Raw genomic sequence first — 44744 nt, 5'->3', positions numbered from 1 at the left:
CAATTAAGAGAAGAATTCAGCGATAAATTAATTGTAGAATTGACAAAAGAAGCAGAGAAAATTCCGTTTTCAGAAAGTCTTCCAATTGCTTTAGACTGGATTAACGGACGCAGAACTCCAGATGCAAACCAAGAATTAAAAAGTGCAATTTCAAACCTTTCTTTAGGAACAAAAGCACCACATATTTTTAAAGCTTTAGTAAACGCAATTTGTTTTGGAGCCAAGAAAATTGTAGATCGTTTCGAAGAAGAAGGAGTAAAAATCGATAGCGTAATCGGAATTGGCGGTGTTGCCCGTAAATCTCCTTTTATCATGCAGACATTGGCAAATGTTTTAAACAAGCCAATCAAAATCGCAGCTTCAGATCAGACTCCGGCTTTAGGCGCAGCAATCTATGCAGCCGTTGCAGCAGGAATTTATCCAAACGTAATCGAAGCAAGTCAAAAAATAGGAAGTGATTTCGACGGAGAATATTTTCCTCAATTAGATAAAGTAGCAGCGTATCATAAACTGCTTTTAGGATACGAACAATTAAGTGCTTTTGCAGATCCAAACCTTAAAATATCGGAACATGAGCTCTCTTTATAAAGATTTAAAACAGGAATGTTACGAAGCCAATATGCAGTTAAATGCATTGAATTTGGTGGTATATACTTTTGGAAATGTGAGCGCTGTGGACAGAAAAAACGGGGTTTTTGCCATTAAACCAAGTGGTGTTCCTTACGAAGATTTAAAACCGGAAGATATTGTGATTGTCGATTTTGACAATAATGTTATTGAAGGAACTATGCGTCCGTCATCTGACACTAAAACGCATGCTTATTTATACAAAAATTGGCCAAATATTGGAGGCGTTGCACATACACACGCCACTTATTCTGTGGCTTGGGCACAATCACAAAAAGATATTCCAATTTTTGGAACAACGCATGCCGATCATTTAACAGCTGATATTCCGTGCGCACCGCCAATGGCAGATTCTCTTATCGAAGGAAACTACGAACACAATACCGGAATTCAGATTCTAGATTGTTTCAAAGAAAAAAATCTTTCCTACGAAGAAGTAGAAATGATTTTGATAGGAAATCATGGCCCATTTGCATGGGGAAAAAACGCAGCAAAAGCGGTTTACAATAGTAAAGTTCTGGAAGTAGTTGCCGAAATGGCTTACCTGACTTTGCAAATAAATCCAAATGCTGCAAAATTAAAAGATTCATTAATAAAGAAACATTACAACCGCAAACACGGAAAAGATTCGTATTACGGACAGTAATGATTTTAGATTTTAGAGTGCAGATTTTAGATTAATCTGCAAAACGATTAAACAATTCAACAAATAAACGATTAAACAGCATGATAGATATATCTCAAAAAGAAGTATGGTTTGTAGTAGGAAGCCAGGAATTATATGGTGAAGAAACACTTAGAAAAGTAGCAGAACATTCACAGATTATTGCAAAAGGATTAGATGCATCATCTTCAATACCAGTAAAAGTGGTTTACAAAGATGTGGTGAAATCTCCTTCGCAGATTTTAGATGTTTGTTTGGCTGCGAATTCAGAGAAAAACTGTATCGGAATTATTGCCTGGATGCATACTTTTTCACCAGCAAAAATGTGGATTGGCGGTTTGAGCATTTTGAAAAAACCATTATGTCATTTGCATACACAATATAATGCTGAAATTCCGTGGGGATCTATCGACATGGATTTCATGAACTTGAATCAATCGGCTCACGGAGATCGTGAATTCGGTTTCATCATGTCAAGAATGCGTAAAAAGCGTAAAGTGGTTGTAGGACATTGGGAAGACGAAAGAGTTCAGAAAAAATTAGGAATTTGGTCAAGAGTCGTTTTAGGTTGGGATGAACTTCAAAACTTAAAAGTAGCTCGTATTGGTGACAATATGCGTGAAGTTGCCGTTACAGAAGGTGATAAAGTGGAAGCTCAAATTCGTTTTGGAGTTTCAGTAAACGGATTCGATTCTTCAGATGTAACTAAACATATTGAAAAAGTAACCGACAAACAATTAGCTGATTTATTAGCGGTTTACGAATCTTCTTATATTTTAACTGATTCTTTAAAAGAAGGCGGTGCGCAAAGAAGTTCTTTAGCGGAAGCGGCAAAAATTGAATTAGGTTTAAGAGCTTTCCTTGAAGAAGGAGGTTTTGGAGCTTTCACAGATACATTCGAAAACCTTGGTGTTTGGAAACAATTACCGGGAATTGCAACACAAAGATTAATGGCCGATGGTTATGGTTTTGGTGGTGAAGGAGACTGGAAAACAGCTGCAATGGTAAGAGCTTTAAAAGTAATGAACATTGGTTTGGAAGGCGGAACTTCTTTTATGGAAGATTATACGTATCACTTCACACCTCAAAAATCATATGTTTTAGGATCTCACATGTTAGAAATTTGTCCTTCTATTGCTGATGGAAAACCTTCTTGCGAAGTGCATCCGTTAGGAATTGGCGGAAAAGAAGATCCGGCGCGTTTGGTGTTTAATTCACCTGCGGGAGATGCAATTAATGTTTCTTTGGTTGATATGGGAACTCGTTTCCGTTTGATTGTAAACGAAGTTGAAGCGGTTAAACCATTGGCAGAATTACCAAAATTACCAGTTGCCAGAGTTTTATGGGATTGTAAACCAAACCTTGAGATCGCAGCAACAGCATGGATTTTAGCAGGTGGAGCGCATCACACCGTTTACAGTCAGTCATTAACAACAGAATACATGGAAGATTTCGCTGATATCGCCGGAATCGAATTATTGGTTATTGATGAAAAAACTACGGTAAGAGAGTTTAAAGATAAGATCAATGCTAATGAAGCTTACTTTCATTTGTTTCAGCATGGACTATAATTTTAAAGTTACTGAGATTCTAAGGTTCTAAGTTTTTTTGTTACTTTTAAACTTCTCACATTTCACTTTTTACAATAATCAAAAAATATCATTTATGAATGTATTAAAACGTTGTATTTTTGGAATCGGCCTGCTAAGTCTGGCTTTAGTTTCAGTTGAATGCAAAAGCGATAAAAAAATGGATTCGACAGTTTCAGATCAAAAGACAGCAGTAACGATTGAAAAATCTTCTTACGGAACAACTGCAAAAGGAGAAAAAATAGACAGTTACAAGCTGAAAAACCAAAACGGAATGGAAGTAGATATCATCACTTTTGGTGGTATTATAACGGATTTAAAAGTTCCGAATAAAGAAGCAGTTTCTGAAAATGTGGTAACTGGATTCAATTCTTTGGCAGAATACGAAAAAGAAAATCCGTTTTTTGGAGCCTTAATTGGAAGATTTGGAAACCGAATTGCTAAAGGAAAATTTACTTTAGATGGAAAAGAGTATCAATTAGCAATCAATAACGCTCCAAATGCTTTACACGGCGGACCAAAAGGTTTCTTTAAAGTGGTTTGGAAAGCTGAGGAAATTAAATCAGGTGAAACAGCTTCTTTAAAATTATCTTATTTAAGTAAAGATATGGAAGAAGGTTATCCTGGAAATCTAAAAGTTTTTGTAACATACACGTTGACTAATAATAATGAATTAGAGGTTTTGTATGAAGCTGAAACAGACAAGAAAACAGTTATAAATTTAACACAGCATACTTATTTCAATTTATCTGGAGATTTTTCTAAAACTATCCTAGATCATGAATTGACTTTAAATGCTGATAAAATTGTTCCAGTTGATGCGACTTTAATTCCAACAGGAAAATTAGAAGATGTTGCCAATACACCTTTCGATTTCAGACAACCAAAATTAATTGGAAAAGACATCGAAGTTAAAAATGAACAATTAGAAAGAGGAAAAGGTTACGATCACTGCTGGGTATTGAACAATCCTGAAAAAGGAAAAACAATCATTGCAAAAGTATATCACGCACCAAGCGGAAGAGTTTTAGAAATAACTACAGATGAACCTGGAATTCAGTTTTACTCAGGAAATTTCCTTGACGGAACTCTGCCAACACGCGACGGAAAAACATACGCTCACAGAACCGGACTTTGTTTAGAAACAGAACATTATCCGGATTCTCCAAACCAGAAAAATTTCCCAACAACGGTTTTAAACCCGGGAGAAAAATACAAAACTAAAACTACCTTCAAATTCTCAGTGAAGAAATAGTTTTAGAATTTGTTTATTCGTTTAATTCTCTAAGGAACCTCGGAAGTTTATGCTTTCGAGGTTTTTTTATGGATAAAATTGCTTATCGAGACAAAGAATTTTTCTCATTTTTGTCATTTCGACGAAGGAGAAATCTTCGTAAGAAACTCCGCAATCAAAATTTCCAATCTTTGTAGAGTTACTTACGAAGATTTCTCCTTCGTCGAAATGACAAGATTGTGTTTAAGCTTTGCAACTATTGAGATTAATTCATTCCTGATCTATAAAAATCTTAACTTAGCAAAAGTAAACGAGAACGAAATGAAACATCTTTTTAAAGCAGAGCTAAATTGGACTTCAAAAAAAGTAAAGAATTCAACTTCAAAAATTTACAGCAAAAACCATCAAATTAAAATTGAAGGAAAATCTCTTTTAGATGTTTCCGCAGCAAAAGCGTTTAAAGGAGATCCATCATTATTTAATCCTGAAGATTTATTATTGAGCAGTTTAGTTTCCTGTCATATGATGTCATACTTATATGTGTGTTCTCAAAACGGAATAGAAATTCTCGAGTATTCAGACAATGCCGAGGCAACACTCGAAGTTTCTCCAGACGGAAGCGGACGTTTCGTTGAGGTTAGGTTATATCCAAAAGTAAAAATTTCAAATCCAGACCAAATTGAATTAGCTTTAGAACTGCATCAAAAAGCAAATCAATTGTGTTTTATTGCTAACTCTTGTAATTTTCCTGTTTTGCATGAGGCGAGTTGTGAAGTAGTGTAAATGAAAAAAAACTCTCCCGTTAAGAAGAGGTTTTTTGTACCATTTAGTTTTGAATTGTCGAATTTATACGTTGAAGATTTAAAGAGATTATCTTATGCATATGAAAAGTTAAATAAATAATTAGATCAATTATAGTATCATAATTAATTTTATTAAAGCGAATGGCTTCATTTTTAAGACTTGACCAATCAAAATCATAAAGTTCAGTATCATTCCAATCATCAGGCCAGTCAACAATTAAGAAATTACCGATAGCAAAACCTCCTCCAAAATAAGAATCTGTATTTACCCCAAGACTTTGACTGCCAGGTTTAAAATCTTCTGTTCCAAATTGTGAAGAAAGTAGTATACATAGACCTGCATAAGCATCAATTAAATTGCTAAAATTTGCCACTTCAAAATTATGAACTCTATCGTGTTTCGATTTATTGTAAGCTTGATACCATGGCAAAGGTTTGTTTTGCTTCCATTCGTAAAATGGTTTTCTAATATTCGTGCTTCCTTTCCAAAAAGGGAGTTTGATTGAATAGTCATCTAAATGATGTGTTTTATTTACAATAGCAAAATCTGTTATTTTCCAACTGTTTTCTTGACGAATTGCACCATGTCTATCCACTGGATTAAAGATGTTTTCTCTTAGTATCGCTTTGAAATTTGCTTCAACTTCAATACAAATTCTGGTTAGCAATTCATGTATTCTGAAAGAATATGTTGAATTGTTAATGTCGGATGGTTCAACAAATTCAAATAATTTGATCACATCTTCTTGAATAATTGAAAAAGCTCTTGTATAATATTCGGGATTGTCAGAGTAAGAATGGTCAACAATATAAGCCCAACTACTATATCCTGAGTTAGGACTTTTTTTTAAAGGACGATAATTTCTGTGGAAAGGTTTGCTAAAACTCATTGTTTAATCTTTTCAGGTTTAAAGCAAATATATCTATATTAAGAATTTTATTTGTTTTTGTCTGAATAAGTTTTCTAATTATGGTTTTCCATAATAACATGATGATTTTATTGCTGTTATTTGTTTATAGAAGATTGACTTATCAAAAAGTCAAGTAGAGAAAATTATTTAATTTAAAACATTTATCATGGAAAAAATTCAAGCAATTAAGCCAGGTCCAAAACCGAACAAGCCAGATGGAAAACCAGATGAAAGAAGGCGAGTTAATCCACCAAATCAACCAAAACATCCTGATTTGAAGCCTCATATCCATAAGCCAAAGGATTAAATGAGTAAAGCCTGGAAGTACTAAAACCAAAAAAAACCTCTTCAATAAATGAAGAGGTTTTTTGTACCCGGAGCCGGAGTCGAACCGGCACGGTTTCCCACAGGTGTTTGAGACCAGCGCGTCTACCAATTCCGCCATCCGGGCTTAGCAGACGAAAAAATAACGATAAATCAGTTATTTTAACGCAATAGAATGAGATCAAAAATGTGCCCATTCCTTTAACACGGTGCAAATGTAAAAAATAAAATTAAATCATCTACTAAAAATACTTAAATATTTCCTTTCAGTGTCCAATAAATTTTATAAATTTGCACCTCGTTAAAACGACGCACACACAACTAACTACACCCGAGGCATTTATACAGGTCTGGCTTTACGAAAATAATAAAGCCGAATTGTGCAGAGCGCAGCGGAGCAAAAACAACAAATTATAATGTCGCACCTAGAACCAGAAGCTAAAATTTTTGCTTGTTCACAAAGTGTTTATCTTGCAGAAAAAATTGCAGAACAATACGGAATTCCGTTAGGAAAAGTAACGATGTCAACGTATAGCGACGGAGAATTTCAGCCGTCTTACGAAGAGTCAATCAGAGGATTACGTGTTTTTATTGTGTGTTCAACTTTCCCATCTGCAGATAATTTGATGGAATTGTTATTAATGATTGATGCAGCAAAACGTGCATCAGCAAGACATATTACAGCTGTTATGCCTTATTTTGGTTGGGCAAGACAAGATAGAAAAGACAAACCAAGAGTGCCGATTGGAGCGAAGTTAGTAGCTAATTTATTAACCGCTGCAGGAGCAACAAGAATCATGACAATGGATTTGCACGCAGATCAAATTCAAGGATTCTTTGAAAAACCGGTAGATCATTTATTTGCATCTACAATCTTTTTACCTTACGTGCAAAGTTTAGAATTAGAAAACTTAACTATTGCATCTCCGGATATGGGAGGATCAAAAAGAGCTTATGCTTACTCTAAGTTTTTAGAATCAGATGTAGTAATCTGCTATAAACAAAGAAAAGCAGCCAACGTTATCGACACTATGGAATTGATTGGTGAAGTAAAAGGTCGTAACGTAATCTTAGTAGACGACATGATCGATACAGGAGGAACTTTAGCAAAAGCAGCCGACTTAATGATCGAAAAAGGAGCACTAAGCGTAAGAGCAATTTGTACACACGCTATTTTATCTGGCGGTGCGTATGAGAAAATTGAAAATTCGAAATTAACAGAATTAATCGTAACAGATTCAATCCCGTTAAAGAAAGAATCAAATAAAATTAGAGTAGTGAGTTGTGCACCTCTTTTTGCAGAAGTTATGCACATGGTGCACCACAATAATTCCATTAGTGGAAAATTTATAATGTAAAAGCAATAGGCTGTAGGCTTTAAACCGTAAGCTTTTGTTTCTCATTTTAAAAAGCGTAAAGCCTAGTGCCTAAAGCTTAAAGCAAATTAAGAATATTTATTAATAACTATATTTTTTTACAATGAAATCGATTACAATTAAAGGATCAGAAAGAGAAAGCGTGGGCAAAGTGTCAACTAAAGCCTTACGTAATGCTGGAGCGGTTCCTTGCGTGTTATACGGAGGAAATCAGGCAGTACATTTCTCAGCGGACGCTGCGGCATTCAAAAACTTGGTTTACACTCCAAACGCTCACACAGTTGTGATCGAACTTGGAAAAGGAAAATCATTCAATGCAATTTTGCAAGACATTCAGGTTCACCCTGTATCTGACAAAATTTTACACATTGACTTCTTCCAATTATTTGATGATAAAGAAATCACAATGGAAGTTCCTGTGAAAATTGTTGGTACATCTAAAGGTGTTCTTGCTGGAGGTGTTTTACGTTTAAACACTCGTAAATTAAAAGTAAAAGCTTTACCTAAAGATCTTCCTGATTTTGTTGAAGCGGATATTACTCCACTTGAAATGGGTAACAAATTATATGTTACTAAAGTTGGAAAACCAGAATACAAAATCATGCACCCAGAGAACACAGTTGTTGCTCAAGTAAGAATTTCTCGTGCTGCTATGAAAGCTGCTCAAGAAGCTGCAAAAGCTGCAAAAGCTCCTGCAAAAGGAAAGAAAAAATAATTTTTTTCAACTCAATACAAAAAGCATCAATCGAAAGATTGGTGCTTTTTTTTTAGCATCTAAGTTTCTAAGGTGCTGAGATACTAAGTTTTTTTATTGCTGTCAGGCTGAGCGGAGTCGAAGCCCACGCAAAGCATGGAATTCAGATTGTCGAGTATCTTACAGGGCTTCGACTTCGCTCAGCCTGACAAAAAGAAAATAAAAATTAATGCAAACCTGTTTCATCCGCGTCATCCGTGTGCCATCTTAAACAATCTTCGTGGTTAAAAATAATTATCTAATTAACCAATTGGCACATTCTCTAATTAATCTTACTTTTGCAAACATGATAAAATGGATAACAAAACTGTTTTCATCAACACAAAAAGAAGAGAACATAGATAATATGAAGAAATATTTAATCGTTGGTTTAGGAAATATTGGGGCCGACTACGTAAACACAAGACATAATATTGGATTTAAAGTATTAGACTTTTTAGCCAGAAAAGAAAGCCTTTCATTTGAAACTGTAAAACTAGGGTCTTTAGCCGAATATAAGTTTAAAGGAAGAACATTTTTTCTGCTTAAACCAAACACTTACATGAACCTTAGCGGAAAAGCAGTAAAATACTGGATGGATAAAGAAAATATTCCGTTGGAAAATATTTTGGTAATCACAGACGATTTAAACCTGTCATTCGGAACAATCAGAATCAAACCAAAAGGAAGCGATGGAGGTCATAACGGATTGAAAAATATTAATCTGGTTTTGAATACGCAGCAATATACCCGCTTTAGATTTGGAATCAGCGATCAATTTAAAAAAGGACAGCAGATAGATTATGTTTTAGGAGAATGGAATGACGACGAAAATTCAAAATTACCGGAACGTTTAGAAACTTCAGCTGAAATTATTAGATCTTTTGGAACAGCCGGATTAGAAAATACAATGACAACCTTTAATGGAAAATAAAGATTTTCAGTTATTTATATTTTAAAAAATCGATTTATCAATTAATTAAATTGAATTATAACGAAATAGTATTTTCAATTCCAAAGTTAAATGTCTAAATTTGGGATAAATTATTATAAACCATAAAAATCCTTATACCATGGCTTTTGAATTACCACAATTACCTTATGCATATGATGCATTAGAACCACATATTGATGCGCGTACAATGGAAATCCACCATACAAAGCACCACAATGCATACACTACAAATCTTAACGCTGCTATCGCAGGAACAGATTTAGAAGGAAAAACAATCGAAAATATCTTAATTAACTTAGATAAATCTAACGCTGCAGTTCGTAACAATGGTGGAGGTTTTTACAACCACAATTTATTTTGGACAGTAATGTCTCCAAACGGAGGAGGATTACCAACAGGAGATTTATTAGCAGCTATCGAAGATTCTTTTGGAACTTTCGAAGAGTTTAAAGCAAAATTTGCTAAAGCTGGAGCAACTCAGTTTGGTTCAGGATGGGCTTGGTTAACAGTACTTAAAGGAGGTAAATTAGAAGTTGTAGGTACTCCAAATCAAGATAATCCATTAATGCCAGAAGTTGCTGGTAATGGTGGGACTCCAATCTTAGGAATGGACGTTTGGGAACATGCTTACTACTTAAACTACCAAAACAGAAGACCGGATTATATTGAGGCTTTCTTCAGTGTAATTAACTGGACAGAAGTTGCTAGAAGATATGCTTTAGATAAATAAGAAAATAGAGCAAAGAATAAAGAGAAAAGACGAGTGCCGAAAGGTACTCGTCTTTTTTTTTGTATATCTATAAGTCTCATCTTTATTCTATAATCTTGTTCTTTTCTCTTCTCTAAAAAAAGAAAATAAAAAAGGCGGAATCTCTTCCACCTTTTTTGCCCCAAATCTACCATAAACTTAACCTACTAATGTTATGGTTTTATAAATGTATGACACTTATTTTTATTAAGAAAATTTTTCGGATGAAAGGTAAATATATCCGATGAAATGAATATAATGACTTAAAGGAGAAATACTTGAGTTTATTCCAATAAAAAAGGTGGAATCTCTTCCACCCTTTTTGCCCCAAATCTACCATAAACTTAACCTACTAATGTTATGGTTTCCCAAAAGTATTGTAGCTTTTCATTTTTACCAAACAAACAGGATAAACGGCAAAAAAAACCGATGAAATGCACAAATTAACCTTTTGTTAATACTTTTTTAATACGCTCTGGCGTCTTTTCCTTCGTAGAAATTCATAAATGCTCGGTTTACAACGCGGTTTCCTCCTGGGGTAGGATAATCACCTGTAAAGTACCAGTCTCCTAAGTTTTTAGGACATGCAATATGTAAGTCTTCTACTTTTTGGAAAATAATTTTTACTTCGGCATTAATTTCCGGAGAACTTAACATCTCAGCAATTTTATCTGAAATTTCTTCTGGTGTAAATTGATCGTAAATTGCAGTTACATAATTCACAACATCTGTGTCTGCAAAATTTTCCTGTGCTTTACATTTAGCATAAACTTCGTCAACAATATGATATAAGTTTCTTTCTTTCAATAAAGTTAAAGCAGCTCTAAAGGCAACAAGTCCTTCAAGTTTTGCCATATCGATTCCGTAGCAGTCAGGATAACGAATTTGTGGCGCCGATGAAACAATAACAATACGTTTGGGTTTCAAACGATCCATCATTTTAATGATACTCATTTTTAATGTAGTACCACGAACAATACTATCGTCAATAATAACCAAATTGTCTTCTGGCTTAATTACGCCATAAGTAACATCGTAAACATGAGCTACTAAATCGTCACGGCTGCTGTCCTCAGTAATAAAGGTTCTAAGTTTAGCATCTTTAATAGCCACTTTTTCGGTGCGTATTTTTACAGCTAAAAGTTCCTGAAGCGTCTCTGCAGTAAGTGTATTTCTATTTTCTAGAATATAATTATTTTTTCTCTGATTTAAGAAATCCTGAGCAGCTTCGACTAAACCATAAAATGAAGTTTCGGCTGTATTTGGAATATAAGAGAAAACAGTATTGTCTGTATCGCTGTCAATTGCGTTAAGAACGGCAGGTAAAATTAATTTACCTAAGTTTTTACGTTCCTGATAAATTTCAGCATCACTTCCTCTTGAGAAATAAATTCTTTCAAACGAACAAGCTTTCTTTACAGTTGGTTCTAAAATTTGCTGCATCGAAACCTTTCCACTTTTTTTGATAATCAAAGCGTGACCTGGATCGATTTCCTGAACGCTTTCAAACGGAACATTAAATACAGTTTGAATAACAGGTCTTTCAGAAGCTACAACAACTACTTCGTCATCTTGGTAAAAATAAGCTGGACGAATTCCTGCTGGATCTCTAAAAACAAAAGCGTCACCATGACCTAATAAACCAGCCATTGCATAGCCACCATCTAAATTTTTAGCAGAACGAGCTAATATTTTTGCAATATCCAAACGTTCAGCAATTACTGGGGAAGCTTCTCTTTTTGAGTAACCTTCAGCTTTACAGTCTTGGTACAATTGCATAACTTCTTTATCTAAGAAGTGGCCAATTTTTTCCATTACCGTAACAGTATCCGCCATTTCTTTTGGGTGCTGTCCTAACTCAACCAAGTTTTCGAAAAGCTCTTTAACATTCGTCATGTTAAAGTTTCCGGCTAAAATCAAGTTACGGTGCATCCAGTTACTTTGACGTAAAAATGGATGTACACTTTCGATGCTGTTTTTTCCAAAAGTTCCGTAACGAACGTGTCCTAAAAACAATTCGCCAACATATGGAATTTCCGATTTTATTTTTTGAACATCGTCACCAATTTCAGGCTGTGCTTTTAACTCTTCACTGATTCTCTCATTGATTTGTTTAAAAACATCCTGTATTGGCTGTGAATGATTTGAACGAACTCTGCTTATGTAGCGTTGTCCAGGTTCAACATCAAGTTTGATGCTTGCAAAACCAGCTCCGTCTTGTCCACGGTTGTGCTGTTTTTCCATCATCAAATACATTTTCTGAATTCCGTAAAAAGCAGTTCCGTATTTTTCTTTATAATATTCAAGCGGTTTGAGAAGTCTAACTAAGGCTATACCACATTCGTGTTTTAAAGCGTCGCTCATTGTTTCTTGTATTTTGTGTTGTTGTAAGTTGTGTGTATTAACGTAATAAAAAAAGCCCCGTGTTATCGAGGCTTTTGGGCATTATATTTCTATGTCAAACTGAGTTAACGACTTAAATTGCTGTAATCGAATCGCTACTTCTGCTTTGCTTAATGTTTCCATCCTTTCAGTTCCAAATTTCTCTACGCAGAACGAAGCTAAATTTGAACCGTAAATAATTGCATTTTTCAAATTGTTAAACGAAATGTTTTCGCTTTGTGCAATGAATCCAGAAAATCCTCCTGCAAAAGTGTCTCCGGCTCCGGTTGGATCAAAAACATCTTCTAGCGGTAAAGCTGGTGCAAAGAATACTTCTCTGTTGTGGAATAAAAGTGCGCCGTGTTCTCCTTTTTTGATCACTACATATTTTGGCCCCATATCCTGGATTTTAGCCGCCGCTTTTACTAATGAATATTCACCAGAAAGTTGTCTTGCTTCTTCGTCATTGATTGTAATAACATCTACACGTTTAATAACGTCTAATAATTCTGGAAGAGCGCAGTCCATCCAAAAGTTCATTGTGTCTAAAACAACTAATTTTGGTTTTTTCTCTAATTGATCTAAAACGCTGCTTTGTACTAACGGATGTAAATTTCCTAACATTACAACATCAGCATCTTTATAGTTTTGAGGAACTTTTGGCTGAAAATCAGCTAAAACGTTCAACTCAGTAACCAATGTATCTCTAGAGTTTAAATCGTTATGGTATAATCCACTCCAAAAAAACGTTTTACCGCCTTTTACAATTTCGACACCAGAGATATCAATATTTCTTGAAGTTAATAAGTCTAAATGTTCTTGAGGAAAATCATCGCCAACTACAGAAACTATGGCCGATTGCAAGTTGAAAAATGAAGCTGATAAACCAATGTACGTTGCAGCACCACCTAAAATTTTATCTGTTTTTCCGAAAGGAGTTTCAATCGCGTCGAAAGCAACCGTTCCAACAATCAATAATTTATTCATTTTATGAATTTCGAATTAGGGTGCAAAGATACTCTATAAGTTACAATCTTGCAACGGTTTAGGTTCTCAAAATTTTCTTAAAAAAAAGATATCGATTTCGGATCTAATTCTATTGTAAATGAATGAATTATATTTAGTTTTTGGGAGTGCTTAAAATATGTTTTCCGGATTTAAATCGCAAGTTTTATTTTGAAAAAAAACGTCAAAATTTTATCTGAGTCTTTTAAATGAAGAAACTTTTCTTTTTCCACTTAAAACGCCAAGAATTGTAATGTGATTGTTTTTTATTTTGAATATAATCAGCCAAGTTTTGTATGTAGCTTCTCTATAAATCTTGGTTTTAGTTGGCAAGTTTTCACATTGAGAATAAATCAAAGGATTCTGAATTATTTTATTCATTGCTTTATTTATTCCATTACCAATTTTAATCGCATTTAATGGTTGAAGTTTTTCGAAAGCAATATAATCAACAATTTCTTCTAAGGTTTGAAAATAATTTTCAGATATATCTAACGTATATTGTTTTGAATTTTCAGCTTTTTCTCTTCCCATTTTTCATTAAACATTTCTAGAGACATCTTTGGGGATTTTTCAGCAACTTTTATCCATTCCATTAAATCTTCTTTAGATAAATTGCTTTCAATTTGATCACTTTCATCTTCAAAATCAATAGATACTTTTAATGCTTTTCCAACATAATTCTTTGGAATCTCAAAAGAAAGATTCACAATTTTATCTTTAGGAGTAATGGTTTTCTGTATCATTTTCATGAATTTAATGAACTTTACAAAGTTATGATAAATAAATTCATCATTGTTGATATAATTTTTTTTAACAGTTACAACGGATACTTCTTATAAAAAGATTTTTTTCTAAAAGCTTAAAGATATTTGTAACCGCTGTTGGTGATATTGCCTATCTTTTTTTACTTGCGATTCTTTAATTTGTCTATATTTTTAATCCAATTGATTGCATCCTTCATAGGCTCTTCAGAGTCTGAAAATGCAGTATTGTGTCCCAAGTTTGGAAATAATTTATATTCATAAAGTTTTCCTTTAGACTTTAATATATCAAGATATTCGATTGATAGCTTTATAGGAACTTGAATGTCTTTGCCTCCAAAAATCCAGATTCCTGGAATTGATAATTTAGAAAGAACATCATTAGGATTTGTATCAATAAACTCATATTTGTCCGGGTCATTGAATACATGTTTTCTTGCATCTTCTTCTGAGTGCGTATTCCAAAAATTTTGATCTCCATCTGTATAAAATTGGAATCTCAATTGTTCTTTAACCGTTATAAGAGCTCCGCTAAAGATTGTCATAAATTTGACTTTGTTGTTTTTCTCTGCAGCCAATGGAATTATCCACCCAGCTTGACTGCCTCCTATTAAACCTATTGATATTTGATCATTTGATAAATATTTAGATAAAGTATTTACAGCAGCACTCGCATCTAAAGATAAAAGATTTAGATTTGAGAAATCAACATTGTTAGTTCCTACTTCTGGTCCAGCATATAAACCAGCTGATTCGCCGACACCACGCTTATCATACGTTAAAACTGCAATTCCGTTGTTGGCTAGAATTGCAGCAAAGTTTATCATTCTTTTTTCTTGCCCAGATCCATGAACAATCACAACGGCTGACTGTACGTTGTTAGGTGTAAAAATAGTTCCGGCGAGTGAAACTCCTTCACTAACAAATTTTATTTCCTTAATTGTAAAGTTTGGTGGAATTGCTGATGCATAACTAGTGAAAAACAACAACATTAAGAGATAATACTGGCGTATTTTTTTTGCTTTTATAATGCTTTTAAAAAATGCCAGTTTATTTTTCATTTTTTTAAATCTTAATTAAATAAATTGCTTTCATTTCTTGAATTAATCTATAACTGATATTTCTTATCAAAATAATTTTTCAAAACCCCAATTTGAATTAAAATCATAAAAGGAACTATTAAAATAGCATATAATGTAGTTTTAGAAATATGAATACCAGAAACAATTGCTGAGATTTTATCTGTATACGATTTCCCTATTTCTAAATTATTTTCTGCTCCGGTAAAATACACATTATAAACAACCAAAAGAGCTAAAGTAAATCCAATAAAAATCCACGTTGAGATGGAAATTAGAGGCTTATAAGGTTTGATTTTTACTTCTTCGGCAGCAAGAATTTTTGACATTATATTTGAAGTAAAGTCAGCAGATGGTGATTGAAGTGTATTTTCAGCCATCATTTTCTCAATAAGATTTTCTATATTTTTATCTTCCTCTTTCATAATACTCTACTATTTCTGGTTCTAACTGCTTTTTTAAAATTACGGCTAATTTTTGTCGGCTTCTAAATAATTTTACCTTGACATTATTAGTATTAATGCTCATGATTTTTCCAATTTCTTCTAAGTTTTGATCTTCAAAATAAAACAAAGTCAGCAGGAAATTCTCTTCACTTGGTAACAAATTTAAACAATTTTGAATAGTTTGCTTTCGTTCTTTGTCTTCTAAAACGCTTAAAGCGGTATCCATTGTTTTAATTAAATGAGATGAGAAATCATCTATCGAAATATTTAAATCCTCTTTTTTACTTTTCTTCAATCTGTCCAGACAAGTATTATAAGCAATCTTATAAATCCAGGTTGAAAATTTCGAGTCGCCTTTAAATTTGCTCAAAGAATTATAAATTTTGATAAACGTGTCTTGCGAAACTTCTTCTGCTTCCTCTCTGTTTTTTACCATTTTGAGTGCCAAAGTAAAGATCATATCTTTATAACGATCAACCAACACGGCAAACGCATTGGTTTGTCCCTGCAAAACTTTATCGATATAATGCTGATCATTTATTGTACTCATATTATATAGGACGACACTTTATTTCTTTAGGTTACAAGAAATTTAAAATAAATTTCATTTTTTTTGAAAGCACAAATTCTTAATTTAAATTCCAATTTGGTTATACTTATATATAGTATAGAACTTTGTCAAAGTTTTAAACTTTGACAAAGTTGCGGCATTGAAATTATTTTTACATCAAAAATAACTGATAATCAGTAACTTTTGGAATTTGGGATTTAAAATTTGAATTTTTTTCACAAAACCTGTAACCTCAATTTAAAAAGCCTCGTCATATGGAGTATCAATCAATTAATAAAAACATAAAATTATGGGACCACAAGTTTTAATACCGCTTAGTCTTTTTTTGATGATCTTCGGGATTGTCTATCTTATTTATTCAACAAGAAATAGAGAGCGTATGGCTCTTATTGAAAAAGGTGTTGATGCCAGTATATTTTTAAAAGGAAAAATAAATGGCGGTTCGGCATGGAAAATCTTTGTTGTAAATCTGGCTTTCTTATTAATAGGAAGCGGACTTGGAATTTTTCTTGCTTTGCTTATTACAACTTACACATCTCTTAACGATGGTGCAGTTTATCCTTCAATTATTTTTATAATGGCAGGTATTGGGCTTTTGGTAGGATTTAAAACCGCAAAAGATTTAGACAAAGAGTAGTAGAGTACGTAAAGATTTTAAGTTAGTAATTAAAAAACGCGTTTAAAGCAATTGTTTTAAACGCGTTTTTGTTATTCTTTAGATCCAATGGTTTCGTAATAAACATCTATAGAAAGCTTGGGCTGTGCTGATGCCATAACGGCAAGTTCATCGCAGCGTTCGTTTTGCGGATGATTATTGTGACCTTTTATCCATTTAAAATCTACCTGATGTTTACGATAAATAATTAAAAAGCGTTTCCATAAATCGGGATTCTTTCTGCCGGCAAATTTCTTTTTCTCCCAGCCTAAAACCCATTTTTTTTCAACAGAATCCACTACATATTTAGAGTCAGAAATTACCAGAACCTTCATATTTGGCTTTTTTAGTTTTTCTAAACCAACAATTACAGCCAAAAGTTCCATTCTATTATTAGTAGTAAGGCGAAAACCTTCGTAAAATTCTTTTTTATGCGGAGTTCCAACCAATTCCATGACCACGCCATAGCCGCCATTTCCCGGATTTCCTTTTGCAGCGCCATCTGTATATATATGTACTTCGTGTTGGGTCATTTTATTTTTTGTTAACCATATAAGTTATATAAGTCCATTTAAAGTATTGTCTTATATTTCTTAGGTTATTTAAAAGTTCATTCTGATTTTAGTATTTTTTAAACGCCAGCCTTAAATTATCTTATATAACTTATATGGTTTTAAATTTTAGAATCTGAATCTTCCAGAATTCTATGAATAATCTCAGGAAAATGTTTTTGTTCTAATTCGTGAATCTTTTCAGCTACCGTTTCTGGCGTATCTTCTTCAGTTAAAAGAACATTTTGCTGAAATATGATTCCGCCTTCATCATAATTTTCATTTACATAATGAATAGAAATTCCAGTTTCTTTTTCTTTATTATTAACTATCGCCCTATGAATGTGCATTCCGTACATTCCTTTGCCTCCATATTTAGGTAAAAGTGCAGGATGAATGTTTATAATTTTGTTTGGATACTGCTCAATTATGTTTTCAGGAAATTTCAGTAAAAAACCGGCAAGAACAATCAAATCCGGGTCGATTTTTTGTATTTTTTGTAATACTTTTCTTTCTAAAAGTTCGTTTTTTTCGAAGATTTCAACTGGAATTTGATGATTTTTTGCTCTTTCAATAACTTTTGCCGAAGCATTATTTGTAAAAATCGAAACGACCTTTGCAATTTCGATGTTCGAAAAATATTTTATAATGTTTTCTGCGTTAGTTCCTGATCCTGAGGCAAAAACGATAATTTTTTTCATAATAGAATTTATTTTGAGAATGCAAAAAACGGAATAAAAATCGAAAATAAATAGCTTTAAAAGACCTTTCTTGAAATTAATTTTATAAATTAGTGTCACATTTATAAACTAAATAGTTGTTTTAAAATAAAGTTTTTTATTTTTGCCAACAAATTAAATTCTAAAATTAAAGATTATGTCAGACATTGCATCAAGAGTAAAAGCGATTATCGTAGACAAATTAGGTGTTGACGAAAACGAAGTTGTAACAGAAGCAAGCTTCACTAATGATTTGGGAGCTGACTCATTAGACACTGTTGAGCTTATTATGGAATTCGAAAAAGAATTTGATATTCAAATTCCAGACGATCAAGCAGAAAACATTGCTACTGTAGGTCAAGCTATTTCTTATATCGAGGAAGCTAAAAAATAATAATACCACACCCGAATTTTAAAAATTCCAAAGTTTGAATGTCCAAATTCCAAAATTGGAATTTGTTTTTTAAAAAAATTGGAATTTCTAGAAATCGGGTGTTATTATTTTTTTAAATTTAAATTTCGATTGGTTTTCAATCAAAAAGATATATTTATATTGTAATACCCATGGCTCTTAAGTAACAAAACTGTTAAGAAAGCGTGGGTTTTATTTGTTTAAAGACACAAAATACATAATTTATGACATTAAGGCGAGTTGTGGTAACAGGATTAGGTGCACTTACTCCTATCGGGAATAATATCCAGGATTATTGGAATGCACTTGTGAATGGGGTAAGCGGAGCCGCTCCTATCACATATTATGATACAGAGAAGCATAAAACGAAATTTGCCTGCGAAGTGAAAAACTTCAATATTGAAGATTACATGGATCGCAAGGAATCTCGAAGATTAGATAAATTTGCTCAATATGCAGTTGCTGCCAGTGATGAAGCTATTAAAGATGCTGGACTTACAGATGATAATGTCGACAAAACAAGAGTTGGTGTTATCTGGGGAGCAGGAATTGGAGGTTTAGAAACATTCCAGGAAGAAGTAATTTATTATGCAAAAGGGGATGGAACTCCAAAGTTCAATCCATTTTTTATTCCAAAAATGATTGCCGATATCGCTCCAGCGCATATTTCTATGCGTAACGGGTATATGGGACCAAATTATACTACGGTTTCTGCATGTGCATCTTCTGCAAATGCATTAATTGATGCTTTCAACTACATTCGTTTAGGAATGTGTGATATTATTGTATCTGGTGGTTCTGAAGCTGCAATTACCATTGCCGGTATGGGAGGTTTTAACTCTATGCACGCTTTATCAACAAGAAACGATAGTCCGGAAACAGCTTCAAGACCTTTTGATGCAACCAGAGATGGTTTCGTTTTAGGAGAAGGAGCAGGAGCTTTAGTTCTTGAAGATTACGAACACGCAAAAGCAAGAGGCGCAAAAATTTACTGTGAAATTGGCGGAGGCGGAATGTCATCTGATGCTTACCATTTAACAGCACCACATCCGGAAGGAATTGGAGTTATTGCAGTAATGAAAAATACGCTTAGAGACGCTGGAATGAACCCTGAAGATGTTGATCATATCAATACTCACGGAACTTCTACTCCACTTGGAGATGTTGCTGAGTTAAAAGCAATCAGTAAAGTTTTTGGCGAGCACGCTAAGAATATCAATATCAACTCTACAAAATCAATGACAGGACATTTACTTGGTGCTGCCGGAGCTATTGAAGCTATTGCTTCTATCTTAGCAATGAAACACGGTATTGTTCCTCCTACGATTAATCATACAGTAGTTGATGAGAATATTGATCCTGCATTAAACCTTACCTTAAACCAACCTCAAAAAAGAGAAGTGAATGTTGCTATGAGTAACACATTTGGTTTTGGCGGACACAATGCTTGTGTGTTATTTAAAAAAATCGCTGACTAATTTTCGTATATGAATATTATCAAAAAAATATTTTCTAAATCCCGTTCTCTAGAAGACGGGATTTTTTTTGACACTATTCAGAAAATTCTTGGTTTTCAGCCTGTAAATATTGAATTTTACAAAAAAGCTTTTACCCATAGATCGTCAAATAAATTAGATGAAGCAGGACATCCTATAAATTACGAACGTTTAGAATTTTTAGGAGATGCTATGCTAAGTGCTGTAATTGCTGCGCATTTGTTTAATAAGGCGCCAAATGGAGACGAAGGATATTTAACAAAAATGCGTTCAAAAATTGTAAGCCGCGAACATTTAAATGAACTTGGCAAAGATTTGAATTTAGTGCGTTTTGTAGAAAGTAAAGTACCTGTTCAGCATTTTGGAGAAAATATTCATGGTAATATTTTCGAATCGCTGATTGGTGCTATTTATTTGGATAAAGGGTATTCGTATTGTGAAAGATTTATTCAAAAAAGAGTAATTACCCCTTATGTCGATATTGCAAGACTGGAAGGAAAAGTAATTAGTTATAAAAGTTTAGTTATCGAATGGTGTCAGAAAGAAAAGAGGATCTTTCATTACGACATTTTCGAAGATAATGGTATTGACGGACAACGCTTGTTTGGTGTCAAATTAAGTATAGACGATAGGGTGATCGCACGAGCGCGGGCAACTTCAAAAAAGAAAGCAGAAGAGAAAGCTTCACAAAGAGCATATTTTGCATTTCAGGAAAAAATAGATAAGAAATAATTACAATTTTGATGTAATTTTCTTAATGCTAAATCGTTTTCGTTTATAAATTAACAAAAACTAGCTGCTTATAACTATTGATGCTCCGTTAGAAATAGTATATTTACAACTTGATTTTTCATGACATGGCTATTCATAGATTGGATTTAGACGAATTTGACGAAATTGATTATTATTTAATGGCAATTCATACTTCATTAGAAGATTATAGACTGGCCTATTTTATCAATAAGAACCTTCCGATTAACTTAAGTAAGAGCAAAAACGAGATCCATGCTCAGACTAAAGAAGGTGAGGCAAATTTTTCGAGATTTTATTATTATGATTCTGAGAAAGCTGTATCGTGGAATTTGATTCAGAATAAAAATGAGATCATTTCTGTGAGTACAAATGATTTCCAGAATTTGTTTTCTAATGAAACAAGTGAGGTTTCTACAACAATTCATTTACTTCCTGAATTCAAAAAAGTAGATTTTTTCCTGAAAATCGATAACAGTGAGGAGGCTGTCGATTTTTCAGAAATTCAGCAACAACTAAATTCAATAGAAAGTATTGCAGCAATTTATGCTGTGGATACCAATAAAATAAAATCAAAAAACAATCTAATTTTTTAAAAAAAATGTTAACAAACAAGAAAACCAAAATTGTAGCTACATTAGGCCCTGCATGTGGTACGAGAGAGATTATCAAGGATATGATCGACGCAGGGGTGAATGTGTTTAGAATCAATTTTTCGCATGCAGACTACGAAGGAGTAAAGGAAAAAATTAACATTATTAGAGGCCTGAACGAAGAGTTTGGTTACACTACAGCAATCTTAGGAGATTTGCAGGGACCAAAACTTAGAGTTGGTGTAATGGAAGAAGGAACGGTTGTACATGATGGTGACGAAATTACTTTCACTACAGCAGAAGATATTATCGGAAATGCAAAAAAAGCATTCATGAAATATCAAAATTTCCCAAATGATGTAAATGTTGGAGAGCGAATTTTGCTTGATGATGGTAAACTTATTTTCGAAATTGTTTCAACAGATAAAAAAACAGAAGTTGTTGCTAAAGTTATTCAGGGTGGAGAATTAAAATCTAAAAAAGGGGTTAATCTTCCAAACACAAAAATTTCTTTACCAGCTTTAACTGAAAAAGATATTGCAGATGCTATTTTTGCAATTGAACAAAAAGTAGACTGGATCGCACTTTCATTCGTGAAAACTCCTCGCGATTTACAAGATTTACAAGAATTAATCGCTAAGCATTCAGAATATAAAATTCCAATTATTGCTAAAATTGAAATGCCGGAAGCTCTTGAGAACATGGATAAAATTGTAGCATATTGCGATGGTTTAATGGTTGCTCGTGGAGATCTTGGAGTTGAACTTCCTGCTCACGAAGTACCATTAGTACAAAAAGATTTGATTCGCAGAGCAAAAACGGCTAGAATTCCTGTTATCGTTGCTACACAAATGATGGAAACAATGATTACAAGTTTAACGCCAACAAGAGCAGAAGTAAATGACGTTGCTAACTCAGTAATGGACGGTGCAGATGCTGTAATGTTATCTGGAGAAACTGCAACTGGAAATTATCCTGTACAAGTTATTCAAAGAATGACACAAATTTGCGAGGCTGTTGAGGATTCTCCGCTAATTCGTGTTCCACAAAACACACCACAAATTAAAACAAAACGTTTTGTTACTAAAACAGTTTGTCACCAGGCAGCTTTATTAGCAAACGAAATCGAAGCTAAAGCAATTTGTACTTTAACAAACAGCGGTTACACAGCTTTCCAAATTTCGGCTTGGAGACCATCTTCGGCACATATTTTAGTATTTACTTCAAACAGAAGAATCTTAACACAATTGAATTTATTATGGGGAGTTAAATCATTCTTCTATGATAATGAAGTTAGTACAGATGATACTGTAACAGATGTAAATAAAATTGCAGTTGAAAAAGGGTATGCATCAAAAGGAGATTATTTAATCAATCTTGCTGCAATGCCAATTAAAGAAAAAGGAATGGTTAATACCATGAGAGTTTCAGAAATAGAATAGTTTTCTTTTTAAGATCACGATATTTTAAAATCAAATCCACCCATTCGGGTGGATTTTTTTTGTTTTATATATTCTTCAATTTATAAATCCTGACGTTTCAAGTTATAATTTGAAACACCATGGAGCAAAATAAAACCATTTTCATGTTGCAAGTTATAATTTGCAACAACCTAAAGCCTTAATAATAGGATTATTCGTGTTTTTATTACTTAATTTTGAGATACTTAACAAAACGTTAAAAAATAGTTGTTGCAAATCCCCTCAATGCCAACAGCTAAATGTTCTAAGAAATTGCTTTTAATACAGGTTGCATTTTCTACTTCATTTTTGTAGAAAATGATAGTTCGATTTTTAGATAAAAACCATTATACAAACGAATTATTAACAAATCTTATTACCATGAAACAAAGTAAATTTAGAAATGCCATAATGCTTTTTGCATTAATATGCTTCACGATTGTTCAGGTGAAAGCTCAGAATAAAAAAGTCAACATTTTAGTACTGTGGGGCGATGATATTGGAACTACCAATATTAGTGCCTATAGCGATGGACTTATGGGATACACTACCCCAAATATTGATCGTTTAGCTAATGAAGGATTGCGTTTTTTACATTATTATGGAGAACAAAGCTGTACTGCAGGACGCGCTGCTTTTTTAACTGGACAACATGGTCTCAGAACCGGACTTACAAAAGTTGGTTTTCCTGGAGCACCAATGGGTATGAGTCAGTTAGATCCTTCTATTGGTGGCATCCTGAAACAATTAGGATATGTAACAGGCCAGTTTGGTAAAAACCACGTAGGAGATCGTAATGAAAATTTACCAACCGTAAACGGTTTCGATGAATTCTTTGGAAATCTGTATCACTTAAATGCTGAAGAAGAACCAGAATTGCCGGATTATCCTAAAGATCCGGAATATCTAAAAAGATTTGGACCAAGAGGAGTTTTAAAATGTACAGCCACAAGTGGAGATGACGGTACTGTTGATCCTCGCTTTGGAAAAGTCGGAAAACAAAAAATAGAAGATACCGGAGCGCTTACTAAAAAAAGAATGGAAACGGTAGATGATGAAACATCAGCTGCAGCAATTGATTTTATTAAAAGACAAAATGCAGCAGGCAAACCATTTTTCTGTTGGTTCAATGCCACTCGTATGCACCTTCGTACACACGTTAGAGCAGAACATAGAGGGAAATATACACACGGAGACAGTGAATATATTGATGGAATGATCGAACACGATGCAACGATAGGAAGTATTTTAAAAGCACTAGATGACTTAGGAATTGCCGACAATACGATCGTGGTGTATTCAACAGATAACGGCCCTCACATGAATACATGGCCTGATGGAGCAATGACACCATTCCGTTCTGAGAAAAACACAAACTGGGAAGGAGCTTTCCGTGTACCTTGTATCGTACGCTGGCCGGGAGTTATTAAACCAGGAACAGTAACTACAGAATTAATGAGCCATAATGACTGGATTCCAACTTTTGCCTCAATTGCAGGAGAACCCGATATCGTTAATAAACTTTTAAAAGGTTACTCAGCAAACGGAAAAAACTATAAAGTACATTTAGATGGTTTTGATCAAAGTAAATTTTTAGAAGGCAAAACACCAAAAAGCGCCAGAGATAAATTCTTTTATACAGATGACGATGGTCTTTTAGTTGGTTTAAGAGAAGGCGATTATAAATATGTTTTTGCAGAGCAGCGTTTGGGAGGTACAATGGGGGTTTGGGCAGAACCTTTTACCAAACTGCGTTTACAAAAAATATTCAATTTGTACCAAGATCCTTTTGAAAGAGCAGATATCACCTCAAATACTTTTTGGGACTGGCAGATGAACCACGTACAATTAATGTATGGAGCCATACAAGATGTCGTAGTTTTTGCAGAAACATTTAAGGAATATCCTCCAAGATCAATTCCGCCAAGTTTCTCAGCCTATACCATTATGGAAGAAACAATGAAAGATATCAAGGCAAAACAATACATAGAAAAAAATGTGATGCCTAAATTAAAAGAGGAAGAAGGAGCAGCAGATTCGAAAAAGAAAAAGTAGAAAATAATGTTTAATAGAGCTTGAGTTACCCCCTAATTCAAGCTCTATAACTTAAAAATCAATACCATGTATAAGAAAATATATGTATTGTCTCTGCTTTTATTTTTACTGATTTCGTGCAAAAATAAATCAGAAGACGCCACAACTGTTAATCCTAAAGACAGTTCAGCCGTTATCGTTGGAGATCCGCTTCCCAGCTGGAACAAAGGAACTTTAAAAGATGACATTATTGCTTATGTTGAAAAAGTAACCAAAAAAGGAAGTCCTGATTTTATTCCGATTGAGGATAGAATCGCCACTTTTGATAACGACGGGACATTATGGGCTGAAAAACCATATGTTCAGGAATTATTTGCTTTTTATCAGGTAAAAAAAATGGTCGGAGCCAATCCGGCATTGGCACAAAAACAGCCTTTTAAAGCTGTAGTAGAAAAAGACAAAACCTTTTTTGAAAAAGGAGGTGATAAAGCACTCATAGAGCTTGTCGCAGCAACTCACACCGGAATGACCGAAGATGAATTTGAAACATCAGTAAATGATTTTTTTAAAACGGCGAGTTATCCGGGCAAAAATGTTCCTGTAAAACAAATACGATATCAGCCTCAATTAGAGCTGCTAAATTATCTCCGTGCCAACGGATTTAAAACCTATATCGTAACAGGCGGAACAATTGAAGTGGTGAGAGCAATATCTCAGGATTTTTATGGAATTCCAAAAGATCAGGTCGTAGGAACTTCTTTTAAATACAAATATGACGATGCTAAAAATGCCGTGCAGAGAGAACCTGCTTTAGATCATTTTAATGATAAAGAAGGAAAACCGGTTGGCATACAACTGCATATTGGCCAGCGCCCAGTTTTTGCCTGCGGGAACGAAGGCGGCGCAGGAGATATTGCGATGCTCAAATATTCGCAGGGAAATAAATATCCATCCTTTCAATTATTGGTCAATCACAACGATTCCATTAGAGAATACAGCTATCAGGAAAAAGATAATTTGTCATTAAGCACAGCCGCAAAAAACAAGTGGCATGTAGTAAGTATAAAAGACGACTGGAAAAAAGTTTTTGCAGATAAATAATTTGAATTAGTTAGGATCTCAAATGAAGCAGCTTTTGCCCGTCAAAAGTTGTTTCATTGAGATTTTTAGAGGAATTAAAAATCTTAAAAAAACAGCTATGAAACGAATAAAGTATTACATCAGTCCTAAATTATTTTTCTGCACACTGTTTTTTACTTTCTCTTTTGTTATTTCTGCTCAGGAAACCGTACCAAAAGCCGGAGCAAGTGCGCAGGAATTAGCAGATAAATTAGCAAATCCCGTGGCAAGCTTAATAAGTGTGCCTTTGCAGAATAACTTAAATTATGGTATTGGCCCCTTTAACGGATCAAAATATACAATAAATGTGCAGCCGGTAATTCCGTTTAAATTAACAGAAAATCTAAATTTAATTACCCGCTATATATTACCAGTTGTAGATCAAAGAGACATTACAGGAGAAAATACACATCAATTTGGATTAAGCGATGCAACAGTTACCGCTTTTTTTGCGCCAAAAACAAAAGGACTTATTTTAGGAGTTGGCCCCGCATTTTTAATTCCAACAGCAACAGATGAATTATTAGGAACAGAAAAATTTGGAGTTGGTCCAAGTGTATTAGTAATGCATCAGGGAAAAGGACTTTCAGTAGGTTTCATAGCCAATCAAATTTGGTCCGTTGCCGGAAATGAAGACCGCGCCGATTTTAATCAGTTTTACACCCAGATATTTCTTTCTCACAGTTATAAAAGCGGAGCCAGTTTAGGTATTAGTTCAGAAATTACTCAAAATTGGGAAGGCAATACAACTTTAATTACGATTAGTCCTAACATAGGAGCCGTAACAAAATTGGGCGATCAGGTCGTTCAATTTGCTATTATGCCATTAATTCCGGTTGTAGGCCCACATGAAATTAAACCAGATTGGGGATTACGTGCTGTTTTGGCCTTTGTATTTCCGGGTTCATAACATCGTTTTTGAGTTTCTTTAATCTTAAAAAAACAAATCATGAAGTTAAAAATTTTAGCCATTATAATAATGAGTTGTTTGGTCTCGTGTACCAATTCTACAACAAAAAACGAAACTTCAACACCTGCCGATACTACAAAAACAGCAGTATTTAAACCAGCAGATTTTGAAGAACAACTTGTTTATAATCGAGCATTTGAAGCCGTGGTTTGGGGAATTCCCGCCGTTAATTCAGAATTGCTTCATGAAAGTCTTGTAAAAGTAAAAGGCGATTACAATCAGATCATTTATTGGTCGGGATTAATCAGTTCCAAAAACCAAACCTTAACCCCAAATCCAGACGTGATTTATGTAAACCCATTGTATGATACACGACAAGGGCCTGTTGTTTTAGAAATTCCTCCCGTTGAAGGTGTTTCATCATTAACAGGAACTTTAGATGATGGCTGGCAGACCGCAATAGAAGATATTGGCCCCGCAGGAGTCGACAAAGGAAAAGGCGGCAAATACCTCATTTTACCACCAAATTATAAAGACGCCGTTCCGTTAGGTTACATACCAATGCCATCTTCAACTTTTACCGGATATGCAATATTGCGTTCAAATCTTACAGACGGAAGTCCAAATGATATTAAAAGAGCAGTTGACTATGGCAAAAAAGTTAAGATATATCCTCTTTCTGAAGCTGATAATCCACCCGCAACAACATTTGTTGATTTATTAGAAGTTCCATTCAGTAATACAATTCCGTACAACTTTCATTTTTTTGAAATATTGAATCAGTTTATTCAAAGAGAACCTTGGATAACTCGCGATATAGCAATGATTGATCAGTTAAAAACTATTGGAATTGAAAAAGGAAAAACCTTTCAGGCCGATGCCAGAAGACAGGAAATTTTAAATGCCGCAATAAAAGATGCACATGCGTGGATTGATTCAGAATATCAAAACGCGTTTAAAATGCCTTTTTACAATGATACCAAATGGGCGTTACCAGTTTCGCAGGATTTTGTAAAATCAATAGCGAGTAATTATTCAATACCAAATCTTTATCCCGTACGCGAAAGAGCGATCGCCTATTCAATAGCCTATTTTAGTGCCAAACATTTAGGAACGGGACAATTCTATTTAATATCAATTAAAGATGATAAAGGACAAGAATTTGACGGCTCAAAATTGTATAAACTTCATTTGCCTGCAAAAGTTCCGGTAAAACTATATTGGTCTGTAACAGTTTACGATCGTGAAACCCACGCACTTATTTTAGGAATGAAATATGCAAGCCGTGCCTCAACATCGCCGGGACTTCAAAAAAACAGTGACGGTTCTGTAGACATTTACTTTGGTGCAAAAGCTCCGACAGGAAAAGAATCAAACTGGGTTCCAACAGATCCTAAAGGAAAATTTGAATTATTAGCCCGTTTCTATGGCCCGGAAAAAGGTTTTTTTGACAAAACATGGAAAATGGGAGATGTTGAAGAAGTGAAATAATTACTCCCTGATTTTAAACCAAAATGATTAATCATTATGAAAAATAGATGTTTTATAATTTTAGCAGTAATTACTCTGATATTAAATTTTGGATGTAAAAAAGAAACATCAGAAACCGCATCATCAACGCTGGTTTCAGCATCTGGAACTCAGATTAAGTTAGATGGCGAACTGCCTTCAAAAGAATCTATTCCGGCATTATTTGACGAAATGGATTTTCAACAAGCAACGCAATGTTACTTATGGGGATTGCCTATTGTGGCTTTCGCCGAATGGCAGCAGCAACATTACAAAACGTTTAAGGCATCAAGTAACGATCTTGTTTTATATAACTCTTATGATGATCGTTTAGGAATTCTTACCGCAAATGCTACAACACCTTATATCATGACGTTTATAGATTTAGCAGCAAATGGACCAACCGTTATCGAAATGCCGGCTGGACATACTGCGGGAGGATTGGCTGATTTTTGGCAGCGAGAACAAGCCGTAATTGGAGAAATGGGACCAGATAAAGGAAAAGGAGGTAAATACATCTTAGTTCCTCCAACAATTAAAGATTTTAAAGCCGATGGATATTTTATAGTTCCATGTAATACCGTAAATATGTTTTTCGGATTTAGAGCTTTAGATCCTGATCCTAAAATTACTGAAACGTTATTAAAACAAGTAAAAATTTATCCGTACGCACAAAGAGCAAATCCGGGACCAACAAAAGTAGTTAGCCCGCCGGCAGGTAAAAAATGGTTAGGAATTCAGCCGGCAGGAATTAAATATTGGGAACGACTTCATGCTATTTTACAAAATGAACCAGTGGAAGAAAGAGATCGTTTTTTTATGGCTTGGTTAAGAAATCTTGGAATAGAAAAAGGAAAAGCTTTTGCGCCGGATGAACGTCAGAAGAAAATTTTAATTGCCGCTGCCGAGAAAGGCCAGCAAATGGCAATGGCAAATTCCTTTAGTAAACGTTTTGCAGATATAAAACACTGGCCAGACAAAAAATGGGATTATGTACTGATTATGAAAGACCCATCGCAGCATGCGGAAAATTATGATGAATTTTTCGAAAGATCATCCTATTTCTATGAAGCCGTTACGTACTCAAAAGCCATGATAACTAAAATACCAAACGTGGGTCAGGCTTATTTAGGATCATATTATGATAATGAAGGAAACTGGTTAGACGGAGGGAAAAATTATACACTAAATATTCCGGCAAATCCACCAGCAGTTAATTTCTGGTCCATTACCATTTATGATTCGGCAACCCGATGTTTAATAGATAATCCGCAGAAAAACGCCGACTTATCTTCCCGTAAGGATTTAATAAAAAACACAGATGGTTCTGTCGATTTGTATTTTGGACCAAAAGCCCCAGCCGGAAAAGAAAAAAACTGGGTTCAGACTTTACCGGGAAAACATTGGTTTACTTATATGCGTTTTTACGGACCAACGACAGCTTATTTTGATAAAAGTTGGAAAATGGATGATATAAAAGAAGTAAAATAAGAATCATTTTATGGTCGAAAAAGCAGCAGATATAACAGAAATTTCATTTGATCCACTGGCATCAAAAGCAGAACGTTATGAGAAAGGCGCAGCGATCAGAAAAACGGTTCCATGCTCTGCACATCAGGAATATGCTCCATTTAAGAATCGGGAAGATCCTATTGAAATTTTGATAAAAACCAGCATTGGTAGAATAGAAAGTTTACTGCCCATTCGGTACAGAAGAATGATGGAATCGCCATTTGCATTTTTTCGCGGCGCAGCAGCAATTATGGCAGCAGATTTGGCACAAACGCCAAACACAGGCATTGATTTACAGCTTTGCGGCGATTGCCATTTAATGAATTTTGGAGGTTTTGCAACGCCGGAACGTAAATTGGTTTTTGATATAAATGATTTTGATGAAACTTTTCAAGGCCCTTGGGAATGGGACGTAAAACGTTTAGCAGCAAGTTTTGCCATTGCAGGAAGATGGTTGAAATTTTCTAATAAAAGCAATAAAGAATTTGCCTGGCATGTAGCAGACAGTTATAAAAGACATATGCTGGACTACAGCAAATTATCGGCACTTCAAATTTGGTATGCTGATATTGATTTGGCCGAACTTATTGAACTCGGAAAAGATGAAGAAATAAAAGAATTTCATCAAAAGCGAATAAAAAAAGCAGCCGAATATACGGCACATGAAAAGGAATTTGCAAAAATGACGTATCAGGACGGAGTTCGGGCGAGAATAAAAGATGAACCGCCTTTGATATTTCATTCGTTTGGAAAAGATGAAAAACAAATTTTAAAAGAAGCAGAATTAGTTCATAAACGATATATAGAATCATTGCCAGAAGACAAACAAGTTTTGTTAAGTAGATATTCCATGCATGACTTTGCCATAAAAGTGGTAGGCGTAGGAAGTGTAGGTACACTTTGCGGCATTAGTTTATTAATGTCTGCCACAGGCGAACCTATTTTTTTGCAGTTTAAAGAAGCAAGACAAAGCGTTTTAGAACAACACGTAAAAGCGAAAAGAAAATACGATCATGAAGGCGAGCGAATCGTTATGGGACAAAAGTTAATGCAGTCAGCCTCGGATATATTTTTAGGATGGACAAATGATGATAGAGGAAGATTTTTTTACATCCGTCAGCTTCGCGATGCAAAAGTAAAACCCGTTCTTGAAATAATGAAAGAAGAAAACTTGGCAGATTATGCCAAAGCCTGCGGATGGGCGCTTGCGAGAGCTCATGCGCGTTCTGGAGATCCATCAATATTATCCGGATATATTGGCGATGGTAATGAATTTGCCAATGCGGTTTCGAAGTTTTCGCTTTTATACGCAGATCAAAATGAATTAGATTACAACAAAATGATCAAAGCCATAAAAGAAGGAAAATTGCCTGTTTCTGCAGAAATATAATTTGCAGGATAAATAAAGCAATTACAAATAAGTAAGAATTTTTTTCTAAATGTTTATATCAATTAAATAAAATGATTATCTTTGAATGTTTCTTAAAAGCCTGTTGTTTAGTTCTTTGTGTTTAAATTACACGTTATCCCTCCCCTTAATCGTTCATTCAAGATTTTTCAGAATTAATAATTTCCAGTTAAGTAATTAATCATTAATTTAAATTCTACAAAATGAATATTAAAAGAACAAATCTTAGCATCATCCCAATGTTATTGTTAGTATTGGGTTTATTTTACAGCTGTTCCCCAACAGTTAATGTTACAACAGATTATGATCATGCTGCAAATTTTACTGAATATAAAACTTTTGCAGTTTACGATTTAAAAGCACAGCAAGGTCAGGTAAACGAATTAAATGCTGATCGTGTAACAAAAGCAATTCGTGCTGAAATGATTGCAAAAGGATTTACAGAAAGTTCAAATCCTGATTTAAAAGTAAACGCAGTCTCTATCTTAAAAAATAAAACTCAAGTTACTGCCGATTCTAATTTCTATGGTTATGGCGGAATGTATCGCCCATACGGATATTGGGGCGGCGGAGCCATGATGGGCGGCGGTACCACAACGTTTAACACTTATGATTATGTAGACGGTTCATTAGTAATTGATATCGTTTCTACAAAAACACAAAAACTGCTTTGGCAGGGAGTTGGAAATGCTCAAATTGACAGCAAACCAGACAATCCTGAAGAATTTATTAACGGCGCAGTTAAAAAAATATTAGCAGGATTCCCTCCTGGTGCCGTAAAAAAATAACATAAAACTACTGTTTTAATAGGCTGTACTTTCCATTTTAGTAAGTACAGCTTATAACCGCACATTTTATTTTCTTTGAAAATCCCCCTTCTCAAAGAAAAAGGACAAACTAATCAAAGCTTAAAACGTATGACCGATATAGTACTTTCGCTTTTCTTTTTTATAGCTACAATTGTAGGATTTGCGACTTCATTTATGGTTCTTTTTTCGAAGAAAAACTACTCTAAAAGTTTTTTCTTAGGACTGTTTTTGTTTAGCCTTGCCCTTGTAAGCGTCTATAATTTTTACTTATCGGCAAATGTTTTTAAAGAGTTTCCAGATCTCTTCATGATCACAAAATCGTTTATTTTTTTAGCAGCTCCGTGCGCATTTTTATACGTTCGAAATATTTTATTCCCAAACTCCTCTTATAAAAAATACGACTGGTTTCATTTCCTGCCCTTCCTCATTTATTTCTCCTTGACCATTGTGGTCTGGATTGGAAATTACACGAATATTTATTTGATAGACTATATTTCAGTAAAAACAAAAAATCCTTTTTCAATGTTAAGTCTCAGCGTTTGGTTGATGTATGCTTTTTGCCAAACCATGATGATTTTAAATTACGACATTAAAAAATTTAAAGAAAATCACCTGCAGCGAATCAAAATATTAGGCTGGATCAGAGTTTATAATCTGGTTATCTTGTTTTTATTTTCAACGCTTTTTGTGCATTTCTTTTTAATCAATAATGTCGATAATTTAGATTTATCCTGCTACATTCTTATTTCATCTGTTTTAATATTTACGGTTGGCTGGCTGTATTTTAAACCGCAGCTTTTTTATGATGCAAACGAAACCGAAACATTAGATTTTGTCAATGAAAATTTGAGAACCTACACCTCACAGGAAACCAAAAATTCACTGCCAATAGTAAAAGAGTTAACACTCGAAAAACGACAGCTGTATCTGGCCAAACTAGAAAGTATTTTCGATTCTAAAAAACTCTTTTTAAAGAAAGATTTGGTCATACGTGATATTTCAGAAGAAACCGGAATTACAGTAAACAATCTTTCCTGTTTAATAAATTCAGAATTCAACCTACACTTTCAGGACTATATAAATTTAAAACGAATCGAATATTTTAAAGAAAAAATAAACGATTCAGACTGGAAAGATCTTTCACTCGAAGGAATGGCCTGGGCATCTGGTTTTAAATCCAGAACAACCTGTTTTAGAGCTTTTATAAAACATACCGGAAAATCTCCTTCAGAATATTTTAGAGTAATCAGGATTAACCCAGAAAAAAGCAGTTCTTATTTTTTTAAGCAATCTACAAATTGAAATAATTTGTAAAGAAGGATTGTAAAGTCTCATTAATTTAAAGAAGAAACCATGAAAACGAAACCAAACCAAACACAAACCATAAAATCAGTATTCATCCTATTATTTCTGTTCGTTTGCTTTTTAGGAAATGCACAACTAAAAGGAGGTCATATTCTTGGAGCAATGGGATTACAATCCGGAACTCAGACTCCGGCAAATACTTTAAGCGTTTACGTGCCGGGTTATTTATATGATGCAGGTTCTCTGCGAAATGCAGACGGTGACGAATCGCTTGCAAATCCAGACATTACGATGTTTATAACAGGAGTTGGAGCTAATTATGTAAGCGATTTTAAAATTTTAGGAGCTAATTATGGAGCTACTATTTTGCTGGCTTTTGCTTCAAATACCATTCAGGGAAACTCACTTGATGCAACAAATTCTCTTGCTTTTACAGATATGTATGTACAGCCAATTCAGTTAGGCTGGCACAACAAAAGAGCCGATTTTGTTTTTAGTTATCAGCTTTATCTCCCAACCGGAAAATTCACCGCCGGAGCTTCAGACAATGCCGGTTTAGGAATGCTGATGAATGAATTTTCAGCCGGAACAACCGTATACTTTAATGATAAAAAAACATTTCATTTTTCGGCTTTAGCCTCTTATGAAATAAACGGAAAAAAGAAAGATACTGATATAAAAACCGGAGATATTTTAAGTGTTGAAGGCGGCTTGGGAAAAACCTTTTACACGCTCAATGCTGCGAAAACTGCTCCAAGCGGAATACTAAATGCAGGGGTAATTTATTACCTGCAATATAAACTTTCAAACGATAAAATTCCGGTAGGGAATTTAGTGCTTGAACCAGACAAAGACAAAATAGGAGGTGTTGGTGCTGAGGTAAATTATTTCCATATAGGCTGTAAAACTTCTGCGGGACTTCGCTGGGTTTCAGAATTTGGAGCTGAAAGTCGCTTTCAGGGAAATACTTTTTTCCTGACACTTGCGCACGTATTTAGTCTGGCAAAAGAGAAAAAAGAATAACCTTAAAATGATTGAAGTTGATGTTTTTTAAATGAATACGATAAATTTTAAATTGATTTAAATGAGAAATACATATTCAGATTCTTCCATAAAAAACAGAAAACTTTTTCTAAAACTGGTTTTCATTTTTGCTTTGTGTTTTTTTTCTCTTCAAAACATAACCGCACAAACGACACAAAAACCACATATAACCACAAAAGATTCTCTCGACGGAGCTTTTGATTTAAGCAATTATATTATTTACGCACACGGCTTTATTGTAGTTCCTACCGTTATTACAGAACCGGCTTTGGGCGGAATTGGAGGCGCAATCGTTCCCATTTTTCTTAAAAAACGCGCTCCGGTTGTAGACGAAAACGGTAAAAAACGTTTTATAAATCCAGACATAACCGGAGGAATTGGTATGTATACCGAAAATAAAAGCTGGATGGCAGGCGCATTTCGGTCTGGAACCTTAGTCAATTCCAGAATCTTATATCGTGTTATGGCCGGTTATGGCGATATGAATTTGTCTTTTTATGCCAATAATATTCCAAATGCAAAAGATCAGGAATTTAAACTCAATTTTAGGTCTACTATTTTTTATACACAATGGCTAAAACAATTTAGAAACGCAAAATGGAGTGCCGGGCCGCAATACCTCTTTTTAAACTCAAAAATAAACCTGCCTGATGTAGATCTTCCGCCGCCATTTGTACAGCCAAAAGATATCAAAAGTACGATAAGTCAGCTTGGAGCTGCGCTTCAGTTTGACGGACGTGACAATATATTTACACCAGATAAAGGAATTCGGCTACAGTCAGATTTCTTTTGGTCAGATGATGCAATTGGGAGCGATTACGATGCCTGGCGCGTCAATTTATCGGCAATAGGATTTTATCCCTTAACAAAAAAATTAATTGGCGGGCTTAGGGTAGAGGGAGAGCAGGCGTTTGGGAGTCCGCCTTTTTATCTATTGCCCGGAATCAATTTACGCGGAATTCCCGCCGCCCGATATCAGGGAAAAACCAGCATTGTTACCGAAGCCGAATTGCGATGGGATTTATATCGTAGATGGAGCCTTATGGGTTACGGAGGTCTTGCAAGTGCTTTTAACGATTGGGATAAAGCTTTCGCAAAACCGGTTGTCTATAGTTACGGAACCGGTTTCAGATATTTATTAGCCCGAAAATTCAAACTCCGCATGGGTGTCGACGTTGCAAAAGGCCCCGAAGATTGGGCGTATTATATTGTTTTTGGAAGCAATTGGCTTAGATAAAATTCAATTAAAAATTAAAAATTCCCGATAATATTTATCGGGAATTCAAATATAATTTGTGGAAATTCGTGCAATTCGTGGCAAAAAACAATCTATTTTTTCCAATACGGCTTAATGATTTTACCCTGTTTGTGGTTTAAAACCAATAGAATAATAGTTGCAGCGGCACAGAATATAATAGCCTGAATCGATCCTTCGGGACCAAATTCTCCTCCGGTAATAAATTCAGGACCTTGTATTTTGGCTTCTAATAAACTGCTTGTTTTTTCGTTTCCGGAAGTTATGGCTCCAAAAATTCCCGACTGTGTAAAATTCCATGCAAAATGCAAAGCGATCGGCATCCATAAATTACGGCTGTAAATATAAACGGCTCCAAACAGAAATCCTGCAGTTGTAATACAGATTGCAGAAATTAAAGTGCCGTGAGGATTTGCTAAATGAAAAACTCCAAATAAAACAGAAGAGATCGTAAGAGAAATATAACTTCCCAGTTTTTCTTCTACAATTCTAAATATAATCCCGCGCACCAATATTTCTTCGATAATGGCAACGGTAAACATTATCGTAAACGGAATCAGGATAAACGAAACAGGATTGATTTTTACAACACTGTAACTTCCGTTAAGGTAAATTACTAAAATGGTTAAGGATTGTAAAATAAAGCCAATCAGAGCTCCAATACTAATATTTTTTAAAAGTCCTTTCGTAGAAAATTCTGTAATAGCTCTTTTTTCATATTTTTTAAAGAAAAGAATATAACTGAAAATACACGAAAAGGAAACAAAAAGCCCTTTTAAAAGATTTCTATAATCTTTGTCAAGAGATGTCAAAGCCAATAATTTTACGGCAATTTGCTGGCCAATAATAACAACAGCCATAAAAGTAAGCAGTGCAAGAAAGATTTTGACAACAGGGAAATTAAATATTTTTTGTTTTCTGGTAAGAGTTTCCATTTGATTTGTTTTATTGATTTATGATGAGACAAAAGTATTGCGCATCAAAAACAAAAAATAGAATGAAATTTGCCTCTTTATAATTTTTGAAATTGTTTTGGCAAAAATCCCGTTTGGCTTTTAAACGTTCTAATAAAATGGCTTTGATCAGCAAAACCGCATTCGAGGGCAATTTCGGTTAGATTACTTTCGTGCGATTGTATCAGCGAAAGCGAACGGTTTATTTTAATTCGGCGCATGTATTCGCCTAAAGTACAGCCAAAATACTTCGGAAAATGTTTCGAAATCGTAATGGGATTTAAATTTAAAACCGTTGCCAAATCTTGTAGATTCGGGTTTTCATTCCAGCAGTCATTCAGTAATTCCTGTAAACTCTTCACCCAAAACGGACTTTTTTCAAAACGCTCCAAATGATTTTGAGCATTCAAAATCTGCGAAAAAAGCATCGTAATTGTATCGGCAGAAAAAATATCAGAAGTAAGCGTTTCTTTAAAAATCTTTAAAATTAGAAACTTAGTAAATGCCGAATTTTGAACCGATTTTTCGATCACAGCTTCAGACATTTGAAGTTCTTTCAGCAGGTTTTCTTCAATTTCAATATTAATATTTCGGGATGGAAAAAGCGTATTTTGATTCAAATGCAGTTCGTCGCTGTGGTAAAACAATAATGAACCTGGACCAACAGTTTCGCTGAAATTTTTTCGTTTTTCGGTAGTTCCGCCTTTTAGGAAAAGCGTTATATGCGCATTATTATGCGAATGCCAGCCTTCGTAAACCTTGTTTTGATACTCGGTTTCGACAACCGCAATTCCCTGCTGGGTATTGAAGCTTTTTTTAGTATTGCCTAAGTATTTCTCTTTTTCGAGTTCGTACATTTTGGGGTTTATAGCGTGGCATTTCAACAGCCAAATTACTATTTATTTGCATATAAAATCAAAAAACATTTGATTGTAAACAGATTATGTTTTTATATAGTTTGTAAGGTTTTGAGGATTAATAAAAACATTGTATAAACATTAACTGTTAAATAATAGTTTATTTACCGAATATTTAATTTTTTTGTAACAAAAATATAATACAGGCTACTAATAAGTAACTATTTAAATCTTTTGATTATGTATAAAAATACGATGAAATCAGTTTTCGCGGCATCTGCTTTTTTAGTTGGTGTAAGCGGCTGTTTTGCGCAGGACATTTTGGTAAATTCCTTAAAGCTAAATGCGAGTGATAAAAGTAAAGAAGCTTTTAAATTCACTGAAGTAGTTAACTTAGGAACAACGTCGATTAAAAACCAGGGTTCATCAGGAACTTGCTGGAGTTATGCATCAAACTCATTTTTAGAGTCAGAAATGATTCGTTTAGGGAAACAGCCTGTTGAGCTTTCTCAGGTTTTTTCTGCAAGAAATGTGTATGTTGACAAAGGAGTAAATTATGTTCGTATGCACGGCGCGATCACTTTAGGTGACGGAGGTTCGCTGCACGACGTAATTAATATGTACAAAAAATACGGAACCGTACCAAGAGAAGTTTACACAGGTTTGAACTACGGAACAGATAAAAATAAATTTGCCGAAATGTCTGCACTTATCGAAGGTGTTTTGGCTGCGGTGGTTAAAAATCCAAACGGAGAGTTAACGCCAAACTGGCAAAAAGCCTATGCTGCTGTTATCGATTCTTATTTAGGAAAAGTGCCGGATAACTTCAATTACAAAGGAAAAAACTATACGCCGCAGTCTTTTGCTAAAGAAGTGGTAGGAATTAATCCTGACGAATATGTAGAAATGTCTTCGTTTACAACTTCTCCATATTACCAAAAAACAGTTCTTGCCGTGCCAGACAACTGGTCTTTAGATCAGGTTTACAACGTAAAAGTAAATGACATGACAGATGTTATCGACAATGCATTGAAAAAAGGATATACTGTTGCTTGGGCGACAGACGTAAGCGAGAAAAGCTTTAGCTGGAAAAACGGTGTGGCATATGTTCCAACAAAGAAATTTGACGACATGACGGCTGAAGAAAAAGCAGATATGTTTAACGGACCAAAAGCAGAACCGGAAATTACTCCAGAAATGCGTCAGGCTGCGTTTGACAGTTACGGTACAACAGACGACCACGGAATGCACATTATTGGCCTTGCAAAAGATCAAACCGGAAAAGAATATTATATCGTAAAAAATTCTTGGGGAGAAACAAACGATTACAAAGGTTTCTTGTTCGTAACCAAAAATTTCGTAAAATATAAAACAACTGCCTTAATGGTAAACAAAGGCGGAATTCCTGCTGAAATTGCTAAGAAGTTAGGGGTTTAAGAGTTTAAGGTTTTTATAAAAATAGAAAAGCGCTGTGATCTTTGGATTGCGGCGCTTTTTTTACAACTCTTTTTATTGTTCTATTATTTTTTATCTTTTGGAGGAGGGGGTGGTGGAGTTTGATAGGTTGGTAATGTGTTACTTTTTAGTTCTCCTCTCTGAGATTGTGTGTTGTCAGATGATTGTCCTCCATTTTGCTGAGAACCATTTGATGAATTTCCTTTGTCGTTACTCATGATTTATAGTATTAAATGCTTTTTTAAAAAAATTATCACATTCTATTTCTGATAATTTTGCTAATTTTTTATTAGGAGATTTATGAATCTCATTTACTAATCTATTTATTTCTCTTTCAGTTTGCTTTAAAACCTGAAATTGTTCTAACATATCTACTTCAGACAATCGATCATTTTCATAATCAAACCATATTTTTTCTAATCTAAGATAAAAATCATAATAAAAATCAGCAATCTTATCAAGTTTTTCAATCTGTTTATCAGATGGTATTAAATGAGGTTGAATCAATTTAGTTAACGAAATAATGGCAATTATAATGCATGAAACAATAGGTAAATCATTCCAAAATTTCCATCCCATTATTCCTGCTGTTGAGAATATGGTAATTATTAAATTAAAGAGATTTAAGATGCTTCTTTGTCTACCTATTAAATTACAAACATATATTGCACTATATTTAGCTTGGGCTAATTCGTACCATAATCTTAGCCTCATATTGCTCGATTTTCGTTTTCAATTATAGTTATCTTTTTTTGTCTGATTGCGATACAATTGACCCTGCAAGGCTTTTCGTATTCTCATTGTATTTATTGCTTCCTAAAACTTTAGATGCAATACTTTCCATTTCAGAGCCAGTTTGGTTCCCTTTATTAACTTGAGACAGAGCTGAACCAGCTAAAGTCTTTTGGATGGCTGATGAATTTGGATTTCTTAAAACGTCTGATGCTAATGAAGCAATTGATTTTGATGTTTGCTTATTGTTCATGATTTTCTGTTTTTAGTTGTTAAAGTATTATTTTCATTTTAGTTCTTTCCTTTTCAATTAATGTTGAATATACATCTTCAAAAATCTTTTTAGAAAGACCAAATTCGTTTAAAAATTCTTTTTCGCTCCCTATATCTTCTTGACATACTTGGAACATTTTTTTTAATAAGATTGGCTTATTAATACTAACATCGTGAGGTTCACTTTTTCTATAAGGAGCAAAATGTGTTACCCATCTCCTGTATTGATCTTGGGTTAAAGTGGTCTCTTTTGCTTTGTATAATAAAGCCCCAACTGATATTTTCCAATATGCTTTTAGTTCAAATAATTTTTCACTTGTTAATCTTGTGAATTCACCTCTTAATGCGTTTTTAGGAGCCAGAAATTCGGAAGCAAATTTATTAGCTTCTTTTTCCATATCTCTTTCATTTGAGATGAAAAAATCATTGTGATTATGCATTATCAAATGCCCCAATTCATGAGAAATTGTGAAGATTTTTCTTGCATTTTGAATTTTGTCATTAATTAAAATAACTGGTACACCTTTGACATAGAAGCTTACTCCATCAAAATTTTTATTTTGTGCAGAAATGAAATCATAATCAAAAAAATAAACGATAACTCCGTTTTTCTCTAGAATTTTGACTAAATCTTCGATTGGTTTTCGTCCTAATTCGAAATAGTCTCGAACTTCATTTGCAAGATATTCTGCATCGAGCCGAAAGTCTTCTAAGTTCATTTGCGGAATCTTATTTTCAGGAATTTCTACATATTCAAGTAATTGTTCTATTTTATTTGAAATTATTAATAATCTTGCTTCAAATAAATCTGTGTACTTTTTTGCTACAGTTGCACTCGCACGATAATGTACTTTTAAATTTGGAGTACTCATAACTTGTGAAAAAAAGTTTTCACTAAATTCATCCTTTAATTTTTCTATAATATCGTCTGTTAAAGGTTTTAAACTTTTTTCTAAATTACTAATTAGTGCTTGTGAGACGTTTAATTTTTCAGCAAATTCTTTTTGGTTCATTCCAAAATAATTCCTAGCTAATTTTAAGGTATCATTTTTAAGTATACTTGCCATAGGTATTTGTTTTAAGTTAATATAACTTTGAAATGGGGATTTCGATTATCAACTAGCTACCAGTTTGTTGGTTGCCTTTTCTTTTTTTTGATACAACTTTTATTTCGTCAGTTGTATCATTGGTATTAATATTAAATAAATTTGGTCTGAATGTTTCAACCAAACTAACCTCATAAGCTACAATACCTTCATTATAATGTACTAATCTTATGTCGACAAGATTTCCCGTTTTGTCTAAGATGTAACCTATATAATAAATTGGTAAGGCTTTGTTTATTCCCATTTCAGAAAGATTTTGGAGCATATTTGTTGAGTAATGTATTGCATTACCGTTCATCATGTCCTTGAATCTTTTAGAATAGAATCCGCTTATCTTGCTTTTATTATCCATTTTTTTAAAACAGATTAAAGCTTTTCCATCTAACACGTAATAATCAACCCCGTGTGACTTTAGTCGATTGATTTTTTTTGTTAAGAAGTTATCAAGAACTAAATTATTATTAAATAATTTCTTGATGTTAGAGTTCAACCAGACAGCTTTTGCTGATCTGTATTCAAATTGACCAGGGTCATTATTGAATATCTTGACGGAATTTTTTACTCCGTCATTTACCATATTGTATGCAGTTTGAATAAATTTAACATACAAATCATTGCCTACGCCTTGCGCATCTAATGAATATTTACTACTTTTGTACGACATTATTAAAATAATATTTGAAATCACCCATTTCAAAGAACTATACAAAAAGCATCCTTTCCCGTTGGATGCTTTTTTTATTTAAGCAAATTTAAAAATAAAATTCTATCTGCGCAAATTCATTAATTTTTATCACATATTTATTATTAACATATTACAAAACTTGTTAACAATCGGTATTGAGTTATAATTATTGGGCTGATTAGTTGTGTTTTTTTAGCCAAAGCATTGTAAAAACAAAAAAAGACCATCATTTTCATGATAGTCTTCTGATATTTATGTAGATTCGAATTTTTTACAAAACGATTACTTCCCTTTCAACAATTTCTCCAAATACTCAACCTTATCTTTTTCAGCCTGAACCAAACGTTCGAAAAGTTCAACCATTTTATCAAGTGGATTGAAAGTACAACTATAATTAAATGAAGAAGCATTATCATGATTATTAATAGTATTTCCAATAATATTTAAAACCGCTTCTTCAGAGAAATTTTTAATTCCTTCAACAGTCACGCCTAATATTTCGGCAATTGCCTGAAGTTTTTCATCATCAATTGTTTCGCTGTTTTCAATAGCAGAAACTGTCTGCTGGCTCGTGCCTAAAGCCTGCGCCAAAGCTTCCTGCTTCATATCGCGAAGTTCACGAATACGGCTTATTTTTCGCCCTATATGATTTGGTTTTGTTAGTGTGCTCATAATTCAAAGATATTTAAAATTCCTGAAAAAAGTATTTCTGCTGTAAAATACAAGTTGTTTTTGTGTGATACAAATTGCTGTGATTTCAGGAGAAAACAAAAATACAATTTTTCGCACAACGAATAATTAAAAACTAAAATTATAAAAACAATCAGCGTTGGGCAAAAAGCAAAACGCACACTTAATCGTTTTTATAAGCACTTCACGGTCAAAGTAATGCATAAACGTCACGAAATCAGTAGCTTTATATAGTGTTTTACGGAGTATCAACTTAAATTTAATTACTTATGAAAACATATTTACTACATTTTGCGGCTTTTGCCAGTTTGTTTTCCATAAGTGGTTTTGCTCAGCAAACCAATTATATGGTAGCTAACGCAGATTCTCGAAGAGCGCCTTTTAAATTTGACAGCAAACCAACAGATGATCGTGTTATAGAATCGTATTTGGTTGTAGAAGTAATCAATATGCCTTTCGGAAGAAGAACTACTAAATACGAAGTTTCAAAACTGGATATGGTTTATACAAATGATCTCGGCCCAAATAATACCAGAACGGTAACTCCAATTTATAAAAAACCAAAAGTAAGAACAGCAAGTACAATTTTAGCTTCAAAATCAATGGCCGATGCAAAGTCTGAAGCCATTAAACCAGTCGATGTTGAGGTTACTGCTCCGGCTTATAGCGAGAAGTTTGTAAAAGTAGACATTTTGGACACTTACGCCAATGTTTTAGACAAAGGCTACAAATCTATAGACATGCTTAAAAAAGTCGCTGACAAGTTCTATTTTGAAAGTAATTTTGATGATGCCGTTAAATATTACAATGAGTTATTTACGCTCGAAGCAAATTTAGACACCATTTATTATTTTAGATACGCGCAGTGCTTAAAAGCAACAAACGAAAAAGAAAAGGGCGAAGAAATGATGAAATTGTTTGAAAGCAAAAATTTGAATCAATAGAGACGAAGTAATAAAACTCAGTTTTGTCATTTCGACGGAGGAGAAATCTCCGCGAGAAGCTCCATACAGTATGTCGCCAATCTTTGCAGAGTTACTTGCGGAGATTTCTCCTCCGTCGAAATGACAAACTTTGAGTAGAAATTGTTTGAAAGCAAAAACCTAAACCAATAAGACCTAAAGCATAAAATAGGGCAAGGAATTAAACCACAAAAACTTAATAGGTTTTATAAACATAGCCCACGATTTCAACCGCGGAGATGCAATTTTTGGGTAATACATTTTTTATAATTTGTATCGCGTTTCCCGTGGTTGAAACCAGGGGCTATGTTTGAAATATGATTGAATCGGCGAAAGAAATATTTATTCCTTTTTAAGGTATAATCTTGATTATGTTTGGAATCAAGTTATTTAAATAATCAGGTAATTTATTTAAAGAAGAAATCCTTCCAGATTCGATAGATAAAATATGCGAAGGATGATTTAAATGTTTTGAAGAATCGTATAAATCTACGTAATCAAAATAATCAAAAAAGGTATTCAGGTTATTATATCCATCATAATAACGCTTTTCGATTTCGTTTTCCGGAACATAATGTCCACCATTTTCTACACGAATTGCGACCCTTTTTTTAGCTTCTTGAATTGAATCAAGACACAGAAATATTAACTGCAAATCATATCCGTTACTTTTAAATATCTCAGGCCAATGAAGCGGAGTAGAATTAAAATTAGTTTCGTAACAAAAACTAGATTTATTTTTAATCGCTTTTTTAATTTGGCTTTCTAATTCATTAAAAGCCATTTGATGAGCCATCGCTTCCTTTATATCTGAATCAATTAAGGAATTGTAAAACTTTAAAAATTGAAAATCGTAATCAAAAGGGGTGAAATTGTCAGGAGAAAGTGGTTTTGAAAAAGTTGATTTTCCAGATCCATTGCATCCTGCTATAACAAGTAAAATGGGTTTAGACATTTTTGAATTGCGGAGCTATAGGTGGTTTTCTTTGGTTTTTGCCTAAAGCAACGTTTCTTTCATAAACGGCTACTTGCTGTTTAACAATAGGCATAACTTTTTCCATTTGCTTTAAAGCAAACTTTACTCTTTCAGCTGTATTAGAAATGTCTTTCATAGTTTTACAAATTTACAAAAAATATAGATAGCATATAAAAAGTTGTATAAACAAAAAAAATACCACTTACGATTTGTAAGTGGTATTTAATAAGCTCCCCCTCTTGGGCTCGAACCAATGACCCTCTGATTAACAGTCAGATGCTCTAACCAACTGAGCTAAGGAGG

48 protein-coding genes and 2 tRNA genes are annotated in these 44744 nt (G+C 33.9%); 28 read left to right on the top strand and 22 right to left on the bottom strand.

The annotated features are described in order from the left end of the window. The 5 genes from B3C18_RS17745 to B3C18_RS17725 form a co-directional block, all read left to right on the top strand. Nucleotides 1–588, top strand: a 588-nt coding sequence (locus B3C18_RS17745) for an FGGY-family carbohydrate kinase (protein WP_291149587.1), incomplete at its 5' end; no start/stop codon positions are given. Continuing rightward, entirely contained in the window at nt 572–1273 is a 702-nt protein-coding gene (locus B3C18_RS17740) for an L-ribulose-5-phosphate 4-epimerase (RefSeq protein ID WP_291149584.1), read from the top strand. The genes B3C18_RS17745 and B3C18_RS17740, both read left to right, overlap by 17 nt. An 80-nt stretch (nt 1274–1353) precedes the next feature. After that, nucleotides 1354–2862 (top strand): L-arabinose isomerase, encoded by a 1509-nt coding sequence (gene araA, locus B3C18_RS17735; RefSeq protein WP_291149582.1) that lies wholly within the window; start codon nt 1354–1356, stop codon nt 2860–2862. A gap of 94 nt (nt 2863–2956) precedes the next feature. Beyond that, complete coding sequence (locus B3C18_RS17730; RefSeq protein ID WP_291149579.1) at nt 2957–4135, top strand: aldose epimerase family protein; 1179 nt, start codon at nt 2957–2959, stop codon at nt 4133–4135. A 300-nt stretch (nt 4136–4435) separates the two neighbouring features. Further along, the gene (locus tag B3C18_RS17725) at nt 4436–4897 is read left to right on the top strand and encodes an OsmC family protein (RefSeq protein WP_291149578.1); all 462 of its coding nucleotides are present in this window, start codon (nt 4436–4438) and stop codon (nt 4895–4897) included. A 43-nt stretch (nt 4898–4940) separates the two neighbouring features. Here B3C18_RS17725 and B3C18_RS17720 read toward each other — a convergent pair whose 3' ends face one another. Further along, complete coding sequence (locus B3C18_RS17720) at nt 4941–5807, bottom strand: hypothetical protein (protein ID WP_291149575.1); 867 nt, start codon at nt 5805–5807, stop codon at nt 4941–4943. Nucleotides 5808–5994: 187 nt separating this feature from the next. Between B3C18_RS17720 and B3C18_RS17715 the strand changes: the two genes are divergently transcribed. Next, nucleotides 5995–6135, top strand: coding sequence for a hypothetical protein (locus tag B3C18_RS17715; protein WP_192186437.1), 141 nt, complete (start codon nt 5995–5997; stop codon nt 6133–6135). 64 nt (nt 6136–6199) lie between these two features. Here the strand turns inward: B3C18_RS17715 and B3C18_RS17710 are convergent. Further along, nucleotides 6200–6279 (bottom strand) — tRNA-Leu (locus B3C18_RS17710). 289 nt (nt 6280–6568) lie between these two features. On the opposite strand from B3C18_RS17710, the gene B3C18_RS17705 reads away from it, so the two are divergent. From B3C18_RS17705 to B3C18_RS17690, 4 genes are all read left to right on the top strand, one after another. After that, nucleotides 6569–7510, top strand: a complete 942-nt coding sequence (locus tag B3C18_RS17705; RefSeq protein WP_073484226.1) for a ribose-phosphate pyrophosphokinase — start codon at nt 6569–6571, stop codon at nt 7508–7510. Between the two features lie 121 nt (nt 7511–7631). Then, nucleotides 7632–8243, top strand: a complete 612-nt coding sequence (locus B3C18_RS17700; protein ID WP_291149571.1) for a 50S ribosomal protein L25/general stress protein Ctc — start codon at nt 7632–7634, stop codon at nt 8241–8243. 325 nt (nt 8244–8568) lie between these two features. Beyond that, nucleotides 8569–9195: an aminoacyl-tRNA hydrolase gene (pth, locus tag B3C18_RS17695; protein ID WP_291149569.1), complete on the top strand. Its 627-nt coding sequence runs from the start codon at nt 8569–8571 to the stop codon at nt 9193–9195. A 139-nt stretch (nt 9196–9334) separates the two neighbouring features. Beyond that, nucleotides 9335–9946: a superoxide dismutase gene (locus B3C18_RS17690; protein ID WP_053472908.1), complete on the top strand. Its 612-nt coding sequence runs from the start codon at nt 9335–9337 to the stop codon at nt 9944–9946. Between the two features lie 483 nt (nt 9947–10429). On the opposite strand, the gene B3C18_RS17685 is transcribed toward B3C18_RS17690, so the two are convergent. From B3C18_RS17685 to B3C18_RS17655, 7 genes are all read right to left on the bottom strand, one after another. Further along, complete coding sequence (locus tag B3C18_RS17685; RefSeq protein ID WP_291149564.1) at nt 10430–12328, bottom strand: amidophosphoribosyltransferase; 1899 nt, start codon at nt 12326–12328, stop codon at nt 10430–10432. A gap of 81 nt (nt 12329–12409) precedes the next feature. Beyond that, nucleotides 12410–13333, bottom strand: a complete 924-nt coding sequence (locus tag B3C18_RS17680; RefSeq protein WP_291149561.1) for a PfkB family carbohydrate kinase — start codon at nt 13331–13333, stop codon at nt 12410–12412. Nucleotides 13334–13543: 210 nt separating this feature from the next. After that, complete coding sequence (locus B3C18_RS17675) at nt 13544–13885, bottom strand: type II toxin-antitoxin system RelE/ParE family toxin (protein WP_291149559.1); 342 nt, start codon at nt 13883–13885, stop codon at nt 13544–13546. Beyond that, the gene (locus tag B3C18_RS17670) at nt 13843–14097 is read right to left on the bottom strand and encodes a hypothetical protein (RefSeq protein ID WP_291149556.1); all 255 of its coding nucleotides are present in this window, start codon (nt 14095–14097) and stop codon (nt 13843–13845) included. The genes B3C18_RS17675 and B3C18_RS17670 overlap by 43 nt, the downstream gene beginning before the upstream one ends. Before the next feature lie 161 nt (nt 14098–14258). Further along, nucleotides 14259–15176, bottom strand: a complete 918-nt coding sequence (locus B3C18_RS17665; RefSeq protein WP_291149553.1) for an alpha/beta hydrolase family protein — start codon at nt 15174–15176, stop codon at nt 14259–14261. A 47-nt stretch (nt 15177–15223) separates the two neighbouring features. Further along, complete coding sequence (locus B3C18_RS17660) at nt 15224–15619, bottom strand: hypothetical protein (RefSeq protein WP_291149550.1); 396 nt, start codon at nt 15617–15619, stop codon at nt 15224–15226. Further along, on the bottom strand, nt 15603–16190 hold the full coding sequence (locus tag B3C18_RS17655; protein ID WP_291149549.1) for an RNA polymerase sigma factor: 588 nt from the start codon (nt 16188–16190) through the stop codon (nt 15603–15605). Before B3C18_RS17655 ends, B3C18_RS17660 begins: the two co-directional genes overlap by 17 nt. Before the next feature lie 310 nt (nt 16191–16500). Here B3C18_RS17655 and B3C18_RS17650 point away from each other — a divergent pair, with 310 nt between their 5' ends. Beyond that, nucleotides 16501–16848 carry a DUF6249 domain-containing protein gene (locus B3C18_RS17650; protein WP_056207430.1) on the top strand — a complete coding sequence of 116 codons (348 nt, stop codon included), beginning with the start codon at nt 16501–16503 and terminating at the stop codon, nt 16846–16848. Between the two features lie 71 nt (nt 16849–16919). Here B3C18_RS17650 and rnhA read toward each other — a convergent pair whose 3' ends face one another. Together rnhA and purN are read right to left on the bottom strand one after the other, a co-directional pair. Beyond that, nucleotides 16920–17399, bottom strand: a complete 480-nt coding sequence (rnhA, locus tag B3C18_RS17645) for a ribonuclease HI (RefSeq protein ID WP_291149545.1) — start codon at nt 17397–17399, stop codon at nt 16920–16922. A gap of 140 nt (nt 17400–17539) precedes the next feature. After that, a complete protein-coding gene (gene purN, locus B3C18_RS17640) occupies nt 17540–18118 on the bottom strand; it encodes a phosphoribosylglycinamide formyltransferase (RefSeq protein WP_291149542.1) in 579 nt (192 codons plus the stop codon). Nucleotides 18119–18293: 175 nt separating this feature from the next. Here purN and B3C18_RS17635 point away from each other — a divergent pair, with 175 nt between their 5' ends. The 15 genes from B3C18_RS17635 to B3C18_RS17565 all read left to right on the top strand — a co-directional run bounded on the left by B3C18_RS17635 (nt 18294) and on the right by B3C18_RS17565 (nt 35734). Further along, entirely contained in the window at nt 18294–18530 is a 237-nt protein-coding gene (locus tag B3C18_RS17635; protein WP_007137004.1) for an acyl carrier protein, read from the top strand. 242 nt (nt 18531–18772) lie between these two features. Continuing rightward, nucleotides 18773–20026 (top strand): beta-ketoacyl-ACP synthase II, encoded by a 1254-nt coding sequence (fabF, locus tag B3C18_RS17630; RefSeq protein WP_291149539.1) that lies wholly within the window; start codon nt 18773–18775, stop codon nt 20024–20026. 9 nt (nt 20027–20035) lie between these two features. After that, nucleotides 20036–20776 carry a ribonuclease III gene (gene rnc / locus B3C18_RS17625; protein ID WP_291149536.1) on the top strand — a complete coding sequence of 247 codons (741 nt, stop codon included), beginning with the start codon at nt 20036–20038 and terminating at the stop codon, nt 20774–20776. A gap of 125 nt (nt 20777–20901) precedes the next feature. Next, nucleotides 20902–21390 (top strand): IPExxxVDY family protein, encoded by a 489-nt coding sequence (locus tag B3C18_RS17620; protein ID WP_053472898.1) that lies wholly within the window; start codon nt 20902–20904, stop codon nt 21388–21390. A 5-nt stretch (nt 21391–21395) separates the two neighbouring features. Further along, the gene (gene pyk / locus B3C18_RS17615) at nt 21396–22829 is read left to right on the top strand and encodes a pyruvate kinase (RefSeq protein WP_291149532.1); all 1434 of its coding nucleotides are present in this window, start codon (nt 21396–21398) and stop codon (nt 22827–22829) included. Between the two features lie 399 nt (nt 22830–23228). Next, the gene (locus B3C18_RS17610) at nt 23229–24902 is read left to right on the top strand and encodes an arylsulfatase (RefSeq protein WP_291149528.1); all 1674 of its coding nucleotides are present in this window, start codon (nt 23229–23231) and stop codon (nt 24900–24902) included. 66 nt (nt 24903–24968) lie between these two features. Next, nucleotides 24969–25982 (top strand): HAD family hydrolase, encoded by a 1014-nt coding sequence (locus tag B3C18_RS17605; RefSeq protein ID WP_291149525.1) that lies wholly within the window; start codon nt 24969–24971, stop codon nt 25980–25982. 97 nt (nt 25983–26079) lie between these two features. After that, complete coding sequence (locus tag B3C18_RS17600) at nt 26080–26910, top strand: hypothetical protein (protein WP_291149522.1); 831 nt, start codon at nt 26080–26082, stop codon at nt 26908–26910. A gap of 39 nt (nt 26911–26949) precedes the next feature. Further along, nucleotides 26950–28401 (top strand): DUF1254 domain-containing protein, encoded by a 1452-nt coding sequence (locus tag B3C18_RS17595; RefSeq protein WP_291149519.1) that lies wholly within the window; start codon nt 26950–26952, stop codon nt 28399–28401. Nucleotides 28402–28437: 36 nt separating this feature from the next. Further along, entirely contained in the window at nt 28438–29910 is a 1473-nt protein-coding gene (locus B3C18_RS17590; RefSeq protein WP_291149516.1) for a DUF1254 domain-containing protein, read from the top strand. 10 nt (nt 29911–29920) lie between these two features. After that, nucleotides 29921–31321, top strand: coding sequence for a DUF2252 domain-containing protein (locus B3C18_RS17585; RefSeq protein ID WP_291149513.1), 1401 nt, complete (start codon nt 29921–29923; stop codon nt 31319–31321). Nucleotides 31322–31542: 221 nt separating this feature from the next. After that, nucleotides 31543–32127: a DUF4136 domain-containing protein gene (locus tag B3C18_RS17580; RefSeq protein ID WP_291149510.1), complete on the top strand. Its 585-nt coding sequence runs from the start codon at nt 31543–31545 to the stop codon at nt 32125–32127. Between the two features lie 129 nt (nt 32128–32256). Next, nucleotides 32257–33450, top strand: coding sequence for a helix-turn-helix domain-containing protein (locus tag B3C18_RS17575; RefSeq protein WP_291149507.1), 1194 nt, complete (start codon nt 32257–32259; stop codon nt 33448–33450). Between the two features lie 51 nt (nt 33451–33501). Continuing rightward, entirely contained in the window at nt 33502–34476 is a 975-nt protein-coding gene (locus B3C18_RS17570) for a SphA family protein (protein WP_291149504.1), read from the top strand. 61 nt (nt 34477–34537) lie between these two features. Next, the gene (locus tag B3C18_RS17565) at nt 34538–35734 is read left to right on the top strand and encodes a BamA/TamA family outer membrane protein (protein ID WP_291149501.1); all 1197 of its coding nucleotides are present in this window, start codon (nt 34538–34540) and stop codon (nt 35732–35734) included. A gap of 92 nt (nt 35735–35826) precedes the next feature. On the opposite strand, the gene B3C18_RS17560 is transcribed toward B3C18_RS17565, so the two are convergent. Then, nucleotides 35827–36687, bottom strand: a complete 861-nt coding sequence (locus tag B3C18_RS17560; RefSeq protein WP_291149498.1) for a CPBP family intramembrane glutamic endopeptidase — start codon at nt 36685–36687, stop codon at nt 35827–35829. Nucleotides 36688–36764: 77 nt separating this feature from the next. Next, nucleotides 36765–37562, bottom strand: coding sequence for an AraC family transcriptional regulator (locus B3C18_RS17555; RefSeq protein ID WP_291149496.1), 798 nt, complete (start codon nt 37560–37562; stop codon nt 36765–36767). A 240-nt stretch (nt 37563–37802) separates the two neighbouring features. Here B3C18_RS17555 and B3C18_RS17550 point away from each other — a divergent pair, with 240 nt between their 5' ends. Next, nucleotides 37803–38999 carry an aminopeptidase C gene (locus B3C18_RS17550; protein WP_414655354.1) on the top strand — a complete coding sequence of 399 codons (1197 nt, stop codon included), beginning with the start codon at nt 37803–37805 and terminating at the stop codon, nt 38997–38999. A gap of 83 nt (nt 39000–39082) precedes the next feature. Here the strand turns inward: B3C18_RS17550 and B3C18_RS17545 are convergent, their stop codons facing one another. From B3C18_RS17545 to B3C18_RS17520, 6 genes are all read right to left on the bottom strand, one after another. Further along, entirely contained in the window at nt 39083–39235 is a 153-nt protein-coding gene (locus B3C18_RS17545) for a hypothetical protein (protein WP_291149490.1), read from the bottom strand. Continuing rightward, entirely contained in the window at nt 39228–39731 is a 504-nt protein-coding gene (locus tag B3C18_RS17540; RefSeq protein WP_291149487.1) for a hypothetical protein, read from the bottom strand. Before B3C18_RS17540 ends, B3C18_RS17545 begins: the two co-directional genes overlap by 8 nt. A gap of 28 nt (nt 39732–39759) precedes the next feature. Further along, nucleotides 39760–40002, bottom strand: a complete 243-nt coding sequence (locus B3C18_RS17535; RefSeq protein WP_291149484.1) for a hypothetical protein — start codon at nt 40000–40002, stop codon at nt 39760–39762. 19 nt (nt 40003–40021) lie between these two features. Continuing rightward, nucleotides 40022–41089 carry a helix-turn-helix domain-containing protein gene (locus B3C18_RS17530; RefSeq protein WP_291149481.1) on the bottom strand — a complete coding sequence of 356 codons (1068 nt, stop codon included), beginning with the start codon at nt 41087–41089 and terminating at the stop codon, nt 40022–40024. A gap of 52 nt (nt 41090–41141) precedes the next feature. Then, nucleotides 41142–41792 (bottom strand): hypothetical protein, encoded by a 651-nt coding sequence (locus tag B3C18_RS17525; RefSeq protein WP_291149478.1) that lies wholly within the window; start codon nt 41790–41792, stop codon nt 41142–41144. 303 nt (nt 41793–42095) lie between these two features. Next, a complete protein-coding gene (locus B3C18_RS17520; RefSeq protein ID WP_291149476.1) occupies nt 42096–42485 on the bottom strand; it encodes a helix-turn-helix domain-containing protein in 390 nt (129 codons plus the stop codon). Nucleotides 42486–42772: 287 nt separating this feature from the next. Here B3C18_RS17520 and B3C18_RS17515 point away from each other — a divergent pair, with 287 nt between their 5' ends. Further along, nucleotides 42773–43447, top strand: a complete 675-nt coding sequence (locus B3C18_RS17515) for a hypothetical protein (RefSeq protein ID WP_291149473.1) — start codon at nt 42773–42775, stop codon at nt 43445–43447. A 370-nt stretch (nt 43448–43817) separates the two neighbouring features. Here B3C18_RS17515 and B3C18_RS17510 read toward each other — a convergent pair whose 3' ends face one another. The 3 genes from B3C18_RS17510 to B3C18_RS17500 all read right to left on the bottom strand — a co-directional run bounded on the left by B3C18_RS17510 (nt 43818) and on the right by B3C18_RS17500 (nt 44742). After that, a complete protein-coding gene (locus tag B3C18_RS17510) occupies nt 43818–44420 on the bottom strand; it encodes a zeta toxin family protein (RefSeq protein WP_291149470.1) in 603 nt (200 codons plus the stop codon). Beyond that, nucleotides 44413–44577, bottom strand: coding sequence for a hypothetical protein (locus B3C18_RS17505; RefSeq protein WP_291149467.1), 165 nt, complete (start codon nt 44575–44577; stop codon nt 44413–44415). Before B3C18_RS17505 ends, B3C18_RS17510 begins: the two co-directional genes overlap by 8 nt. Before the next feature lie 94 nt (nt 44578–44671). Beyond that, nucleotides 44672–44742: transfer RNA gene (locus B3C18_RS17500), tRNA-Asn, on the bottom strand. Nucleotides 44743–44744: the final 2 nt, after the last annotated feature.

Source organism: Flavobacterium sp. UBA7680 (assembly GCF_002482975.1).
GTDB lineage: Bacteria > Bacteroidota > Bacteroidia > Flavobacteriales > Flavobacteriaceae > Flavobacterium.
The sequence above is the reverse complement of the archived record's forward strand: the minus strand, read 5'-3'. Positions and strand labels throughout refer to the sequence as shown.

What these genes read in the sequence shown, in the direction of transcription:
- B3C18_RS17550 (WP_414655354.1), top strand. Translation starts at nt 37,803, where the DNA reads ATGTATAAAAATACGATGAAATCAGTTTTCGCGGCATCTGCTTTTTTA.
- B3C18_RS17605 (WP_291149525.1), top strand. Translation starts at nt 24,969, where the DNA reads ATGTATAAGAAAATATATGTATTGTCTCTGCTTTTATTTTTACTGATT.
- B3C18_RS17595 (WP_291149519.1), top strand. Translation starts at nt 26,950, where the DNA reads ATGAAGTTAAAAATTTTAGCCATTATAATAATGAGTTGTTTGGTCTCG.
- B3C18_RS17530 (WP_291149481.1), bottom strand. Translation starts at nt 41,089, where the DNA reads ATGGCAAGTATACTTAAAAATGATACCTTAAAATTAGCTAGGAATTAT.
- rnhA (WP_291149545.1), bottom strand. Translation starts at nt 17,399, where the DNA reads ATGACCCAACACGAAGTACATATATATACAGATGGCGCTGCAAAAGGA.
- B3C18_RS17675 (WP_291149559.1), bottom strand. Translation starts at nt 13,885, where the DNA reads ATGGGAAGAGAAAAAGCTGAAAATTCAAAACAATATACGTTAGATATA.
- B3C18_RS17655 (WP_291149549.1), bottom strand. Translation starts at nt 16,190, where the DNA reads ATGAGTACAATAAATGATCAGCATTATATCGATAAAGTTTTGCAGGGA.
- B3C18_RS17520 (WP_291149476.1), bottom strand. Translation starts at nt 42,485, where the DNA reads ATGAGCACACTAACAAAACCAAATCATATAGGGCGAAAAATAAGCCGT.
- B3C18_RS17620 (WP_053472898.1), top strand. Translation starts at nt 20,902, where the DNA reads ATGGCTATTCATAGATTGGATTTAGACGAATTTGACGAAATTGATTAT.
- B3C18_RS17555 (WP_291149496.1), bottom strand. Translation starts at nt 37,562, where the DNA reads ATGTACGAACTCGAAAAAGAGAAATACTTAGGCAATACTAAAAAAAGC.
- B3C18_RS17545 (WP_291149490.1), bottom strand. Translation starts at nt 39,235, where the DNA reads ATGAGTAACGACAAAGGAAATTCATCAAATGGTTCTCAGCAAAATGGA.
- B3C18_RS17680 (WP_291149561.1), bottom strand. Translation starts at nt 13,333, where the DNA reads ATGAATAAATTATTGATTGTTGGAACGGTTGCTTTCGACGCGATTGAA.
- rnc (WP_291149536.1), top strand. Translation starts at nt 20,036, where the DNA reads ATGAATATTATCAAAAAAATATTTTCTAAATCCCGTTCTCTAGAAGAC.
- B3C18_RS17515 (WP_291149473.1), top strand. Translation starts at nt 42,773, where the DNA reads ATGAAAACATATTTACTACATTTTGCGGCTTTTGCCAGTTTGTTTTCC.
- B3C18_RS17585 (WP_291149513.1), top strand. Translation starts at nt 29,921, where the DNA reads ATGGTCGAAAAAGCAGCAGATATAACAGAAATTTCATTTGATCCACTG.
- B3C18_RS17730 (WP_291149579.1), top strand. Translation starts at nt 2,957, where the DNA reads ATGAATGTATTAAAACGTTGTATTTTTGGAATCGGCCTGCTAAGTCTG.
- B3C18_RS17525 (WP_291149478.1), bottom strand. Translation starts at nt 41,792, where the DNA reads ATGTCGTACAAAAGTAGTAAATATTCATTAGATGCGCAAGGCGTAGGC.
- B3C18_RS17660 (WP_291149550.1), bottom strand. Translation starts at nt 15,619, where the DNA reads ATGAAAGAGGAAGATAAAAATATAGAAAATCTTATTGAGAAAATGATG.
- B3C18_RS17580 (WP_291149510.1), top strand. Translation starts at nt 31,543, where the DNA reads ATGAATATTAAAAGAACAAATCTTAGCATCATCCCAATGTTATTGTTA.
- B3C18_RS17535 (WP_291149484.1), bottom strand. Translation starts at nt 40,002, where the DNA reads ATGAACAATAAGCAAACATCAAAATCAATTGCTTCATTAGCATCAGAC.
- B3C18_RS17565 (WP_291149501.1), top strand. Translation starts at nt 34,538, where the DNA reads ATGAGAAATACATATTCAGATTCTTCCATAAAAAACAGAAAACTTTTT.
- pth (WP_291149569.1), top strand. Translation starts at nt 8,569, where the DNA reads ATGATAAAATGGATAACAAAACTGTTTTCATCAACACAAAAAGAAGAG.
- araA (WP_291149582.1), top strand. Translation starts at nt 1,354, where the DNA reads ATGATAGATATATCTCAAAAAGAAGTATGGTTTGTAGTAGGAAGCCAG.
- B3C18_RS17650 (WP_056207430.1), top strand. Translation starts at nt 16,501, where the DNA reads ATGGGACCACAAGTTTTAATACCGCTTAGTCTTTTTTTGATGATCTTC.
- B3C18_RS17705 (WP_073484226.1), top strand. Translation starts at nt 6,569, where the DNA reads ATGTCGCACCTAGAACCAGAAGCTAAAATTTTTGCTTGTTCACAAAGT.
- B3C18_RS17575 (WP_291149507.1), top strand. Translation starts at nt 32,257, where the DNA reads ATGACCGATATAGTACTTTCGCTTTTCTTTTTTATAGCTACAATTGTA.
- pyk (WP_291149532.1), top strand. Translation starts at nt 21,396, where the DNA reads ATGTTAACAAACAAGAAAACCAAAATTGTAGCTACATTAGGCCCTGCA.
- B3C18_RS17510 (WP_291149470.1), bottom strand. Translation starts at nt 44,420, where the DNA reads ATGTCTAAACCCATTTTACTTGTTATAGCAGGATGCAATGGATCTGGA.
- B3C18_RS17740 (WP_291149584.1), top strand. Translation starts at nt 572, where the DNA reads ATGAGCTCTCTTTATAAAGATTTAAAACAGGAATGTTACGAAGCCAAT.
- B3C18_RS17560 (WP_291149498.1), bottom strand. Translation starts at nt 36,687, where the DNA reads ATGGAAACTCTTACCAGAAAACAAAAAATATTTAATTTCCCTGTTGTC.
- B3C18_RS17670 (WP_291149556.1), bottom strand. Translation starts at nt 14,097, where the DNA reads ATGATACAGAAAACCATTACTCCTAAAGATAAAATTGTGAATCTTTCT.
- B3C18_RS17720 (WP_291149575.1), bottom strand. Translation starts at nt 5,807, where the DNA reads ATGAGTTTTAGCAAACCTTTCCACAGAAATTATCGTCCTTTAAAAAAA.
- B3C18_RS17635 (WP_007137004.1), top strand. Translation starts at nt 18,294, where the DNA reads ATGTCAGACATTGCATCAAGAGTAAAAGCGATTATCGTAGACAAATTA.
- B3C18_RS17505 (WP_291149467.1), bottom strand. Translation starts at nt 44,577, where the DNA reads ATGAAAGACATTTCTAATACAGCTGAAAGAGTAAAGTTTGCTTTAAAG.
- B3C18_RS17690 (WP_053472908.1), top strand. Translation starts at nt 9,335, where the DNA reads ATGGCTTTTGAATTACCACAATTACCTTATGCATATGATGCATTAGAA.
- B3C18_RS17725 (WP_291149578.1), top strand. Translation starts at nt 4,436, where the DNA reads ATGAAACATCTTTTTAAAGCAGAGCTAAATTGGACTTCAAAAAAAGTA.
- B3C18_RS17700 (WP_291149571.1), top strand. Translation starts at nt 7,632, where the DNA reads ATGAAATCGATTACAATTAAAGGATCAGAAAGAGAAAGCGTGGGCAAA.
- B3C18_RS17665 (WP_291149553.1), bottom strand. Translation starts at nt 15,176, where the DNA reads ATGAAAAATAAACTGGCATTTTTTAAAAGCATTATAAAAGCAAAAAAA.
- B3C18_RS17570 (WP_291149504.1), top strand. Translation starts at nt 33,502, where the DNA reads ATGAAAACGAAACCAAACCAAACACAAACCATAAAATCAGTATTCATC.
- B3C18_RS17600 (WP_291149522.1), top strand. Translation starts at nt 26,080, where the DNA reads ATGAAACGAATAAAGTATTACATCAGTCCTAAATTATTTTTCTGCACA.
- fabF (WP_291149539.1), top strand. Translation starts at nt 18,773, where the DNA reads ATGACATTAAGGCGAGTTGTGGTAACAGGATTAGGTGCACTTACTCCT.
- B3C18_RS17715 (WP_192186437.1), top strand. Translation starts at nt 5,995, where the DNA reads ATGGAAAAAATTCAAGCAATTAAGCCAGGTCCAAAACCGAACAAGCCA.
- B3C18_RS17610 (WP_291149528.1), top strand. Translation starts at nt 23,229, where the DNA reads ATGAAACAAAGTAAATTTAGAAATGCCATAATGCTTTTTGCATTAATA.
- B3C18_RS17685 (WP_291149564.1), bottom strand. Translation starts at nt 12,328, where the DNA reads ATGAGCGACGCTTTAAAACACGAATGTGGTATAGCCTTAGTTAGACTT.
- B3C18_RS17540 (WP_291149487.1), bottom strand. Translation starts at nt 39,731, where the DNA reads ATGAGGCTAAGATTATGGTACGAATTAGCCCAAGCTAAATATAGTGCA.
- B3C18_RS17590 (WP_291149516.1), top strand. Translation starts at nt 28,438, where the DNA reads ATGAAAAATAGATGTTTTATAATTTTAGCAGTAATTACTCTGATATTA.
- purN (WP_291149542.1), bottom strand. Translation starts at nt 18,118, where the DNA reads ATGAAAAAAATTATCGTTTTTGCCTCAGGATCAGGAACTAACGCAGAA.